This is a genomic window from Stenotrophomonas sp. TWI169, from assembly GCF_039674705.1.
In the GTDB taxonomy this organism is placed as follows: Bacteria; Pseudomonadota; Gammaproteobacteria; order Xanthomonadales; family Xanthomonadaceae; genus Stenotrophomonas; species Stenotrophomonas maltophilia_P.
In genome coordinates this window covers 1-54,026 of record NZ_JBDJOB010000016.1, presented here as the reverse complement: position 1 = coordinate 54,026, position 54,026 = coordinate 1, and the positions used below count along the sequence as shown (strand labels likewise).

60 protein-coding genes, 1 tRNA gene and 1 pseudogene (1 of these 62 running past the window's edge) are annotated in these 54,026 nt (G+C 67.7%); 28 read left to right on the top strand and 34 right to left on the bottom strand.

All coding sequences use genetic code 11. The features are described from left to right. From fabF to ABE543_RS13125, 7 genes are all read left to right on the top strand, one after another. Positions 1-71: the 3' end of a beta-ketoacyl-ACP synthase II gene (fabF, locus tag ABE543_RS13155; RefSeq protein ID WP_053519103.1), read on the top strand. Its footprint begins 1,192 nt before the window's first position; the window shows 71 of its 1,263 coding nt (coding positions 1,193-1,263); its start codon lies off the left edge, out of view; it ends in the stop codon at positions 69-71. A 101-nt stretch (positions 72-172) separates the two neighbouring features. After that, positions 173-1,537 carry an aminodeoxychorismate synthase component I gene (locus ABE543_RS13150; RefSeq protein ID WP_346475775.1) on the top strand — a complete coding sequence of 455 codons (1,365 nt, stop codon included), beginning with the start codon at positions 173-175 and terminating at the stop codon, positions 1,535-1,537. Between the two features lie 155 nt (positions 1,538-1,692). Then, entirely contained in the window at positions 1,693-2,754 is a 1,062-nt protein-coding gene (mltG, locus tag ABE543_RS13145; protein ID WP_128989821.1) for an endolytic transglycosylase MltG, read from the top strand. Next, positions 2,751-3,416 carry a dTMP kinase gene (gene tmk / locus ABE543_RS13140; RefSeq protein ID WP_128989819.1) on the top strand — a complete coding sequence of 222 codons (666 nt, stop codon included), beginning with the start codon at positions 2,751-2,753 and terminating at the stop codon, positions 3,414-3,416. The genes mltG and tmk overlap by 4 nt, the downstream gene beginning before the upstream one ends. Then, positions 3,413-4,369: a DNA polymerase III subunit delta' gene (locus tag ABE543_RS13135; protein WP_111187151.1), complete on the top strand. Its 957-nt coding sequence runs from the start codon at positions 3,413-3,415 to the stop codon at positions 4,367-4,369. The genes tmk and ABE543_RS13135 overlap by 4 nt, the downstream gene beginning before the upstream one ends. Next, positions 4,366-4,719, top strand: coding sequence for a PilZ domain-containing protein (locus ABE543_RS13130; RefSeq protein WP_346475774.1), 354 nt, complete (start codon positions 4,366-4,368; stop codon positions 4,717-4,719). The genes ABE543_RS13135 and ABE543_RS13130 overlap by 4 nt, the downstream gene beginning before the upstream one ends. A gap of 113 nt (positions 4,720-4,832) precedes the next feature. Further along, positions 4,833-4,907, top strand: a tRNA-Val gene (locus ABE543_RS13125). A gap of 84 nt (positions 4,908-4,991) precedes the next feature. On the opposite strand, the gene ABE543_RS13120 is transcribed toward ABE543_RS13125, so the two are convergent. Both ABE543_RS13120 and ABE543_RS13115 read right to left on the bottom strand, forming a co-directional pair. Continuing rightward, on the bottom strand, positions 4,992-5,555 hold the full coding sequence (locus tag ABE543_RS13120) for a hypothetical protein (protein WP_346475773.1): 564 nt from the start codon (positions 5,553-5,555) through the stop codon (positions 4,992-4,994). Positions 5,556-5,607: 52 nt separating this feature from the next. Beyond that, positions 5,608-6,012 carry a hypothetical protein gene (locus ABE543_RS13115; RefSeq protein ID WP_346475772.1) on the bottom strand — a complete coding sequence of 135 codons (405 nt, stop codon included), beginning with the start codon at positions 6,010-6,012 and terminating at the stop codon, positions 5,608-5,610. A 561-nt stretch (positions 6,013-6,573) separates the two neighbouring features. On the opposite strand from ABE543_RS13115, the gene ABE543_RS13110 reads away from it, so the two are divergent. The 4 genes from ABE543_RS13110 (at position 6,574) to ABE543_RS13095 (ending at position 11,244) form a co-directional block, all read left to right on the top strand. Further along, positions 6,574-6,954, top strand: a complete 381-nt coding sequence (locus ABE543_RS13110) for a tautomerase family protein (RefSeq protein WP_053519221.1) — start codon at positions 6,574-6,576, stop codon at positions 6,952-6,954. 130 nt (positions 6,955-7,084) lie between these two features. Next, the gene (locus ABE543_RS13105) at positions 7,085-7,471 is read left to right on the top strand and encodes a DUF2946 family protein (RefSeq protein WP_065182485.1); all 387 of its coding nucleotides are present in this window, start codon (positions 7,085-7,087) and stop codon (positions 7,469-7,471) included. A 120-nt stretch (positions 7,472-7,591) separates the two neighbouring features. After that, entirely contained in the window at positions 7,592-9,727 is a 2,136-nt protein-coding gene (locus tag ABE543_RS13100) for a TonB-dependent siderophore receptor (protein ID WP_197572161.1), read from the top strand. Positions 9,728-9,738: 11 nt separating this feature from the next. Further along, on the top strand, positions 9,739-11,244 hold the full coding sequence (locus tag ABE543_RS13095) for a PepSY domain-containing protein (protein WP_197572160.1): 1,506 nt from the start codon (positions 9,739-9,741) through the stop codon (positions 11,242-11,244). A 9-nt stretch (positions 11,245-11,253) separates the two neighbouring features. Here the strand turns inward: ABE543_RS13095 and ABE543_RS13090 are convergent, their stop codons facing one another. The 4 genes from ABE543_RS13090 to ABE543_RS13075 all read right to left on the bottom strand — a co-directional run bounded on the left by ABE543_RS13090 (position 11,254) and on the right by ABE543_RS13075 (position 14,762). Further along, complete coding sequence (locus ABE543_RS13090) at positions 11,254-12,387, bottom strand: MFS transporter (RefSeq protein WP_197572159.1); 1,134 nt, start codon at positions 12,385-12,387, stop codon at positions 11,254-11,256. A gap of 11 nt (positions 12,388-12,398) precedes the next feature. Continuing rightward, positions 12,399-13,175: a DeoR/GlpR family DNA-binding transcription regulator gene (locus ABE543_RS13085; RefSeq protein ID WP_065175969.1), complete on the bottom strand. Its 777-nt coding sequence runs from the start codon at positions 13,173-13,175 to the stop codon at positions 12,399-12,401. 139 nt (positions 13,176-13,314) lie between these two features. After that, positions 13,315-13,989, bottom strand: coding sequence for a methyltransferase domain-containing protein (locus ABE543_RS13080; protein WP_197572158.1), 675 nt, complete (start codon positions 13,987-13,989; stop codon positions 13,315-13,317). Between the two features lie 368 nt (positions 13,990-14,357). After that, positions 14,358-14,762, bottom strand: a complete 405-nt coding sequence (locus ABE543_RS13075) for a GFA family protein (RefSeq protein ID WP_053519241.1) — start codon at positions 14,760-14,762, stop codon at positions 14,358-14,360. A gap of 174 nt (positions 14,763-14,936) precedes the next feature. Here ABE543_RS13075 and ABE543_RS13070 point away from each other — a divergent pair, with 174 nt between their 5' ends. Then, positions 14,937-15,911 carry a DUF4105 domain-containing protein gene (locus ABE543_RS13070; protein WP_253118944.1) on the top strand — a complete coding sequence of 325 codons (975 nt, stop codon included), beginning with the start codon at positions 14,937-14,939 and terminating at the stop codon, positions 15,909-15,911. Then, a complete protein-coding gene (locus tag ABE543_RS13065; RefSeq protein ID WP_346475771.1) occupies positions 15,911-17,935 on the top strand; it encodes an alpha/beta hydrolase in 2,025 nt (674 codons plus the stop codon). Before ABE543_RS13070 ends, ABE543_RS13065 begins: the two co-directional genes overlap by 1 nt. Positions 17,936-17,980: 45 nt before the next feature. On the opposite strand, the gene ABE543_RS13060 is transcribed toward ABE543_RS13065, so the two are convergent. Continuing rightward, a complete protein-coding gene (locus ABE543_RS13060; protein WP_346475770.1) occupies positions 17,981-19,348 on the bottom strand; it encodes an MFS transporter in 1,368 nt (455 codons plus the stop codon). An 81-nt stretch (positions 19,349-19,429) separates the two neighbouring features. Here ABE543_RS13060 and soxR point away from each other — a divergent pair, with 81 nt between their 5' ends. Next, the gene (soxR, locus tag ABE543_RS13055; protein WP_053519250.1) at positions 19,430-19,864 is read left to right on the top strand and encodes a redox-sensitive transcriptional activator SoxR; all 435 of its coding nucleotides are present in this window, start codon (positions 19,430-19,432) and stop codon (positions 19,862-19,864) included. A 41-nt stretch (positions 19,865-19,905) separates the two neighbouring features. On the opposite strand, the gene ABE543_RS13050 is transcribed toward soxR, so the two are convergent. Beyond that, positions 19,906-20,508 (bottom strand): short chain dehydrogenase, encoded by a 603-nt coding sequence (locus tag ABE543_RS13050; RefSeq protein ID WP_074900439.1) that lies wholly within the window; start codon positions 20,506-20,508, stop codon positions 19,906-19,908. Between the two features lie 101 nt (positions 20,509-20,609). Here ABE543_RS13050 and ABE543_RS13045 point away from each other — a divergent pair, with 101 nt between their 5' ends. Next, entirely contained in the window at positions 20,610-21,485 is an 876-nt protein-coding gene (locus ABE543_RS13045) for a LysR family transcriptional regulator (RefSeq protein WP_111187135.1), read from the top strand. A 60-nt stretch (positions 21,486-21,545) separates the two neighbouring features. Here ABE543_RS13045 and proC read toward each other — a convergent pair whose 3' ends face one another. Further along, complete coding sequence (gene proC, locus ABE543_RS13040; RefSeq protein WP_053519255.1) at positions 21,546-22,367, bottom strand: pyrroline-5-carboxylate reductase; 822 nt, start codon at positions 22,365-22,367, stop codon at positions 21,546-21,548. Positions 22,368-22,385: 18 nt separating this feature from the next. Beyond that, on the bottom strand, positions 22,386-23,063 hold the full coding sequence (locus ABE543_RS13035; protein ID WP_128989763.1) for a YggS family pyridoxal phosphate-dependent enzyme: 678 nt from the start codon (positions 23,061-23,063) through the stop codon (positions 22,386-22,388). An 87-nt stretch (positions 23,064-23,150) separates the two neighbouring features. Here ABE543_RS13035 and ABE543_RS13030 point away from each other — a divergent pair, with 87 nt between their 5' ends. From ABE543_RS13030 to ABE543_RS13020, 3 genes are all read left to right on the top strand, one after another. Next, on the top strand, positions 23,151-24,188 hold the full coding sequence (locus ABE543_RS13030) for a type IV pilus twitching motility protein PilT (protein WP_053519259.1): 1,038 nt from the start codon (positions 23,151-23,153) through the stop codon (positions 24,186-24,188). A gap of 99 nt (positions 24,189-24,287) precedes the next feature. Beyond that, complete coding sequence (locus ABE543_RS13025; protein ID WP_074900446.1) at positions 24,288-25,430, top strand: PilT/PilU family type 4a pilus ATPase; 1,143 nt, start codon at positions 24,288-24,290, stop codon at positions 25,428-25,430. Between the two features lie 157 nt (positions 25,431-25,587). Continuing rightward, a complete protein-coding gene (locus tag ABE543_RS13020) occupies positions 25,588-26,571 on the top strand; it encodes an aldo/keto reductase (protein WP_065175975.1) in 984 nt (327 codons plus the stop codon). 30 nt (positions 26,572-26,601) lie between these two features. On the opposite strand, the pseudogene ABE543_RS13015 reads toward ABE543_RS13020, so the two are convergent. Next, positions 26,602-27,511 (bottom strand): annotated as a pseudogene (locus ABE543_RS13015) (LysR family transcriptional regulator). A 158-nt stretch (positions 27,512-27,669) separates the two neighbouring features. Between ABE543_RS13015 and ABE543_RS13010 the strand changes: the two are divergent. After that, the gene (locus ABE543_RS13010) at positions 27,670-28,377 is read left to right on the top strand and encodes a YitT family protein (protein WP_053519265.1); all 708 of its coding nucleotides are present in this window, start codon (positions 27,670-27,672) and stop codon (positions 28,375-28,377) included. A 126-nt stretch (positions 28,378-28,503) separates the two neighbouring features. On the opposite strand, the gene ABE543_RS13005 is transcribed toward ABE543_RS13010, so the two are convergent. Further along, positions 28,504-29,049 carry a DNA-3-methyladenine glycosylase I gene (locus ABE543_RS13005; RefSeq protein ID WP_053519397.1) on the bottom strand — a complete coding sequence of 182 codons (546 nt, stop codon included), beginning with the start codon at positions 29,047-29,049 and terminating at the stop codon, positions 28,504-28,506. Positions 29,050-29,138: 89 nt separating this feature from the next. Here ABE543_RS13005 and ABE543_RS13000 point away from each other — a divergent pair, with 89 nt between their 5' ends. The 3 genes from ABE543_RS13000 to ABE543_RS12990 are packed head-to-tail and all read left to right on the top strand — an operon-like array spanning position 29,139 to position 31,132. Further along, positions 29,139-29,705, top strand: a complete 567-nt coding sequence (locus tag ABE543_RS13000) for a YqgE/AlgH family protein (RefSeq protein ID WP_053519399.1) — start codon at positions 29,139-29,141, stop codon at positions 29,703-29,705. Further along, a complete protein-coding gene (gene ruvX / locus ABE543_RS12995; RefSeq protein ID WP_053519401.1) occupies positions 29,698-30,165 on the top strand; it encodes a Holliday junction resolvase RuvX in 468 nt (155 codons plus the stop codon). Before ABE543_RS13000 ends, ruvX begins: the two co-directional genes overlap by 8 nt. 16 nt (positions 30,166-30,181) lie before the next feature. Further along, complete coding sequence (locus ABE543_RS12990; protein WP_346475769.1) at positions 30,182-31,132, top strand: aspartate carbamoyltransferase catalytic subunit; 951 nt, start codon at positions 30,182-30,184, stop codon at positions 31,130-31,132. 92 nt (positions 31,133-31,224) lie between these two features. On the opposite strand, the gene ABE543_RS12985 is transcribed toward ABE543_RS12990, so the two are convergent. The 17 genes from ABE543_RS12985 to ABE543_RS12905 form a co-directional block, all read right to left on the bottom strand. Next, positions 31,225-31,716, bottom strand: a complete 492-nt coding sequence (locus ABE543_RS12985) for a transposase (protein ID WP_065174527.1) — start codon at positions 31,714-31,716, stop codon at positions 31,225-31,227. A 101-nt stretch (positions 31,717-31,817) separates the two neighbouring features. Next, complete coding sequence (locus ABE543_RS12980) at positions 31,818-32,636, bottom strand: prolyl oligopeptidase family serine peptidase (protein WP_197572239.1); 819 nt, start codon at positions 32,634-32,636, stop codon at positions 31,818-31,820. 70 nt (positions 32,637-32,706) lie between these two features. After that, a complete protein-coding gene (locus ABE543_RS12975; protein ID WP_053519409.1) occupies positions 32,707-32,973 on the bottom strand; it encodes a hypothetical protein in 267 nt (88 codons plus the stop codon). Between the two features lie 57 nt (positions 32,974-33,030). After that, positions 33,031-34,392 (bottom strand): magnesium transporter, encoded by a 1,362-nt coding sequence (mgtE, locus tag ABE543_RS12970; RefSeq protein WP_053519410.1) that lies wholly within the window; start codon positions 34,390-34,392, stop codon positions 33,031-33,033. Between the two features lie 257 nt (positions 34,393-34,649). Then, positions 34,650-36,419, bottom strand: coding sequence for a phosphoenolpyruvate--protein phosphotransferase (gene ptsP / locus ABE543_RS12965; protein ID WP_346475768.1), 1,770 nt, complete (start codon positions 36,417-36,419; stop codon positions 34,650-34,652). Between the two features lie 2 nt (positions 36,420-36,421). Further along, a complete protein-coding gene (locus ABE543_RS12960; protein ID WP_053519412.1) occupies positions 36,422-36,691 on the bottom strand; it encodes an HPr family phosphocarrier protein in 270 nt (89 codons plus the stop codon). Continuing rightward, positions 36,684-37,076 (bottom strand): PTS fructose IIA subunit family protein, encoded by a 393-nt coding sequence (locus ABE543_RS12955; RefSeq protein ID WP_065174531.1) that lies wholly within the window; start codon positions 37,074-37,076, stop codon positions 36,684-36,686. The genes ABE543_RS12960 and ABE543_RS12955 overlap by 8 nt, the downstream gene beginning before the upstream one ends. 136 nt (positions 37,077-37,212) lie before the next feature. Beyond that, complete coding sequence (gene rapZ / locus ABE543_RS12950) at positions 37,213-38,097, bottom strand: RNase adapter RapZ (RefSeq protein WP_053519414.1); 885 nt, start codon at positions 38,095-38,097, stop codon at positions 37,213-37,215. Positions 38,098-38,124: 27 nt separating this feature from the next. Beyond that, positions 38,125-39,075: an HPr(Ser) kinase/phosphatase gene (gene hprK / locus ABE543_RS12945; protein WP_053519415.1), complete on the bottom strand. Its 951-nt coding sequence runs from the start codon at positions 39,073-39,075 to the stop codon at positions 38,125-38,127. Continuing rightward, on the bottom strand, positions 39,072-39,524 hold the full coding sequence (locus ABE543_RS12940) for a PTS sugar transporter subunit IIA (RefSeq protein ID WP_053519416.1): 453 nt from the start codon (positions 39,522-39,524) through the stop codon (positions 39,072-39,074). Before ABE543_RS12940 ends, hprK begins: the two co-directional genes overlap by 4 nt. A 21-nt stretch (positions 39,525-39,545) precedes the next feature. Beyond that, positions 39,546-39,863 (bottom strand): ribosome-associated translation inhibitor RaiA, encoded by a 318-nt coding sequence (raiA, locus tag ABE543_RS12935; RefSeq protein ID WP_005415556.1) that lies wholly within the window; start codon positions 39,861-39,863, stop codon positions 39,546-39,548. A 58-nt stretch (positions 39,864-39,921) separates the two neighbouring features. After that, positions 39,922-41,346, bottom strand: a complete 1,425-nt coding sequence (locus ABE543_RS12930) for an RNA polymerase factor sigma-54 (RefSeq protein ID WP_346475767.1) — start codon at positions 41,344-41,346, stop codon at positions 39,922-39,924. 40 nt (positions 41,347-41,386) lie between these two features. After that, the gene (gene lptB, locus ABE543_RS12925; RefSeq protein WP_065174533.1) at positions 41,387-42,106 is read right to left on the bottom strand and encodes an LPS export ABC transporter ATP-binding protein; all 720 of its coding nucleotides are present in this window, start codon (positions 42,104-42,106) and stop codon (positions 41,387-41,389) included. Beyond that, positions 42,106-42,639 (bottom strand): lipopolysaccharide transport periplasmic protein LptA, encoded by a 534-nt coding sequence (gene lptA / locus ABE543_RS12920; protein ID WP_065174534.1) that lies wholly within the window; start codon positions 42,637-42,639, stop codon positions 42,106-42,108. The genes lptB and lptA overlap by 1 nt, the downstream gene beginning before the upstream one ends. 105 nt (positions 42,640-42,744) lie before the next feature. Further along, entirely contained in the window at positions 42,745-43,320 is a 576-nt protein-coding gene (lptC, locus tag ABE543_RS12915; RefSeq protein WP_053519420.1) for an LPS export ABC transporter periplasmic protein LptC, read from the bottom strand. Beyond that, the gene (locus ABE543_RS12910) at positions 43,317-43,865 is read right to left on the bottom strand and encodes an HAD hydrolase family protein (protein ID WP_053519421.1); all 549 of its coding nucleotides are present in this window, start codon (positions 43,863-43,865) and stop codon (positions 43,317-43,319) included. Before ABE543_RS12910 ends, lptC begins: the two co-directional genes overlap by 4 nt. 66 nt (positions 43,866-43,931) lie before the next feature. Continuing rightward, positions 43,932-44,933 (bottom strand): KpsF/GutQ family sugar-phosphate isomerase, encoded by a 1,002-nt coding sequence (locus ABE543_RS12905; protein WP_065174535.1) that lies wholly within the window; start codon positions 44,931-44,933, stop codon positions 43,932-43,934. A gap of 54 nt (positions 44,934-44,987) precedes the next feature. On the opposite strand from ABE543_RS12905, the gene ABE543_RS12900 reads away from it, so the two are divergent. Genes ABE543_RS12900 through ABE543_RS12890 form a run of 3 tightly spaced genes read left to right on the top strand, consistent with a single transcriptional unit; the run spans position 44,988 to position 46,820 of the window. After that, on the top strand, positions 44,988-45,218 hold the full coding sequence (locus ABE543_RS12900; protein WP_053519423.1) for a BolA family protein: 231 nt from the start codon (positions 44,988-44,990) through the stop codon (positions 45,216-45,218). A gap of 22 nt (positions 45,219-45,240) precedes the next feature. Then, the gene (murA, locus tag ABE543_RS12895; protein ID WP_053519424.1) at positions 45,241-46,512 is read left to right on the top strand and encodes a UDP-N-acetylglucosamine 1-carboxyvinyltransferase; all 1,272 of its coding nucleotides are present in this window, start codon (positions 45,241-45,243) and stop codon (positions 46,510-46,512) included. Beyond that, entirely contained in the window at positions 46,509-46,820 is a 312-nt protein-coding gene (locus ABE543_RS12890) for a hypothetical protein (RefSeq protein ID WP_053519425.1), read from the top strand. Before murA ends, ABE543_RS12890 begins: the two co-directional genes overlap by 4 nt. Before the next feature lie 86 nt (positions 46,821-46,906). On the opposite strand, the gene ABE543_RS12885 is transcribed toward ABE543_RS12890, so the two are convergent. The 5 genes from ABE543_RS12885 to purM form a co-directional block, all read right to left on the bottom strand. After that, a complete protein-coding gene (locus ABE543_RS12885; protein ID WP_053519426.1) occupies positions 46,907-47,590 on the bottom strand; it encodes a DUF3108 domain-containing protein in 684 nt (227 codons plus the stop codon). Positions 47,591-47,592: 2 nt separating this feature from the next. Then, positions 47,593-48,405, bottom strand: coding sequence for a DUF3108 domain-containing protein (locus ABE543_RS12880; RefSeq protein ID WP_065174536.1), 813 nt, complete (start codon positions 48,403-48,405; stop codon positions 47,593-47,595). 67 nt (positions 48,406-48,472) lie between these two features. After that, the gene (gene purN, locus ABE543_RS12875) at positions 48,473-49,132 is read right to left on the bottom strand and encodes a phosphoribosylglycinamide formyltransferase (RefSeq protein WP_065174537.1); all 660 of its coding nucleotides are present in this window, start codon (positions 49,130-49,132) and stop codon (positions 48,473-48,475) included. A gap of 19 nt (positions 49,133-49,151) precedes the next feature. Continuing rightward, positions 49,152-49,640: a hypothetical protein gene (locus tag ABE543_RS12870; RefSeq protein WP_053519429.1), complete on the bottom strand. Its 489-nt coding sequence runs from the start codon at positions 49,638-49,640 to the stop codon at positions 49,152-49,154. A gap of 19 nt (positions 49,641-49,659) precedes the next feature. Continuing rightward, a complete protein-coding gene (purM, locus tag ABE543_RS12865) occupies positions 49,660-50,718 on the bottom strand; it encodes a phosphoribosylformylglycinamidine cyclo-ligase (protein WP_053519430.1) in 1,059 nt (352 codons plus the stop codon). 112 nt (positions 50,719-50,830) lie between these two features. On the opposite strand from purM, the gene ABE543_RS12860 reads away from it, so the two are divergent. From ABE543_RS12860 to hda, 3 genes are read left to right on the top strand one after another with little or no spacing between them, the layout of a single operon-like run. Next, positions 50,831-51,958, top strand: coding sequence for a DUF2066 domain-containing protein (locus tag ABE543_RS12860; RefSeq protein WP_227255408.1), 1,128 nt, complete (start codon positions 50,831-50,833; stop codon positions 51,956-51,958). Then, complete coding sequence (locus tag ABE543_RS12855) at positions 51,955-53,127, top strand: AI-2E family transporter (RefSeq protein ID WP_065174539.1); 1,173 nt, start codon at positions 51,955-51,957, stop codon at positions 53,125-53,127. The genes ABE543_RS12860 and ABE543_RS12855 overlap by 4 nt, the downstream gene beginning before the upstream one ends. Continuing rightward, positions 53,127-53,834, top strand: a complete 708-nt coding sequence (gene hda, locus ABE543_RS12850; RefSeq protein ID WP_053519433.1) for a DnaA regulatory inactivator Hda — start codon at positions 53,127-53,129, stop codon at positions 53,832-53,834. Before ABE543_RS12855 ends, hda begins: the two co-directional genes overlap by 1 nt. Positions 53,835-54,026: the final 192 nt, after the last annotated feature.

The window sequence follows — 54,026 nt, the reverse complement described above, 5'->3', positions numbered from 1 at the left end:
TCGACGTGGTGATGTCCAATGGCTTCGGCTTCGGCGGCACCAACGGCACGCTGATCTTCAAGCGCGTCTGACCGGGTTGTCGCGTCGGGCCATGCTCGACCGGACGTGCTCCACGCACCAGGAAGCCGCCGCAAGGCGGCTTCCGTGTATCTGAATTCCCCTGCAGGCCACCATGACCCACGCCCCGCTGATCCACCCGCTGCCGCATCCGATCGATCTGCTGGCCCTGCAGCAGCAAGCGCCGGAACGTTTCCCGCTGCTGATGGAGTCCACCGCTTCCGGCACCGCGCAGGGGCGCTGGAGCCTGCTGTTGGCCGCACAGGGCGACATGCTGCGCCTGGATGCCGATGGTTGCGTGCGCGACCAGCAGGATACGGTGCAGCCCGGCAGTTTCCTGCAGGCGCTGGACCGCGCCTGGCAGCAGGCACGGCTGCCGCACGATGGCAGTCACAGCCTGCCGTTCCGCGGCGGCTGGGCCTTGATGCTCGACTACGAAGTGGCCAGCCAGATCGAGCCGGTGCTGCCGGCGCGTGCGCGCGATGATGGCCGGCCGACGGCACTGGCGCTGCGCTGCCCGGCGGCCGTGCTGCACGATCACCAGAACCACGCCCGCTTCGTCATCGCCGAAGCGGGCGAGCAGGCGCTGCTGGACTCGCTGGTGGCGCTGGCCGCGCAGGCGCTGCCGGAGGCGGGGCAGGGCTGGCAGCCGCCGCAGTCGGTCGGCGAAGACGCGCCGCAGCGCTTCACCGACGGCGTGCGCCGGGTGATCGACTACCTGCGCGCCGGCGATGTGTTCCAGGTGAACCTGTCGCGGCGCTGGAGCGCGCAGTTCGCCACGCCGGTCAGCCCGCAGGCCCTGTACGCACAGCTGCGCCGCGCCAACCCCGCACCGTTTGCCGGCCTGTTCAGTGCGTTTGGGCGGCACGTGGTCAGCTCCTCGCCGGAGCGGCTGGTATCGGTGCATGCCGGCCACGCGCAGACCCGGCCGATCGCGGGCACGCGCCCACGTTTCGAGGGTGACGATGATGCCGCGCGCATCCAGGAGCTGGTCGGGCACCCGAAGGAGCGCGCCGAGCACGTGATGCTGATCGACCTTGAGCGCAACGATCTGGGCCGCATCTGCCTGCCCGGCACCGTGGTGGTCGATGAACTGATGACGGTGGAGAGCTACGCCCATGTGCACCACATCGTCAGCAACGTCAGCGGCCATCTGCGCCCGGAGGTCACCCCCGGCGAAGTGATCGCCGCAACGTTCCCCGGCGGCACCATCACCGGCTGCCCGAAGGTGCGCTGCATGCAGATCATCAGCGAGCTGGAGCAGGTGCCGCGCGGTGCCTATACCGGGGCGTTCGGCTGGCTGAACCGCGATGGCGACCTGGACCTGAACATCCTGATCCGTACCGCCGAGGTGGACGGCTACGAGGTCAGTTTCCGCACCGGTGCCGGCATCGTGGTCGATTCGGACCCGGACAAGGAGCTGGACGAGACCCGCGCCAAAGCGCGTGGCCTGCTGCGCGCCCTGGGCCAGCAAGGGTAGGCGATCGACCCCCGGCGGGGGAGGGCCCGCGCGACCCCTGGATCACCCCCCGGGCCATCCCCGCGCGCCCAGCGGGGGTGAGCGGCCCCGCCCGCCCAGACCCCCCCCCACCCGCCCGGTATCCTGCACGACGGAATCGAGTTCTGAGGTAATCCATGGCGGGAGCCAAGCGCGGGTGTCTGTTCGTGGTAACGCTGCTGGTGGTGCTGGTCGCGGTCGTGGCCGGCGCGGGTGCGTGGTTCTTCTACAAGCAGACCCAGTTCGCCGATGCCCGGATCTCCCCGTCCGCAGAGACCGTGGTGATCGCCAGCGGCGATGGCCTGAACACTGTGCTGCGCAAGCTGCGCGAGGCGGGCGTGGACGAAGGCCAGGACGCACAGTGGCAGCTGCTGGCACGCCAGCTCGACGCCGCCGGCAAGCTGAAGGTGGGTGAGTACGCGCTGGACAACCAGCTGACCCCGCGCGAGCTGCTGCTGCGCATGCGCGCCGGCAAGGTCCTGCAGCACCGCGTCACCATCATCGAAGGCTGGAACATCCGCCAGCTGCGCGCGGCGCTGAAGCGTGCCGATCCACTGCTGCACACCACCGATGATCTTGATGATGCGGCACTGATGCAGCGCCTGGGCTTCGGCGGCCAGCATCCGGAAGGCCGGTTCCTGCCGGAGACCTACATCTACCAGCGCGGTGACAGCGACGTGGATGTGCTCAAGCGTGCGCATGCGGCAATGGAAAAGGCGCTGGACGAGGCCTGGCAGAGCCGTGCACCGGACCTGCCGATCAACACGCCGTACGAGCTGCTGACGCTGGCATCGATCATCGAGAAGGAAACCGCGCTGGCCAGCGAGCGCCCGCAGATTGCCGGCGTGTTCATGCGCCGCCTGCAGATCGGCATGCGCCTGCAGACCGATCCCACCGTGATCTATGGCATCGGCGCGGCCTACGACGGCAACATCCGCCGCCGCGACCTGACCACCGATACGCCTTACAACACCTATACCCGTGCGGGCCTGACCCCGACCCCCATCGCCATGCCCAGTCGCGACGCGCTGATGGCCGCGGCACACCCGGCAGCGGGGGATGCACTGTATTTCGTCGCCGTTGGCGATGGCAGTGGCGCGCACGTGTTCTCGTCCAGCCTGGACCAGCACAACGCTGCGGTAGCGCGCTACCTGCAGCAGCTGCGCCAGCAACGCACCCAGGAGACCCCGGCGCAATGAGTCCCGCGCTGCTACGCCACCCGCGTTTCGTCAGCCTGGAAGGCGGCGAAGGCGCCGGCAAGACCACTGCGATCAATGCCATCCGCGCGTGCCTGCGCCAGCATGGCCATGAGGTCGTGTTGACGCGTGAACCGGGTGGCACGCCGCTGGCCGAGCGCATCCGCAGCCTGATACTCAAGCCCGATGCCGAGATCGCCGCCGAGCCGCTCAGTGCCGAGGCCGAACTGCTGCTGGTGTTCGCCGCCCGCGCGCAGCACGTGCGGGAGGTGATCCAGCCGGCCCTGCAGCGCGGTGCCTACGTGCTGAGTGATCGCTTCACCGATTCCAGCTACGCCTACCAGGGAGGGGGCCGTGGCCTGGACCCGCAGTGGATTGCCGAGCTGGAGCGCCGTGCCGTTGGCCTGTTGCCGGGCCTGACCCTGCTGCTGGATGTGGACGTGGCGGTCGGTCGCGCGCGCGCCAATGGCCGCGACCTGTGGCCGGACCGCATCGAGAGCGAGCAGGACGATTTCTTCCAGCGCGTGCGTGAAGTGTTCCGCAGCCGCGCCCAGCAGGACCCACAGCGTTTCGCCGTGATCGACGCGGGCCAGGTGCAGGAACGCGTGGCCGCCGACGTGATCGCGCGGGTCGAGCGCTGGCTGCAGGAAGGAAAGGGCGCATGAGCACCTTCTCGCCCTGGCAGCAGCGCGCATTCGATCAGACCGTGGCCGCGCTCGACGCGGGCCGGCTGGGGCATGGCCTGTTGATCTGCGGCCCGGCCGGGCTGGGCAAGCGCGAGGTTGCACTGGCGCTTGCCGACCACGTGCTGGCGCAGGGCGATGCCGCGCACGCCACGCGCACCCGCCACCTGATCGCTGCCGGTACCCACCCGGACCTGCAGCTGGTGAGCTTCATTCCAAACAAGAGTGGCGACAAGCTGCGCACCGAGATCGTCATCGAGCAGGTGCGCGAGATCACCGACAAACTGGCATTGACCCCGCAGTACGGCGTGGCCCAGGTGGTGATCGTCGATCCGGCCGATGCGATCAACCGCTCCGCGGCCAATGCACTGCTCAAGACGCTGGAAGAACCGCAGCCCGGCCGCTACCTGTGGCTGATCAGCAGCGACCCGGCACGCCTGCCGCAGACCATCCGCAGCCGGTGCCAGCGCCTGGAGTTCAAGCTGCCGCCGCACGAGGAAGCGCTGGCCTGGTTGCAGCAGCAGGGCCACAGCGACGCCTCCGCACGCGAAGCGCTGGACGCCGCGCGCGGCCATCCCGGCCAGGCCGACAACTGGCTGCGCGAGGACGGGCTGAGCCTGCGCCGTGAGGTGGCCCGCGACCTGGAGCAGCTGGCCACCGGCAGGACCGGCGCGGTGGAGCTGGCGCAGAAATGGTGCGGTGATGACAACGCGGCGCTGCGCCTGCGCTTCGCCGCCGACCTGGCGCTGGCCCAGGCCAGCACGGACGCCTTGACCGCGCCGGAGCGATTGCACAAGCTGGCAGCCTGGTTCGACGCTGCCAACCGCACCCGCGACCTGCTGCGCACCACGGTGCGTGCAGACCTTGCGGTGGTCGAGTTGCTGCTGGCCTGGAACAAGGTGAACGAGCGGCCTGCCGCAAGGGGAAATCGATGAGTGCCAGCAACGCCCGCCAGGGCATCCTGTCCCTGGCCGTGAAGGACAAAGCCGCGCTGTACGGCGCGTACATGCCGTTCGTGAAGAATGGCGGCATCTTCGTGCCCACGCCCAAGCGCTACTTCCTCGGCGACGAGGTGTTCCTGCTGCTGACCCTGCCCGATTCCAGCGAGCGCCTGCCGGTGGCCGGCAAGGTGATCTGGGTGACCCCGGCAGGGGCGCAGGGCAACCGTACCGCGGGCATCGGCGTGCAGCTGGCCGACGGCGCCGAAGGCGAGGGCGTGCGCCACAAGATCGAGACCCAGCTGGCCGGCCTGACCAGCTCGGACAAGCCCACCCACACGATGTGAGGCAGCGCCGGGCCACGCCCGGCGGCACGCCTCGAAAACACCCGTGAAGACGGATGTGAAAACTGTTGACGGCCTCTGAAAAGTTCCTATAATGAGCGGCTCAGCAACACACCGGGCGGTTAGCTCAGCGGTAGAGCATTGCCTTCACACGGCAAGGGTCACAGGTTCGATCCCTGTACCGCCCACCATGTTGCAGAACGAAAAAAGCCTCCAGCAATGGGGGCTTTTTTGTTGTCTGATGATACGTGCCGGCGTCGCTGCTGCGGCTGCCATCAGCCGCGCTGGTCCAGCAGATCCCGCGCGATCATCGCCGTCGCATCCAAGAGGTCGTGGCCGCTACCGGCCTGCACCACCACCGTCAGCAGATTACGGCCGACCTCGGCATTGCCGCTGGTCAGTTCCATCTCGCCTTCAAAGCACAGATCGGCCAGCCACTCGTGCGCCTGTTGAAGCCCGCGCTTGCGGGTGCGGCGAAACTCCGCCAGCAGCTTCGCCTGGCCGGCCTCCCGCTCACCATCGGCCAGCAGGCCGATCGCACCGCCGTGCGCCGCGCGCCAGATGGCCGGCAGCGGGCGACCGTTTGCGTCCACCACGTCCTCCGAGAACTGGGCGCAGTACATTTCGTAGCGTTTGCCCGCCGTACTGCGAGGTACGATGCCGGCGTCGGCGAGCAGGCACTCGGCTTCATCCAGTTTTCTGAACTTCAACCGCAGCAGTGCAGGGCGGCTCAGCTGTTGGGCCAGCGCGTGCTGGTTGGCGGCAAACCATACGTTCCAACCCACGGTTGCGCGGCCTTCCAGTGCGGCCTTGAAGTACTCCAAGTGTTCGGCGTCCATTGCGGCCTCCTGCGTTCCCTGCGCGATTGTAGCGGGAGGGCATCCGGGCCGGTCAGTCAGCGCCGGAGAGGCAATGATTCGCCTCGCGCACCAGCTGTCGTGCGGCCACGATAAGTCCATCAGTGTGGAAGGCACCCAACTGCTGGTCCGGGCCACCCTCGGCGCGCGCTCGATCGCCCGCCTGCAGCAGATCGAGCAATGCACTGAGTCCGGACAGCGAGCGGCGCAGCGAGGCGTGATTGCTGGCGCCCAGAGTGAGGCTGCTGCACGGTTGCCCGTCATCGCCGTCGGCGCAGCTGATGGCATTGAGGTACGTGAAGAAGGCAGGCGACTGCACGGGCAGACTCTGTTCGTGCAAGGCGCGCTCGATCTCGCGTGCGAGGTCCTCGGGCACGTCGGCGGCGATGTCGCCGATCAAGGCGTGCAGGCGGGGATGGACAGCGGTGCGGTTGGTCATGGCGAAACCCTCACTGGCGTGGGGCCACCTTCCGAAGCGAAGGTGGCGGACGGTGCGGGTTGGCGTACCAAGGCAAACGAACTTCCACCGAGAGGAAGGCCTGGCGGATCTGTCGATCCCCACGCACCGGCCGCCATTGAAGGCAATCGGTGCATTCTCTCTGCTGAGGCGTGAACCGCAGCGGTGGAAGTTCGTTCGTTTATTCGAGACGCCAATCCCGGCCAGGGCAACGCGCCTCGGCATGGAGATCATCCGGCCCACAATCACAGCGGTCCGTAAGGAAAGTTCTCAACTGCACGCAGGCGCACCAAGCGTTTCCAGTTCTGTGCCCTGCAGCACCCACTCGCTGCGAAGCTCGTCTCTAATGGCGCAATCCGCCGCCCCCTTCGACCGTGGACATGACGACTCTGGCGAGGCGCCGCCACGGCAATTACGTCAACCCGCGCAGTAGGCGAGTGACCATGTCATGGATGAAGGCAGAGGGTTACATCCCTGCGCTGTCCCACCGCCCCGGGCAGGCGTAGTCTCAGCACAATGACCCCTCCACCCGGGAGCCCCACCATGCCGCTCGCCCGCATCGATCTCCGCAAAGGCCAATCCGCCGACTACCTGCAGCGCGTCGGCGAGGCCATCTACCAGGCCATGCGCGCTGTCGGCGTGCCCGAGAACGACCGCTTCCAGATCTTCCAGGAGCACGACGCCGCCACCCTGGTCTACGACCCCAGCTACCTGGGTGTGCAGCGCTCCGACGATTTCATCTGCATCCAGATCACCTGGAACGAGGGCCGCACCCTGGAGCAGAAGAAGGCGCTGTACGCGGGCATCGCTGACGGCCTGCATGCGGCAGTGGGCATCCGCCGCGAGGACGTGTTCATCAATCTGGTGGAAGTGAAGAAGGAGAACTGGTCGTTCGGGCATGGCGTTGCCCAGTACGCGACGTGAGGCGCCTGCGTCACCCTGTCGCAGGGGCAAAACCCTGAACGTGGTCCAAGGTTGCGGCGCCGCGCCGTAGAATGCCCGGGTGCACCGCCCCCGATTCCACCGCCGGTTCCAGGCCCTGGCATGGCTCGCCCTGCTGCTGGTGCTGCTTGCCCCGCTGGTGAGCCGCTGGGTGGCGCATGGCCGCGTGGCAGCGGCGGCGCCGGTGGCGGCGATGGATCATTCGCTGCATGCGCAGCACACGATGGAAGGCCATCACGACCATCATGCGATGGCGACGCCGCACGATGAGGCCGCGAAGAATCCGCCCGCCGATCCACACGCCGACCATGAAATGGGCGTGGATTGCGATTACTGCCTGATCGCGGCGCGGCTGATCACCCTGCTGGTGGCGGCGTTCCTGCTGCTGGTGCCCTTGGCGCCGGTCTGCCGGGCGCGGCTGGGCGCTGTGCTGGCAGTGCCCGCGCGCCTGGCGGGAACCCTCGGGGCGCGGGGACCACCGGCGGCATTGGCGGGCTGAGCCGCGCACGCGGCCGTGCATTCCCTCTGATGGAAGCCGCCAGGCATGACCTGGCGCTACCGCGTGCGCTTTCCTTCCTGCTGCCCCGCAGTGCGGGGTGGCATTGCATGCCGTGAAAAAATGAAAAGACATCCGAAGCGCGTTGCCCTGCGTTGGGCGACGCTGCCGGCGCTGTGCGCCTGCGCCCTGCCTGTTGCACCTGCCCGTGCCGAAGCGGCGGGCCCGACCACCCTGGACACCGTACGCGTAGTCGATACCCGGCACGGTGCGCTGTCGGCCACCCCCGGCGCAGGTTCCGCGCTGGGCCTGAACGTGCTGCAGACACCTGCGGCGCTCACTGTGATCGACCGCGACCAGCTGGAGCAGCGCGGTGACTCCAACCTCAACGATGCGATCAGCCGCGCGGGTGCGATCAGCGCGATGCCGCATCCGGGCAATGGCCTCAGCGCACTGTCCAGCCGGGGTTTCACCGATGGGGCGTCGGTGATGCGCCTGTACGACGGGCTGCGCCAGTACGGGGGCGTCGGCATCACGTTCCCGTTCGATACCTGGTCTATCGAGCGCATCGAAGTGCTGCGCGGGCCGGCCTCGGTGATCCACGGCGACGGTGCGATCGGCGGTGTGATCAACATCGTGCCGAAGAAGCCTTCGCGCGGTGCCGTCGAGAACGAGATCAGTGTGACGGTGGGCAGCGAGGACACCGCGCGCCTGGGCTTCGGCAGCGGTGGCGCGCTGACGCCCGAGCTGGCCTACCGGCTGGATGTGAGCGGCAACTACAGCGGCGGCTGGGTGGACCGTGGTCGCAACAGTGACGCGACTTTCTCCGGGGCATTGCTGTGGCAGCCGCGTACCGACCTGCAGCTGACGCTCACCCATGCGCAGGGCTACCAGCAGCCGATGCGCTACTTCGGCACGCCGCTGGTCGAGGGCCGCCAGCTGGAAGCGCTGCGCCACCGCAACTACAACGTGGAAGACAGTGACATCCGCTTCCGTGACCGCTGGACGCAGCTCGATGCGCTGTGGACGCCGAACGCGAAGGTGGAGTGGCGCACCCGCGTCTACCAGATCGACAGCCAGCGCGATTGGCGCAACGCCGAGGCCTATGTCTACAACCGCGCTACCGGCTTGATCGATCGCTCGGGCAATACCGAGATCACCCACAACCAGGACCAGACCGGGCTGACCTCGACGCTGCGCTTGCAGGGTGAGGTGGGCGGTCTTGCCAACAGTTTCGCGCTGGGGATGGATGCCAACCGCGCGCACTTCAAGCACACCAACAACACCTATGCCGGCAGCTCCGGCCCGGTCGATCCGTTCCATCCGGTGCCGGGGCAGTTTGCCAGCGATGCGCCGAACCTGCCGCGCTACCGCAACAGTGCCGAGCAGTACGCTCTGTTCATGGAAGACCGGCTGGCCCTGAGCGAGCGCTGGTCGGTACTGGGCGGGATGCGCCACGACCGCGCGCGCATCGATCGTACCGATCTGATCAGCGGCCAGGGGGCATTCTCGAAGACCTACAGCAGCACCGGCTGGCGAGCAGGCACGGTATTCGCGCTGCAGCCGACGCTGAGCCTGTACGCGCAGTATTCGCAGGCGGCCGACCCGGTCAGCGGCCTGTTGATGATCAGCCCGGCCAACGGTGCCTTCGACCTGGCCAAGGGGCGTCAGGTCGAAGTCGGCCTGAAGCAGGCCTTCGACGGTGGCGAGTGGACGCTGGCGGCGTACCGGATCCGCAAGACCGGGCTGCTCAGCCGTGATCCGCTGCTCCCGGATCGTCGGGTGCAGGTGGGCGCGCAGACCTCGCGCGGAATCGAGGCGTCCTTGAACTGGAATTTCGCGCCGCAGTGGACGCTCGATGCCAACGCGACGGTACTGAAGTCCGAGTTCGAGGATTTCCTGGAAACCACCGGTTCGCCGGCCGTGCTGGTCTCGCGCGATGGCAACGTGCCGCCGAACGTGGCCGAGCGGTTGGCCAATGTGTGGCTGAGCTGGCAGTTCCTGCCGGACTGGACCGTGGCCGGCGGTGCGCGTTACGTCGGCAAGCGCTACGCCGACAACGCCAACACCCTGGAGCTGCCGGGCTACAGCACCACCGATCTGGCGCTGACCTGGCAGGCGGCACCGCGCACGCGGGTGAGCGCGCGCCTGTTCAACGTGTTCGACAAGGCGTACTACGCCACGGCGTACTACACCAGCACGCAGTGGCTGCTGGGTGCGGACCGCCGCGTCGAGTTCACGCTCGACCATCGCTTCTGAGGACGCACACCATGTCGCTGCGATCCACTGCCAAGCGCTGGACCTACCTGGTGCACCGCTGGCTGGGCATCGGTGGATGCCTGTTGATGCTGCTGTGGTTCGTCAGTGGCATGGTGATGCTGTTCGTCGGCTACCCGAAGCTGATGCCCGGCGAGCGGCTGGCGGCGTTGCCGGTGCTGGGCGACGCGCATGGGCTGCTGGGACTGTCGGCGTTGCCAGCGGCCGTGCAGGCTGAGCCGGAAAGCGTGGCGCTGACCACGCTGCGCGGCGAGCCCGCCTATGTGGTGCGTAGTGGCAGCCACGTGGGAGCCTGGTCGGCGCGTACCGGGCAGGTCCTGCTGCCGGTATCGGCACAGCGCGCCGAAGCTTCGGCGGCGCAGTTTGCCGGCGGCCCGGCATTCGTGGGTGCGATGCGCGTGGATGAGGACCGCTGGACGCATTCGCGTGCGCTGGATGCGCATCGGCCGCTGTACCGGGTCGAGGTGGGCGGTGCGCGGCCGGGTGACCTCTATGTGTCTTCGCGCACCGGCGAGGTGGTGCTGGATGCACCGCATGTGCAGCAGCGCTGGAACTATGTGGGCGCTTGGCTGCACTGGCTGTACTTCCTGCGCATGCAGTCGGTGGACCCGGTGTGGACGTGGGGGGTGATCGTGCTGTCCGCACTGTGCACGGTGGCGGCGGTGAGCGGCATCGTGGTGGGTCTGTTGCGCTGGCGCTTCCGTGGCACCTATCGTTCGGGCGCGAAGACGCCGTACGTCGAGCGGTGGATGCGCTGGCATCATCTGATCGGTCTGACGGCTGCGGCGTTCGTGTTCACCTGGATCTTCAGTGGCCTGATGTCGATGAATCCGCTGGGCGTGTTCAGCAGTACGCGCGCGGCGATCGACACGTCGCAGTATCGCGGCGGTGCGGTGGCAGTGAATGGCCCACTGGGCGAACCGGCAGCGCTGCTGGCTGCGGCCCATGGTGGGCTGTTCATGCCGGTGGAGATCCAGTGGCGGCGCATCGGCGGTGAGCTGTTCGCGCTGTTGCTGGACGGGCAGGGCGATACGCGCATCGTATCCGCAGGCGAAGGGCATCTTCGGATGATGCAGCTGCTGCCGGTGGCATGGCTGCAGCAGAAGGCGCAGGCGATGTCTGCCGCGCCGATGCATCGGTTCGCGCTGCTGCATGCAGCGGATGCCTATTTCTATCCACGTGCGCCGGAGGCGATGAACGGTGCGGCGGTGCGCCGCTTCCCGGTGGCGGTGGCGGACTTCGGTGATGCCGAGGCGACGCGCGTCTACTTCGATCTGGGCAGCGGCGATCCACTGCTGACCCTGGGGCATCGTGAGCGCGTCGGGCGCTGGCTGTTCTACTTCCTGCACAGCTGGGACCTGCCGGCAATGCTGCGGCAGGAGACGGCCCGGCTGGGCGTGCTGCTGCTGTTGAGCACCGCCGGCACCGCGCTGTGCGCGACGGCTACGGTGATCGGTTATCGACGATTGCGGATGAAGGTCCGGCGTCGGCGCCGTTGATCCCGCGCGCTACACCCGCAGCCAGCGCGTGGACACCGCCACCAGCAGCAGCGCGATGGCCACACCGATGAATGCAGCGATCAGGCCGAAATGATTGGCGGCGAAGCCGATGAGTGCCGGGCCGGCAAGAATGCCGGCAAAGCCCAGCGTGGACACGGCGGTGATCGCCAGCGCGCCGGGCATGCGGGTCTGGTGGCCGGCCAGCGAGAACAGCGCCGGCGCGATGTTGGCGCAGCCGAGGCCGACCAGCACATAACCGGCCAGTGAGACCTGCCAGGGCGTGACAAGCGTCAGCACCAGCACGCCACTGGCCGCGAGCAGGCCACCGAACACGATGGCGCGTTCGCGTCCCACCCGCGCCACCAGTGCATCGCCGAGCAGGCGGGCCACGGTCATGGTCAGGGTGAAGATCACATAGCCGATGCCAGCCATGCGCGCATCGACGCTGCGCACGTCACTGAGAAAGACCGCGCTCCAGTCCAGCATCGCGCCTTCGCCGAGGAACGCGACGAAGGCCAGCACGCCGATGAACAGCACGATGCCGTGCGGCATGGCCAGCATCGGGGTGTCGTGCGGCATGCGCTCGCGGTGCCAGTACGACGCCGACAGCAGCATCGCCAGCAGCATCGCGGCCACGCCGATCAGCACCGATGCCAGCGGTGGCAGCTGCAGGGACAGCAGCACGGTCATCATTGCCGCGCCCAGGAAGCCGCCGATGCTGAAGAAGGCGTGGAAGCCGGACATCATTACACGTCGCGCTTCGCGCTCGACCACCACGGCCTGCACGTTCATCGTGCAGTCCATCGCGCCTACCGCGGCACCGAACACGAACAGCACCAGGCCCAGCAGCCACGCTGAACCGGCCAGGGCCAGGCCCGGCACGGTGAGGCAGATCAACAGCGTACTGGCCACCATCACCCGGCGGCAGCCCAGCCGCGCGGCCAGAACGCCCGCCACTGGCATCGCCAGCAGCGAACCGGCACCCAGGCAGAGCAGCACCACGCCGAGCGTGGCGTCGTTGAGGTCCGCGCGTGCCTTGGCGAACGGTACCAGCGTCGCCCACAGTGCCGTGGCGAAACCGGGAATGAAGAATGCAGCGCGGGTCGCGTGCTGTTCGGCACGCGCGCGGTAGGCAACGGACATGGGCGGTTCGGTCAGGGCGGGGTGGGGTGCACCGCAATACCGGCAGCGAGGAAGCGCGCTGCCAGTGCGGGCGGGGCTGATGTGGTCAGCACCAGGTCGTCGATCTCGTCGAGGCCGGCGATCTGCCAGTGGCCACGGGCACCGAGTTTTTCGGTGGTGGCGGCGACAATGACGCGGCTGCTGCAGGCCACCATGGCGCGCTTCAAGGTGGCTTCTTCGGCATCCATCGCCCACACACCAGTGTCGCCATCCACCGCGCACGGGCCGGGCAGGTACACGTCGGCGCGCAGGCGCTGCACCTGGGCCAGTGCTTCGGCACCGACCGCGCCGCCGCCGCTGGCCAGGCGGCCGCCGATCAGCTGCACGGAAGTGCCTTCATGCACACTGGCGGCGGTGGCGATCTGCGGCGCGTTGGTAATCACCGTCAGTGCCAGTTCGGGCGGCAACTGCTGGGCGATGGCCAGGTTGGTCGAACCGGCATCGAGCAGCACCACCTGCCCAGGTTGCAGCAGGGCACAGACGCGCGCGGCCAGTTCGGCCTTGTCGCCACGATCACGGGTCAGGCGCTCGCGCAGCGGGCGCTCCTTCGGCGGCGGCAGCACGGCGCCGCCGTACACGCGCTGGCACAGGCCTTGGGCGGCCAGTTCACGCAGGTCGCGGCGGATCGAATCTTCGGAAACCGCATAACGACGCGCCAGTTCCGCGGCGATCACGCGGCCCTGCTGGCGCAGTTCCTCGAGGATCTGCCGGGTACGTTCGGCGGGGAGGGGGCTGGAATCGGCGTTCATGGGATAAGTGTGCATATTCGTGCATGAACATGCAATAACGTGCATTCCGGGTCGACGCACGGGAGCCCCTTCTCCCGGGCGGCCTTGGAAAGTGCGAGGTGCGGGGGCCGGCCGGGCGAGCGCCGGCTCTGCAGGTTCATCAGGCCGCGTAGGCGACCCAGCCCTTGAAGGTGAATCCGGCGTAGAACAGCTCGATGTCGTGGAAGCCTGCCTCCTGCAGCACCTCCACCTCCTGTTCCGGTGACAGCAGCGGCAGGCGCTCGGCGATGGCGGTGATCGCGCGCTGTGCATCCGCACGGGCAATGCCGGAAGCCTCGCCGAAGGCCGCATAGCGCCTCAACCAGCGCAGCTTCGCCTCCGGCTCCTGCGGGACGCTGTGGTGGGCCACCACCAATGGCGCGCCCGGACGCAGCCGCCTGCGCAGTTCGCGCAGGGTATGCCGGCGCTGGTCGATATCGAGGAAGTGCAGGGTCAGCAGGCAGCTGGCGCCATCGAAGATCGTGGCCGGGGCATCCTCGATGTAGCCCTCCAGCAGCTCCACGTGGTTCATCCGTGTGCCGAGCGTTTCGCGGGCCAGCGCCAGCATCGGGCCGGCCGGATCGACTCCGAGCATGCGCCAGTGCGGGTGGGCGTCAGCGAAGGCCTTCAGCTCGAGGCCGCCACCGGCGCCGAGCACCAGCACGTGGCCGTGCTCGGGCACGTGCTCGGCCAGCAGCAGGTGGGCCATCTGTTGCAGACCGAGGAATCCAGGTACCTGCCGCAGCGGTCCCTCGTGATAGCGGGCCGCAGCCTGGGGATCGGAGAACGAAGGCATCCGGAGGCGACCTGCAGCAGGAGGGGAATTGTCACTGTAGCGCAGGCGTCAAGAGGTGCCGCCCAGTCCGCGATGCGGCTGCGGCGTGGTGCGCGCGCAGGGCTTCGCCGCCTGTCATCGTGGTGTCGTCGATGCCTCACGCCGGCTATGCAGGCCAGCGTCCACGCTTGATCGTCCCCGCCCCCACGGAGACCGACCATGTGGCTGCTTGATCATCTCTGGACTGCACGCCGGCCCGCGCCTCCGCCGCGCCCCGTTCAAGCAGAGTCCGCGCCACGCCGGCCCTGGCGCAAACGCCCCGCGCGGGCCGGCCGCAGCGGCATGGCGCCCTGGCAGAAGGTCACCGCGCCGACACGCCGTACCCGGCACTAGGCCGGGCGGTCGGCCGGATGGTTCACGCCATCGCTGACCGGGATCACGCCCAGCGCGAAGGGATCGATGCCCTCCAGGCAGGCGACGTTGTAGCCGTACTGGTCGGGGTTGGAACGCCGACGGTGGTGGGTGTAGATGCCGCACACATCGCAGAAGTAGTGCTCGGCCACATGCGTGTTGAACTGGTACAGCCGCAGATGGTCCCGCCCTCGTACCACCTGCAGCCCTGCGAGGGCGACGCTGGCGGCGATGGCGCCGCGGCGGCGGCACATCGAACAGTCGCAGCGGCGCGGGTCGACGATGCCGTCCGGCAGGTCCAGCAGCAGTTCGACCGTACCGCAATGACAGCGGGCGCTGTGCTGGGGTTGGACCGCAACACCGGCCACGGAGGTAATGCCCATCGATGCTCCTGGAAGAGGGAACGGTATGTGGAAAACGGCGTTGCAGACGGTGCACCCAGCAGCCTGAACGGGCCGTAGATGCCAGGGCGAACCCGCTTGTGGCTAACTATGCGCCCCCGGGACCACGACAGGACGCCAGTGAAAGCCGCAGGACGTTGGATGACAGGAAGTGTGATGGTACTGCTGGCACTGTGGATGGCTGGCCTGCTGCTCTATCAGCTGCCGGGGCCGGGCTGGCTGGCGTCGGCCGTGGCGGTACTGTGGGTGCTGTCCGCCCTGTGGGCGTCCTGGCGGGTTGCCCGTGGCCATGGCACGCGACGGCTCGGCATGGCCTTCGGCGTGGCGCTGGCCCTGGCGCTGGGGTGGTGGATGCTGCTGACCCCGCGCCAGGATCGCGTGTGGGCCGATGACGTAGCGCAACGCCTGCACGTGGTCTCCTTCGATGGGCGGCATGTGGTGCTGGACAACGTGCGCGATTTCACCTGGCGCAGCGAAACCGACTATGACGCGCGCTGGGTGCGCCGCACGTACGACCTGGACCAGCTGCGTTCGGCCGACCTGGTGCTTTCGTACTGGATGGGGCCGGCGATCGCCCACACGCTGATCTCGTTCGGCTTCGACGATGGCCGCCATGTCGTGTTCTCGCTGGAGATCCGCAAGGAACGCGGGGAATCGTTCTCGGCACTGGGGGGATTCTTCCGCAAGTTCGAGATGACCCTGGTGGCCTCCGAAGAGACCGACATCATCCGCACGCGTACCAACGCGCGTGGCGAGGATGTCTATCTGTACCGCCTGCATGGCATGGACCGCGCACAGTTGAAGGAACTGTTCGCCGCCTACATCGCGCAGGCACGCGAGCTGGATGCAAAGCCCGGCTTCTACAACACGCTGACCAGCAACTGCACCACCATCGTCTTCGATCTGGCCAGGCATATCGCGCCGCGGCTGCCGCTGGACTACCGCCTGCTGCTGTCCGGCTATCTGGCCGAGTACGCGCAGGAGGTCGGGGCATTGACGCCGGGGGTGCCGTACGCAGTGCTGCATGCCAAGGGCCGGATCACCCAGCGCGCGCTGGACCTGGGTGACGGCGGCAACTTTTCCACCGTGATCCGCCAGGGCGTGCCCGGCACCGAGCAGGACCCGCAGTGATGCTCATGTCCATACTTTCCCGCTGGCAGCGCGTGCTGCCGGCGTCGCTGGCGATCTTCATGCTGCTGGCCGGCAGCGGCTGCGCGATGGTCACCGTCAAGCAGGTGAAATCCAGTGACTCGCTGGTCAACAAGCGTGCCGATGTGCTCAACACCGGCAAGCTCAGCCCCGCGGCCCGGGAAACGCTGAGTGCAGCCGGGCTGGATGAGTCGCAGTGCGAGAAGGACTTCGTGGTCTGTCGCAGCACGCTGTTGATGACCGACGATCTCAACGTCGAACAGCGGCTGTCCGCGCTGTCGGAGCTGTGGGTGAAGGCAGCGTTGGCGCTGACCCCGAAGAAGACGGCGGCGGGCGATCCACCGATGAGCGATGCCGCACTGGATGCATGGCTGGAAGCGGCGCGCTATGCCTACGCCTACCTGTTCTACAGCGGCCGTTCGCCGTCCGATCGGGCGTTCGAGGACCGGCAGACGCAGGTGCGCGACTACTACAACTATGCAGCCGAGAAGGCCGCGGTGGTTCTGTTCGTGCGGGCGCGCGCCGCCGCGCTCGCCGGCGAGGACTATACGAAGCCGATCACGGTCGGCAGCTGGTCGCTGGCCTCCAACTACCAGCAGCTGGCCCTGAAGAGCATTCCGGCGCAGCTGGTACCCGCTGGCACGGTCAGCTTCGTCGGCCTGCGCAGTACCTATCGACGCGACGGTTTCGGTGCGGAGCTGGTGATGGTGATGGACCCGCCGAAGCTGGTTGCTCCGGCGGTCTCCGCAGATGGCCCGAAGGCGGACGGCGGGCAGGACGACGACAGCGATGCGCGTCGTGGTCGCCGCCATCGCCATGATGATGCGGTGCCGGAGTTCAGCGAGATGTCCTCGATCAACGTCACCGCGCTGCTGCGCTTCGAGGGCAGCACGCTGGAGGACGTGATGCGTACCCGCCGGGTCGAGCTGGACGCCTATTCGCCCGAAGCGACCGAGCGCATCACCCTGCACGGCGAGCAGGTGCCGCTGGCCGGCAACTTCACTGCCGCCTACGGCCTGTGGCTGGCGCAGAGTGGCTTCGCCCGGCAATCGCTGCGCACGCTGTTCGGCATGAGCGAGGGTATCGGTGAGCCGCACATCTACCTGATGCAGCCGTGGGATCCGAACCGCCGCATCATCTTCATGCTGCATGGCCTGGCCAGCAGCCCGGAAGCGTGGGTGAACCTGGCCAACGAGATCATGGGCGATCCCGAGCTGCGCCGGCAGTTCCAGGTGTGGCAGGTGTATTACCCGACCAACGCGCCGATCGCGCTGAACCGCTATGAGATCGCTACTGCATTCAACGACACGCTGAAGCATTTCGACCCGGATGGCAGCACGCGCGCATCGAAGGACATGGTCTACATCGGTCACAGCATGGGCGGCGTATTGGCCCGCCTGCTGGTGAGCGACTCGGGCGATGTGCTGTGGAACGACCTGCTGGCCAACTATGACCTGAAGGGTGAACGACTGAAGCGGGTGCAGAACAAGCTGGGCCCGCTGCTGCACTTCAAGGCGCAGCCGAATGTGGAACGGGCGATCTTCATCGCCGCTCCGCATCAGGGCACCGACATCGCCGGCAACAGGGTCGGCCGCCTGATCGGCCGCTTGGTGCGCCTGCCGCTGACCATCCTGGGAAAATTCGAGGATGTGTTCCTGGCGCTGGCGCAGGCCGAGCAGCAGGTTGACGGCACCGCCAAGCCGAAGATTCCCAACAGCATCGACAACCTCAAGGCCAGCGATCCGTTCGTGAAGGCGGCCGCACAGCTGCCGATCGAAGCGGGCCTGAAGTACCACTCGATCATCGCCCAGCGCAAACCGGAACTGCCGTTGGAGAAATCCGACGATGGGCTGGTGCCGTACTGGAGCGCGCACCTGCCGGGGGCGCTGTCGGAGAAGGTCATCATCTCCGGACACAGCGTGCAGGAATCGCCGCAGGCCGTGCTGGAGGTGCGCCGCATCCTGCATCGGGACATCGATGATGTGGACGCGGCGGCCACGCCATGACCGCACTGATCGCCGGGCCACGCACGGCCGAATCAACCGGTGGCGTTACACCCGGCGTGCAATCAGCGTGGACAGCAGAGCCAGGCCCAGGGTGATCGCCAGGCACAGCACGTAGCCGGTGTGCGGCCTGTCGTCCACGAACAGGGCAAACAGCGCGCCGGAGACGGCCAGTGCGGTGGTGACCGCCAGCGCCTCGCTCAACTGCAGCGCCGAGGTGTTGGCTCCCTGTTCGTGCGGTGCCGAAAGGGACAGGGTCAGTACCGAAAGACTGGCGTAGATCATGCCCATGCCGAAGCCGGTCAGCGTCCAGCCGATCAGAGCCACCGGCAGCGGTACCGTGCGGAACAGCACCGCCAGCGTCGCCGCGATACCGATCGCCATCAGCGGCGTTCCCGCGCGCAGCAGCTGCTGGCGTGACCAGCCATTGCGCTGGTGGCCCTGCAGCCACGACCCGGCGAACCAGCCCAATGCCCCCAGGCTCAACACCGCGCCGGCCCCGCTGGGTGACAGCCCGCGCTCGCGCTGCAGCAGCAGTGGCAGGTAGGCCTCGCAGGCGAAGAATGCCGCAGCGGCGATGCCGCGCAGGGCGATCACACTGGGCAGGCCGCGATGCAGGCGCAAGGTGCCGGCGGGCAGCAGCCGCTGCACGCAGAACAGCAGCGCAAGCATCGCCACAGCGATGCACAGCACTGCCGCCATCCCTTGCTGCTGCCCGCCGAGATACAACAGCAGCGCTGCCAGCGACGCGCCGCTGGCCCAGCGCACCACCCGGCTGCGATTGCCGCTGTCGCCCGCAGGCGAGGGCTGCAGGCGTGACACTGCAGGTCGCAGCAGCAATGCAGCGGGTAGCGCCAGCAGCGGCACGGCCAGGAACACCCACCGCCAGCCCAGGTGCTGCACGATGAGCCCGCTCGCAGCCGGGCCGATCATCGACGGCACCACCCAGCCAGCGGAGAATGCTGCGAACACCTTCGGCCGCAGCGGTTCGGGGTAGGTACGGCCGACCATCACATACAGCGAGACCGAGATCGCACCCGCGCCCAGGCCCTGCAGCAGCCGCCCGGCCACCAGTATCCCCATGTGCGTGGCCAGGCCGGCCAGCAGCAGGCCCAGTACGAAGCACGCCAGGCCCCACCACAGCGGCCGCGCGGGCCCGTGCCGGTCGGCCCAGAGGCCAGCGAGTGTCATGCCGATGACGCTGGTGGCGAGGGTCCCGCCGAAGGCCAGCGCGTACAGGCGGAGCCCGTCGAGTGCGGCGGCGACGGTGGGCATGGCTGCGGCCACCGCCAGCGCTTCGAAGGCGTGCAGCGAAACCAGGGCGACCATGCCGAGGGTGGTCGCACGATAGCGCGCGGAGAGGATGGAGGTTTCGGCAGGAGGGGCGGCGTCGGCAGCAGGTGGAGTCGGGGTCATGCGGAAAGTCTGGGAGGCCGCGCTTGTCATCCGGCGGCGAAGACCGCAGCATGACACCTGAACTATAGTTGAGGTCAAGCAATGGTGTCGCAGGAACTGAGTGTGGGTGAGGTGTCGCAGCGCAGCGGCGTGGCCGTATCCGCACTGCACTTCTATGAGCGCAAGGGCCTGATCAGCAGCCTGCGTACCTCGGGCAACCAGCGCCGCTTCAGCCGCGACGTGCTGCGCCGGCTGGCGGTGATACGCGTTGCACAGCGCGTGGGCATGCCGCTGGAGGCGGTGGCGCGTGCTTTCGAAAGCCTGCCGCAGGGCAGGGCACCGACCAAGGCCGACTGGGCCACGCTGTCCGCACGCTGGCGGACCGAGCTGGATGAGCGCATCCACATGCTGCAGCTGCTGCGTGACGAACTGACCGGGTGCATCGGTTGCGGCTGCCTGTCACTGAAGCGCTGCCGGCTGGCCAACCCAGAAGATGTCCTCGGGGAACGGGGTGACGGTCCGATGCGCTGGGGCTGAGGCCCCGGCACATCGGAGGGCACGCCAGGCTGGATCATGCATCACCAGACGGTGATCGTTTCACCGCTCAGGATGCCTTCCACCGCGCGCTGGTACGCCAGTGCCGCGCGCTGGGCGGTGACCGCTTCAAAGCCGGGGAAGTAGGGCGCGTAGGCATCCATTGATTCGACCAGCACATTCGGGCTGACGACATTGATGCGCAGCCCGCGGGGCAGCAGCTCCAGGGCCGCTGCGCGCACGAATCCTTCCAGCGCGGCGTTCACCGAGGTTGCATTGACGCCGTCGCGGATCGGCTGGGCACTGACGATGCCGCTGGTCAGGGTGATCGAGCCACCGGCGGTGAGGTGATGCTGGGCGGCCAGTGCCAGCCGCACCTGACCGAGCAGCTTGTCCTGCAGGCCGACGTTGAACCGTTCGGGCGTCATGTCACGCAGGGGACCAAAATGCAGTTTGCCTGCGGTGGAAATCACCGCATCGACCGCGCCGGTGCGGGCAAACAGTTCGTTGACGCTGGCATCGTCGGTCAGATCGACGCGCAGCGTGCCGCTGCTGCGCCCTGCGTCCAGGATCTGGTGCTGCTGGCCGAGCTGGCGCGCTACGGCCTGGCCGAGCGTGCCTGTGGCGCCCACGAGAAGAATCTTCATGACGGTTCCTTGCTTTGGGGGAGATGAAGCGCAGTCTGCGCCGTGACGACGCGGTTTGGTAAGCCGCGTATGATTTGCTGATTACTAATCAGGACTTAGCAATGGACATGCTGCGCTGCATGCAGGCCTTCGTCGCCGTGGCCGAGCGCGGGAGTTTCGCCGCTGCCGCCGAGCACCTGCAGGTGTCTGCGGTGATGGTGGGCAAGTACATCCAGCAGCTGGAAAGCCACCTCGGCACCGCGCTGTTGCAGCGGAACACGCGGCGGCAGCGCCTGACCGAAGCGGGTAGCGCCTATCTGGCCGGTTGCCGGCAGGTGCTGGAACAGGTGCAGCAGGCCGAGGCGGACGTGGCCGGCCTGCAGCTGCAGCCGCGCGGTGTGTTGCGGGTCAGTGCTCCCACCACCTGGGGCAGCTGCGTGCTGGCGCCCCGGTTGGCCGAACTGCTGCGTGCACAGCCGCTGCTGAACATCGAACTGGATCTGAGCAATCGCCGGGTGGACCTGATCGAAGACGGCTTCGACGCGGCGATCCGGGTCGGTCCGCTGCCCTCGGCGGACATCGTGGCGCGTCCGCTGCCCCCCTATGCGATGAGCCTGTGCGCAGCGCCGTCGTACCTTCGCCGTCGAGGCACGCCGCGGACGCCCGCGGATCTGCAGGGGCACGATTGCCTGAGCCACCTGGCGTGGCGTGGCGGGCACGGTTGGCAGCTGGCCAGTGGCGAGCATGTGGACTGGGAGGCACGGCTCACCAGCAATGACGGCTTCGCGCTGCGCGAGGCTGCCGTGGCGGGTGCCGGATTGATTCTGCAACCGACGGCGCTGCTGGCCACTGAGATCGCTGCGGGCCGGCTGAAACCGCTGCTGCGCGACCATCTGCCGGCGCCGCGGCCGATGCACCTGATCTATCTGCCGGACCGTCGCCCGCGCCCGCGCCTGCAGTGCTTCGTCGACTTCGTCATGACCACGTTGGGGCAATGAGCATCGGGGGAGATGGGGTCAGATCCCTTTGCCCCGGCAGAGGGATCTGACCCCAAGGAATCAGTCGTTTGCCGCTGACAGTTCCTGGCCGCGCACCTGTGCGGCGCGCAGCGCGGCATCCACCAGTGCCTCGAAGCCGCCGGCCTGGAAGCTTTCGATCGCAGCCTGGGTGGTGCCGTTGGGCGAGGTCACGCGGCGGCGCAGCTCGGCGGGACTTTCTCCCGCTTCATCGAGCATGCGCGAGGCGCCCAGCAGCGTCTGCACCACCAGCGTGCGTGCGGCGTCGGCGGGCAGACCCTGGGCGATGCCTGCCGCTTCCATCGCTTCGGCGAGCAGGAACACATAGGCCGGACCGCTGCCGGAGACAGCGGTGACCGAATCCATCAACGGCTCGCTGTCGATCCATACCGTGCGTCCGGCACTGGCCAGCAGGTGCTCGGCCTGGGCCCGCTGCGGTGCATCCACTGCCGGTGTTGCGTACAGACCGGTGACGCCGGCACCGAGCAGCGCGGGCGTGTTGGGCATCGCGCGCACCACCGGCAACGTGCCGCCCAGCCAGCGCTGCAGCTGCGTGCTGGTGATGCCGGCGGCGATCGAGACCACCAGCGGTCGGTTGTCCTGCGCCAGCGGCTGCAGCGACTGGCAGACGTCGCGCAGTACCTGTGGCTTGACCGCCAGCAGCCAGGTCTGGCCCTGCGCGGCGGCCGCGCTGGCGCTGTCGTGGGTATGCACGCCGAAGTCGCTGGCAAGCGCATCGCGCACGGCGGCGACCGGCTCGGCCACGTGGATGCGCGTGGCAGGCACGCCCTGGCGGATCAGGCCGGCGATCAGGCTGCGCGCCATGTTGCCGCCGCCGATGAAGGTGATGGAATCTGCTGCCATGGAAGTCTCCTCGGAATGTCAGGCCGGCCGCGGACGGGCGCCGAACAGGGCGGTGCCGATGCGCACCAGGGTGGCGCCTTCGGCGATGGCCTCGGTGTAGTCGCTGCTCATGCCCATCGAAAGGGTATCGACCTGCGGGAAGCGGTCGGCCAGTGTCTGGAAAAGTGTGCGCATGCGCACGAATGCGTCGCGGCGGCGTTCCGCCTCCGGCCACGGCGCCGGGATCGCCATCAGACCCCGCAACCGCAGGCCAGGCTCGGCGGCGATGGCCTCGGCCAGGGCCTGGACGTCCTCTGGCGCGCAGCCGTGCTTGCTCGATTCATCATCGATGTTGACCTGGATCAGCACGTTCAGCGCTCCGCGCGCCGCCGGTCGATGGCGGGCCAGCGCGGTCACCAGCTTGGGACGGTCCACGCTCTGCACCCAGTCGAAATGCGTGGCCACCGCTTCGGCCTTGTTGGACTGCAGATGGCCGATCAGGTGCCATTCCAGGTCGAGGTGCTGCAGCGCCTGCATCTTGGCCAGCGCCTCCTGCACGTAGTTTTCGCCGAAGGCGCGCTGGCCCTGTGCAGCAAGGGCGGCCACGGCCTCGGCCGGTTGGGTCTTGGAGACCGCCAGCAGGCGCGGCGGCGCACGTCCGGCGGCCTCGGCCGCAGCGTGCAGGGTGCTCAGGATCTGGGGCAGGGCAGTGGCCACGTAACGCGTTCCAATCGATCAGGAGGCTATACTGCCGCCCGGGGAAAGATCCTTCCAGTCGAAGCCGTTATTGGGGAGTAGCCGCTCATGGATATCGCCGAGCTGTTGGCGTTTTCCGTAAAGAACAAAGCGTCCGACCTGCACCTGTCCGCAGGCCTGCCGCCGATGATCCGCGTGGACGGCGACGTTCGCCGCATCAACATCCCGGCACTGGACCACAAGCAGGTCCATGCGCTGGTGTACGACATCATGTCCGACAAGCAGCGCCGCGACTACGAGGAATTCCTCGAAGTGGACTTCTCGTTCGAGATCCCGTCGCTGGCACGTTTCCGCGTGAATGCGTTCAACCAGAACCGGGGTGCGGGCGCGGTGTTCCGTACCATTCCGTCGGAGGTGCTGACGCTGGAGGATCTGGCCTGCCCGCCGATCTTCCGCGAACTGATCCAGCAGCCGCAGGGCCTGATCCTGGTGACCGGACCGACCGGTTCGGGCAAGTCGACCACGCTGGCCGCGATGATCGACTACATCAACAAGAGCGAATACGGCCACATCCTCACCGTCGAGGATCCGATCGAGTTCGTGCACACCTCGCAGAAGTGCCTGATCAACCAGCGCGAAGTACACCGCGATACGCATGGCTTCAACGAGGCACTGCGCTCGGCACTGCGAGAAGACCCGGACATCATCCTGGTCGGCGAACTGCGCGACCTGGAAACCATCCGCCTGGCACTGACCGCCGCGGAGACCGGCCACCTGGTGTTCGGCACCCTGCACACCAGTTCGGCGGCCAAGACCATCGATCGCATCATCGACGTGTTCCCGGCCGGCGAGAAGCCGATGGTGCGCTCGATGCTGTCCGAGTCGCTGCGCGCGGTGATCTCGCAGGCACTGTTGAAGAAGGTGGGCGGCGGCCGTACCGCAGCGTGGGAGATCATGGTGGGCACGCCGGCCATCCGCAATCTGATCCGCGAAGACAAGGTGGCGCAGATGTACTCGGCGATCCAGACCGGTCAGCAGCAGGGCATGATGACGCTCGACCAGCACCTGCAGGACCTGGTCAAGCGCAGCCTGATCACCCGCAACCAGGCGCGCGAGTACGCCAAGGACAAGCGACTGTTCGAGTAAGGCAAGGCAGAAGCGGGCCCCGGCGCGCGACCGCGCCGGCGACTCCGCGATGTTCCGACCATCGACTGAAGCCTGGCACATGCCTCCTGGGAGCCTGCCGTGAACACCACCGCCACCACCATCGATTTCACCTCCTTCCTCAAGCTGATGGCGCACCAGCGCGCCTCGGACCTGTTCATCACCGCGGGCATGCCGCCGGCGATGAAGGTCAATGGCAAGATCGCGCCGATCACGCAGACACCCCTGACGCCGCAGCAGAGCCGCGACCTGGTGCTGAACGTGATGACGCCGGCACAGCGCGAAGAGTTCGAGAAGACCCACGAATGCAACTTCGCCATCGGCCTGTCCGGTGTCGGCCGTTTCCGCGTGAGCTGCTTCTATCAGCGCAACCAGGTAGGCATGGTGCTGCGTCGCATCGAGACGCGCATCCCGACCGTGGAAGAACTGAGCCTGCCGCCGATCATCAAGACGCTGGCGATGACCAAGCGCGGCATCATCCTGTTCGTCGGTGCGACCGGCACCGGCAAGTCGACGTCGCTGGCAGCGATGATCGGTTATCGCAACCAGAATTCCACCGGCCACATCATCACCATCGAGGATCCGATCGAGTTCGTGCACAAGCACGAGGGCTGCATCATCACCCAGCGCGAAGTGGGCATCGATACCGACAGCTGGGAGGCCGCGCTGAAGAACACGCTGCGCCAGGCGCCGGACGTGATCATGATTGGTGAGGTGCGTACCCGCGAAGGCATGGACCACGCCATCGCCTTCGCCGAAACCGGCCACCTGGTGCTGGCGACCCTGCACGCCAACAACGCCAACCAGGCGATGGACCGCATCATCAACTTCTTCCCGGAAGACCGCCGCAACCAGCTGCTGATGGACCTGTCGCTGAACCTCAAGGGCGTGGTCGCCCAGCAGCTGGTGCCGTCCCCGGATGGCCGCTCGCGCAAGGTTGCGATGGAGATCCTGCTGGGCACGCCGCTGGTGCAGGACTACATCCGCGACGGCGAGATCCACAAGCTGAAGGAAGTGATGAAGGAATCGGTCCAGTTGGGCATGAAGACCTTCGACCAGAGCCTGTTCGAGTTGTACCAGGCCGGTGAGATCAGCTACGAGGATGCGCTGCGGTATGCCGATTCGCAGAACGAAGTGCGGCTGCGCATCAAGCTGAGCCAGGGCGGTGACGCGCGCACCCTGTCGCAGGGCCTGGACGGCGTGGAAATCTCCGAGATCCGCTGAAGCAGCAGAGGACGGCAGCCGGGCGTCGCCCGGCGCCGCGGAAGATCACCGGGACGGCCGGATTCATGAAATCCAGTCATGACCGACTGCGGCGCAGCCGGTTCAATCCGAGGGGGCCGCAGGCGTATCGTCAGCGCTCCCCCTCTGGAGCATGACAATGCAGACACGTGAACTCGGCCGCAGCGGCCTGAAGGTTTCCGCGCTCGGCCTGGGCTGCATGGGCCTGAGCCACAGCTACGGCAAGCCCGTGGAACTGGAGCAGGGCGTCGCGCTGCTGCACGCAGCCGTGGAGCGCGGGGTCACCTTCTTCGACACGGCCGAAGTGTACGGCCCGTACACCAACGAGGCACTGCTGGGCAGGGCGCTGGCGCCGCATCGGGACCGGCTGGTGATCGCCACCAAGTTCGGTTTCAGGAATGCCCAGGCCGATACCGGGCTGGACAGCCGCCCGGAGAACATCCGTGCCGTGGCAGAAGCCAGCCTCAAGCGCCTGCGTACCGACCACATCGATCTGTTCTACCAGCACCGTGTCGATCCCAACGTGCCGATCGAGGACGTCGCCGGTACCGTGCGCGACCTGATTGCCGAAGGCAAGGTCGGCCACTTCGGGCTCTCCGAAGCGAGTGCCGCCACCGTGCGCCGCGCACATGCCGTGCAGCCGGTGGCTGCGGTGCAGAGCGAGTACTCGCTGTGGTGGCGCGAGCCGGAGCGCGAACTGCTGCCGACCCTGCAGGAGCTGGGCATCGGCTTCGTACCATTCAGTCCGCTGGGCCGGGGCTTCCTGACCGGTACGATCAATGCAGAGACCACGTTCGAGGCCGACGACTTCCGCAACACCGTGCCGCGGTTTGAAGTCGAAGCGCGCCGGGCGAACCAGGCGCTGGTGGACCGGATCGGCGCCATTGCCGCCGCCCGCGGTGCCACCCCGGCACAGGTGGCATTGGCCTGGCTGCTGGCGCAGGCGGACTGGATCGTGCCGATTCCGGGTACCACCAAGGTGCATCGCCTGGAAGAGAACCTGGGAGCGGTGGACCTGCAGCTGTCGAGCGAAGAACGGCAGCGCATCGCGCAGGCGCTGGATGAAGTGTCGATCGTCGGCGAGCGCTACAACGCCCAGCGTGCGGCGCAGGTCAAGGGCTGATCGTGGTGGGTGCGGGCCTTGGGCCCGCACTCATCGGTCCATCATCGGCCCGCGCAGGGCATCGAGCACCGTGCGCATCGCCAGGGTCACGTGGTGGCGCGAGGGGTAGTACGCGTAGTAGCCATCGAACGGCGGGCACCAGTCGTCCAGCACCGATTGCAGGCGGCCATCGTCCAGCATCGGCAGGACCTGGTCTTCCGGCAGCCAGGCCAGCCCGCTGCCGGCCAGTGCTGCGCTGCGGGTCATGCCCATCGTGTTGAAGGTCCACTGCCCGCTCACGCGCACGCTCAGTTCGTGGCCATCCTGGCCGAAGTCCCATGGCATCAGTCCGCCATGGGTGGGCAGGCGCAGGGTGATGCAGTTGTGGCTGGCCAGGTCGTGGGGGGGGGGGGGGGGGGGGGGGGGGGGGGGGGAAAACCGGGCCCCCACCCCCCCCCACCCCCCCCCGCAGCGGGGGGCTGATGGGCACGGCGATCATGTCGCGTGCCAGGCGCTCGCCGAGGCGGATGCCGATGTCATAGCGCTCGGCGACGATGTCGGCCAGGCCATAGTCGGTGGTCAATTCGATCTTCAGGTCGGGGAAGCGCTGCAGCAGGGGGGCCAGCCGCGGCCACGCCAGATACTCAGCGGCGTGGCCGGTGGCGTTGATGCGGATGGTCCCGGCGGGGCGGTCGCGGTACTCGGCCAACGCGGCCAGTTCGTGCTCGATCTCGGCCAGGCGTGGTGCCAGCGTGGCGAGCAGGCGGGCGCCAGCCTCGGTGGTGGAGACGCTGCGAGTGGTCCGGGTCAGCAGGCGCACCCCGAGCCGCTCTTCGAGGCCCCGCATGGCATGGCTGAGCGCGGACTGGGAGACACCCAGCTGGGCGGCCGCGCGGGTGAAGCTGCCCTCGCGGGCGACGTGGACAAAGGCCTGCAGGTCGTTGAGGTTTTCGCGCGGCATGCGGGAATGATACGGCGCCGCCGCTGCCCGCTGCCGCGCAGGCTGATGCTTTCCGGGGAGCCCTCAGGCAGGGCGGCGCATCCAGCTGAACGATTTCATCTGCAACTGTCATGCGGATCGTGTCTAATACCGCCTCCCCCCGCTGTCCCCCCACCCGCATGTCCCATCCTTCCCATGGCCCCGCGCCGTGCGACGACGCTGACGGCCACCTGGTCACCGCCGGTCCGTTGACTCCGCCGCCGGACAGCGCCGGTACCACCGCCGACGAGAAAGCGCTGCGCCACTCGGTGGCCGAGGACGTGCAGGGCATGGTGCTGGCGACGATGGTGGCCTCGCTGGGCCTGGCCATCTTTGCCAAGGGCGGGCTGATGATCGGCGGCATGGCCGGCATGGCCTTCCTGCTGCACTACTCCATGGGCTGGAACTTCGGGCTGGTGTTCGTGCTGGTCAATCTGCCCTTCTACTGGGTGGCGCTGCGGCGCATGGGCTGGGAATTCACCCTGAAGACCTTTGCCGCGGTTACCGCCTGCGGCGTACTGACCGATCTGCTGCCGCGCTGGATCGATTTCTCGCATATCCATCCGCTGTACTCGGCGATCGTCGGCGGCGCGCTGTCGGGGCTGGGCATCCTGTTCTTCATCCGCCACCGCGCCAGCCTGGGCGGCATCGGCATCCTGGCGGTCTACCTGCAGCGCACCCGTGGCTGGAGCGCCGGCAAGGTGCAGATGTCCTACGATGCCTGTCTGATGATCGCCGCGTTCTTCGTGCTTTCGCCGTCCAAGGTGATGTATTCGGCGATCGGCGCGGTGGTGCTCAGCCTGGTGCTGATGTTCAACCACCGGCCCGGCCGTTACATGGGCGTGTAAGCGCGCCTTCCGCGTTCGCCGGGCATGGCCCGGCGCTACCGGAACTGGTACGTGGTAGCGCCGCGCCATGCCCGGCGGATGCAGATCAGCGGGTGGTAGCCCCGCGCCATGCCCGGCGGGTCCGGTTCAGCGGGCGACGGCCTGCAGCCAGGGCGGTGACAGCTTCAGCAGCCGCGCATGCACCGGGCAGTCTGCGGCGTGCGCACCCGGCAGGTAGCCCAGGCTCATCAGGAATTCGCCGGTGATCTCGCCGCCGGTGAAGCGGAAGGTCTTCTTGAACAGCTTCACCCAGTCGGCCTTGCTGCGTGGGTGATGCGCGTCCAGCCAAGCGGCGAAGCTGCCGTGGTCCGCACGCAGCTGCTGGATCACCTGTGCGTTGTGGATCGCGGCAAGCACCTTCAGGCGGTTGCGGATGATGCCCGGGTCCGAGAGCAGGCGCTCGATGTCCTGCTCGGCATAGGCCGCGACCCGGTCCACGTCGAAGGCATCGTAGGCTGCGCGGAATCCTTCCCGCTTCTTCAGGATGGTCTCCCAGCTCAGGCCGGCCTGGTTGATCTCCAGCACCAGCCGCTCGAACAGCTCGCGTTCGTCGCGCTGCGGGAAGCCGTACTCGTGCGCGTGGTAGTAGTCGTGCACCGGGTGGCCGGGGGCGATCAGGCAATATCCGGACAAGGCGAACTCCTGCGGTACGGGGTGGTCATTATGCGCGCCGTGACCGGCAGGTGCAGGCATCGGGGGCGGCCAGCGGCTAGAATGGCGGCATGCCCGCAACTCCCACTTCCCTTGCCGATCACCTGCTCGTCGCGCTGCCGTCGCTGCTCGACGCGACCTTTGCCCGCAGCGTCGCGCTGATCTGCCAGCACGACGAGAACGGGGCGATGGGCGTGCTGGTCAACCAGCCGTCCGAGTACACGCTGGGCGAGGTGCTGTCGCAGATGGACATCGCCACCAGCGATGGCGACCTGCAGGCGCGCATGGTGCTTAACGGCGGGCCGGTACATCCCGAGCGCGGGTTCGTCATCCACGACGATGCGCGGCCCTGGGATTCCAGCCTGACGGTGGGCGAAGGCCTGTACCTGACCACGTCGCGCGACATTCTCGAAGCAATGGCCCGCGGCGAAGGCCCGGCCAATGCCGTGGTGACCCTTGGCTGCGCCGGATGGGGCGCCGGGCAGCTGGAAAGCGAGCTTTCCGAGAACAGCTGGCTGACCGTGCCGGCCGACGCCGAACTGGTGTTCCAGCTGCCGCTGGAGCAGCGCTGGCAGGGCGCGGCCTCGCGCATCGGCGTGGATCTGTTCCGGCTCACCGATTACAGCGGCCATGTCTGAGCCGGCCGCCCTCCGTCGCGATGGCACCGTGCTCGGCTTCGATGTCGGCGCGCGACGGATCGGTGTGGCCATCGGCAGTGCCTTCGCCGCGCACGCGCGTGCCGTGGCCGTGGTCGACGTACACGGCAACGGCCCGGACTGGGCGGCGATCGAACGCCTCATCAAGGAATGGAAGCCCGATGGCCTGGTGGTCGGCGATCCGTTGACGCTCGACGGCCAGGACCAACCCAACCGCAAGCGCGCGCAGGGCTTCGCCCGCCAGCTGCGGGAACGATTCAAGCTGCCGGTGGTGATGATCGACGAGCGCTCAAGCTCGGTGGAAGCCGCCCGCCGCTTCGCCGTCGAGCGCGCCGAAGGGCGCAAGCGCCGCCGTGATGCGGCCGCGCTTGATGCGGTGGCTGCGGCGGTGATCATCGACCGCTGGCTGTCCTCGCCGGACGACGCCACTCCCATTCCCTGACTGCACGATTCCCGCCATGACCGCCCAGCAACTCGATGCCTCCGGCCGCCTGCGCCACCTGATGACTCTTGAGGGCCTGCCCCGCGACACCCTGCTGCAGCTGCTCGACCGCGCGGGGCAGATCCGCGACGCGGCGGTCGGCCGCGTCGGCAACAAGCGGCACGTGCTGGCCGGTTCCGCGGTGTGCACGCTGTTCTTCGAACCGTCCACCCGCACGCGCAGTTCGTTCCAGCTGGCCGCGCAGCGCCTGGGCGCCGACGTGCTGAACTTCGATGCGTCGACCTCGTCCACGCGCAAGGGCGAAACCGCCTGCGACACGCTGCGCAACCTGGAAGCGATGGGCGTGCGCGGTTTCGTGGTGCGCCATCCAGATGATGGTGCCGTGGCCGCACTGGCCGAAGCGGCGGGCGAGGGCACCGCCCTCATCAACGCCGGCGATGGGCGCAGTTCGCACCCCACCCAGGGCCTGCTGGACATGCTGACCCTGCGCCAGGCCAAGGGCCCGGATTTCTCGAAGCTGAAGGTGGTGATCGTCGGCGACGTGAAGCACTCGCGCGTGGCCCGCACCGACCTGCACGCACTGCGCACGCTGGGCGTGGGCGAGATCCGCGTCTGTGGCCCGCAGTCCCTGTTGCCGGACGACGAAACCCTGAAGGGCTGCGTGGTGGGCGAAGATTTCGACGCGATGCTGGAAGGGGTCGACGCACTGATGATGCTGCGCCTGCAGCGCGAGCGCATGGAAGAAGGGCTGGTGCCGTCGCTGGAGCAGTATCACGACCAGTACGGACTGACCCGCGAACGCCTGGCCCGCGCCGGCAAGGACGCCGCGGTGCTGCACCCCGGCCCGATCAACCGCGGCGTGGAAGTGACCGACGATGTGGCCGATGGCCCACAGTCGTGGGTGCTGCGCCAGGTCGCCAACGGCGTCGCCGTGCGCATGGCCGTGCTGGAAACCCTGCTGGGCTGACCACCCGCTCTGGTAGGTGTCAGCCTTGGTTGACACACTTACCGCGCGGCTTGTCCGCGCACCGCTCTGGTAGATGCCAACCTTGGTTGGCACTATCCATCCGCGCCCAAGTTGTCGAGCGGATCACACGAAGCGCCAAGCTCCCATTCGCACCATGCATGGGGATATTGCCCAAGCCGCGTCGTCAGCCCGGCCCTGATCGGATTTCCCATCAGATACATCGCATGCCGGTGCAACGATTCGTCAGAGCGGATCGCATGATCGTGATAGCAGGCCTGCCAGAAGCGCCCGACTCGCCCCAGCAACCGGTTTACCTGCTGGGCGGTGCGCGACTTGAAACGCTTCATGACGGTTTCCAGCGTTCCCGCACGTAGTTCGACCAGCCAGTGGATGTGGTCGGGCATGACCACGTACGCAATCGAGCGGGTGAAGCCTTCCTGATCCAGTCGCTGGAATTCGCGGACTGCCAAGGCGGCCGCTGCGGCGTTGGTGAAGAGCGGCGCGCGGTCATGGACGACGGTGGTGAGGATATAGCTGAGGCCGATGCTGGAGCGACGACCGAGCAGGAGACGTGTGTTCTGCATGGAGCAAGCATGGACGGGCCTGCTTCCAGTGAACATCGGGGAATGGGTTGGTTTCAGGTAGGCCAGTGCCAACCAAGGTTGGCAACTACCGAAGCTATGGCTCATCGCTTCTGCGCGAACAACCACGCCCACATTGCCGGGTCGGCGTAGGTGGCATCCCAGGCGTTGTGGTTACCTTGCGGATACTCGGTGTAGCGTACGTCGGCGGCGCCGGTGGCCTGGAACGCGGCGTGCAGGCGGCGGTCGTCGTCTGGTGGCACCACATCGTCAAGCGCACCATGGAAGATCCAGATCGGCGTGTGCCGCAGGCGCTGTGCAATCGCGGCATACGGATCGGCTTCGTTGGCGACCTGCTCCACGAACAGGGTCGGCCGCACCGCGCGGGGGGCCAGCACCGCACCGCAGACCGGCACGATCGCCGCGAAACGGCGCGGGTCATCCAGTGCGATGTTCCAGCTGCCGTAGCCGCCCATCGACATGCCGGTCAGGTACTGCCGGGCCGGGTCGGCACCGAACTCGGCGAGGGTGGCGTCGAGTGCGGCCAGGGCCACCCGGTTGTTGCGGCCGCTCCATTCCTCGTGCCCGGGAACCTGTGGGAACACCACCAGCGCCGGGAAGTCGCGGTGGTCGCGCAGGTACGGGCCGAGCCCGGCGTGGGTCTGCTTCACGCCATCGCCGCCGCGCTCGCCAGAGCCGTGCAGGAACAGGATGACGGGCACATCGACCGGCGCGGCACCCTGCTGCGCCGAACCACGCGGCTGCAGGCCCGCCGGAATGAACACCTGGTAATAGGCCGTCCGGCCATCCACCTTCACCGCACGCGCCTCGAAGCGTCCGTGCGCCCGTTCGGCGGTGCTGGCGCAGCCTCCTGCCATCAGGACCAGCAGCAGCGGCAACCAGCGTGCAAGCAGACGAACCATGAGCGCGTTTCCTGATCTGGAATCGTTTTCATGGTAGTCCAGTCGCGCCTGGCCAGCATCGTGCAGCGCGTCACTCGGGCCGGGGGGCGCTGGCGACGATGTCCAGCTGCTCCTGCGCTTCAGCGTTGCCTTCGGCGGCGGCGGCCCGTACCTGTGCCAGATCCGGGTGCAGCACCACCAGCAGCGGGTTCTCGCACACCGGGCAGTCGTACTCGGTGGCGTCCTCGTCCAGCTCCATCACCATTGCCCGCGAACTGCCCTTCCATTCGCACGCGGCACAGGTATGCAGCTGGTCGCGCCAACCCGGCTGGAAGTAGTTTTCGATCGTGGTTGCCATGGGGTGTTCCAGTGGGAATGGGCCCCGCGCCCCGACCGGGGGCAGGGCGCAGGTCGGTCAGTGCAGCAGCACCAGGGTGGCCAGGCCGAGGAAGGTGAAGAAGCCCATCGAATCGGTCACGGCGGTCAGGAAAATACCGCTGGCCAAGGCCGGATCGAAGCCGAAACGTTTCAGGGTCAGCGGCACCAGCACACCGGCCAGCGCGGCGAACAGCAGGTTGAAGGTCAGCGCGATGGCGATCACCGCCGACAACCCCGGCGAATGGAACCAGGCCAGCACGATCAGGCCCAGCACGGAACCCAGCAACAGGCCGTTGAGCAGTGCCACCCGCACTTCCTTCCACAGCAGGGTGCGTGCATTGGATGCGCCCACCTGGCCCAGCGCCAGGCCGCGCACCATCAACGCCAGCACCTGCGTGCCTGCGTTGCCGCCGAGGCCGGCGACGATGGGCATGAGCACCGCCAGCGCCACCAGCTTGTCGATCGTGCCTTCGAAGTGACCGACCACGCTGGAGGCGAGGAAGGCGGTACACAGGTTCACCGACAGCCACATCAGGCGACGGCGCATCGCGCGCCACACCGGGCTGAACAGATCCTCGTCCTCGTCCAGGCCGGCGGCGCCCAGCGCCTGGTGCTCGGCCTGGCCACGGATGATGTCGACCACGTCATCGATGGTGATGCGGCCGACCAGAATGTTGTTGTCGTCCACCACCGGCGCGGAAATCCAGTCATGGTCGGAGAACTGGCGGGCGACCTCCTGGTCGCTCTCGCCGACATCGATCGCCGGCTGTTCGTCGTCGATCAACCGGTTGATCGGCGTGGTGTCTTCATGGGTGACCAGCGCTGCAAGCGAGACACGGCCAAGATACTGATGGCGGCGGCTGACCACGAACAGGTGGTCGGTATGGTCCGGAAGTTCGCCGCGCAGGCGCAGGTAGCGCAGCACCACGTCGACGTTGACGTCGGCGCGCACGGTCACCACGTCCGGGTTCATCAGGCGGCCAGCGCTGTCCTCGGGGTAGGACAGGACCTGCTCGAGGCGCTCGCGGTTCTCGCGGTCCATCGACTTGAGGACTTCGTCGATGACCGTGTCCGGCAGGTCCTCGACCAGATCGGCCAGGTCGTCGATGTCCAGGTCTTCGACCGCGGCGATGATCTCGTCCGGGTCCATGTCCGCGAGCAGGCTCTCGCGCACGTCGTCGCCGACGTGGACCAGCACCTCGCCGTCATCTTCCGGATCGACCAGGCCCCACACGACTTCGCGCTTTCCCGGCGGCAGCGATTCGAGCAGGTTGCCGATCTCGGCGGGGGCCAGAGTATTGACCAGGCGACGCACCGGTCCCAGCCGGCCACTGTCCAGTGCATCGGACAGCATCCGCAGTTGGCGCGCAGTCTTGTCGTGGCGTACAGCTTCAGCCATCGCAGCTCCCGCGGGATAAGAAAAGCCGCGATCCTGGCAAGGATGCGGCAACAAGGGTGTTCAGCGCGTCATTATCGCAAGGGGATGTTTCAACGCATACCCCGGTGTCTGCGGCCAGCGGGGTCCATGAATTCCGCCGGGCATGGCCCGGCGCTACCGGGAAGGTGCGCACGGTGGTATCGCCGGGCCACGCCCGGCGAGCGGGATGCGTGGGGTGGTAGCGCCGGGCCGTGCCCGGCGAGCGCGCAGCGCGGCCGTCAGGGCGTATCGGCCACCAGTGCCAGCCAGCGCTCGATGCCGCGACGGTCCCGCGCGGCCAGCAGCTTCGGAGCGCGGGCGCGCAGGGATGCCAGGTCGGCCTCGCGGATCGCGCGGCGGACTTCCAGCAGCGTGCCCGGATGCAGGCTGAACTCGGTCAGGCCCAGTGCCAGCAGCAGCGGCGCCATGCGTGCGTCCCCCGCGATCTCGCCGCACACCGCCACCGGCACACGATGGCGTGCGCCGGTCTCGATCACCATCTGCAGCAGGCGCAGCACCGCCGGGTGCAGCGGCGAGTAGAGTTCGCCCAGCGCCTCGTTGTTGCGGTCGGCCGCGAGCAGGTACTGCACCAGGTCATTGGTGCCGATCGACAGGAAGTCGACCAGGTCGATGAAGCTCTCCAGCGCCAGAGCAGCGGCGGGTACTTCGATCATCGCCCCCAGCGGCACGTGGTCGGCCACCATGTGCCCTTCCGCGCGCAGTTGTTCGGACAGCTTGAGCATGCGCCGGCGCACGGCCAGCAGCTCTTCGCGCGTGCTGATCATGGGCACCAGCACCCGCAGCTTGCCATAGGCCGAAGCACGCAGAATCGCCCGCAGCTGGGTGTCGGCCACTTTCGGCCGTGCCAGCGACAGGCGCACGCCCCGCAGGCCAAGCGCCGGGTTCTCTTCGTTGCTCAGGGTCAGGCCGGTGCGATCCGCTTTGTCCGCACCCAGATCGAGGGTGCGGATGGTCACCGGCCGCCCGCTCATGCCCAGCGCGGCGTCGCGGTAGGTCCGGAACTGTTCTTCCTCGTCCGGCAGTTCGTTGCGCTGCAGGAACAGGAATTCCGTGCGGTACAGACCCAGTCCCTGCGCGCCGAGGGCGTGGGCCTGGGTTACGTCCTCCAGCGATTCGGCGTTGGCCAGCAGGGCGATGTCGACCTGGTCGCGGGTACGGCTGGGTTTGCTGCGCAGGCGCCCGAGCTCCCGCTGCTCGCGGGCGTGTTCCTTCAGCCGTGCGCGATAGTCACGCAGGTTGTCGGCCTGCGGGTTGACGGTGATGCTGCCGTCGGCGCCATCGACGATCAGCACGTCGCCATCGGCAACGCGGCTGAGCAGATGCGGAACGTTGACGATCAGTGGCAGGTGCAGACTGCGGGCGAGGATGGCGCTGTGCGACAGCGCGCTGCCGGCGGCGGTGACGATGCCTACGACGCCCTGTGCCTGCAGCTGTGCCAGCTCGGACGGCGCGATGTTGTCGCAGACCAGGATCTCGCCGGCCAGCCCCTTCATCACCGGCGCACGCTCCGGCTGCAGGAAGGCGTGAATGCGGCCGATCACATGATCCAGATCGTCCATGCGGCTCTTCAGGTAGGCATCGTCCATGCCATCGAAGACCTTGGCCAGGCGGTCGCGCTGCAGGCGCAGGGCGTATCCGGCGCTGTACGGGCCGCTGCGGATCAGCTCATCCAGGCCGAACAGCAGCTCCGGGTCGTCCAGCAGCAGCGCGTGCAGATCGAGGAACTCGCCTACTTCCTGGTTCAGTGCGCCGTGCAGGCGCTGCCGAAGCTCATGCATCTCCGCGCGCGCGGCATCCACGGCGTGATGCAGGCGCGTCAGCTCGGTTTCGATCTGCTGCGGTGCCACGCGCTGTTCGGCAACGTCCAGCGCATGCGGCAGGCGCACGCGTGCACGCCCCATCGCCGAACCCCGCGCAGCGCCATGACCAGCCAGCAGCTGGACCGGCCGTTGGCCGGAAGGGAGCTGGCCGGCGCGGGCGCGCGGCACGATCAGCTGTCCTCGTCGAAGCGGCGTTCGAACAGGTCGACCACCGCGTCCATCGCGGCGGCTTCGTCTTCGCCACTGATGCGCACGGTGACCGGGGTGCCCTGGCCGGCAGCGAGCAGCATCACGCCCATGATGCTCTTGGCGTTGATCTCGCGGCCCTTGGCAGCCATGGTCACGTTGCACCGGAACGGTGCCAGGGTCTGCACCAGCTTGGCGGTGGCCCGGGCATGCAGGCCCAGGCGGTTGCTGACGGTGAGTTCTCGTTCAAGCATCGTCGACTATCGCTCCATTACGGGTACCCGCCGCAGCGGTGGCGGGCAGTTGATCCAGTGCCTGTTCCGGATAATTCATCACCCGCAGCAACATCGGCAGGCTCAGCGCCGACACCCGGCGAACCGGGGTCCCCAGCCGGGCCAGCTGCCCGGCAAGGTTGGCGGGGCTGGCGCCGTACAGGTCGGTCAGGATCAGCACGCCTTCTCCACCATCAACCCGCCGCAGCGCGGCCGAGGCGAGGGGGAGCAGAGCATCCAGGTCTGCGTCGAACGGTACTTCGAAAGCTTCGGTCTTCAACGGCAGCTGCCGCAGGAGCCGGGTCGCCACGTCAAGCAGGGCGGCGCCGACCCCGGGATGTGTTACGAGGAGAATGCCACAGGTCATTACTGCACGTTAACAGGTCAAGGTGAATTGGCGATAGCCGCAGATGAGGGGCACTGTGTCCCGTATTCAGTGTCCCCCGCCTGCCGGCCCATCCCGCCTCTCCGCGGGGCGGTCGGGCGCACCCCGGCCGGGCCTCTCAATCCTGCTCGCGGTGATAGGTGGCCACGTCTTCCCAGCCCATTTCGCGGGCATGCCGGGCCATCCGTTCGGCCAGATAGACCGAGCGGTGCTTGCCGCCGGTGCAGCCGAAGGCCACGGTCACGTAGCTGCGGGTGCCGTCGCCCAGCTTCGGCAGCCAGGTGTCGAGAAACCCCATCAGCTGTGCGAGGTAGCACTGCACGTCCGGCTGGGCTTCCAGGTAGTCGCGCACGCCCGGCTCGCGGCCACTGAGCGCACGCAGCTCGGGATCCCAGTGCGGATTGGGCAGCACCCGCGCATCGAAGACGAAATCCGCTTCGGCCGGCACGCCACGCTTGTAGGCGAACGATTCGAACAGCAGCGACAGGCGGGTTGCATGGTCCAGCGTGAACTCGGTGATGATCCGGCGGCGCAGCTGGTGCACGTTGAGCGCGCTGGTGTCGATGATGGCGTCGGCCTCCTGGCGCAGCGGTGCGATCAGTTCGCGCTCGCGGGCGATCGCTTCCGGCAATGACAGACCGAGCTGGCTGAGTGGATGGCGGCGACGGGTGTCGGCATAGCGCTTGAGCACCGCCTCGTCGCTGGCTTCAAAGAACAGCACCTTTGTTTCCACGCCAGCATCGGTGGCCAGTTGCCGCCAGTTGGCCAGCTGGCTCAGGTCGGCCTGGCCGCGCACGTCGATGCCGACCGCCAGCCGGCGCGGCGCGGCGCCGTCATGGTGGGCCAGCAGGCTGCGCACGAAGTCCGGCAGCAGCTGGATCGGCAGGTTGTCCGAGCAGTAGTAGTCCTGGTCCTCGAACGTCTTCAGGGCGACGGATTTACCCGAGCCGGACAGGCCGCTGACGATGATCAGGGTCGGGGCGGTGGGGGCAGCGGTGCTCATGGACAGACTCTTCGAAGGCCAGGGAAATCAGGGTGTTCGCCGTTCCAGCAGGTTGCTGTGGCGCGCGATGAACATCGCGGCCGGGTCGATGCCCTTGGTCCGCAGGATATGCAGGCGGGTGGCCGCCTCGGTCAGCACGGCTAGGTTGCGGCCGGGCATCACCGGCAGCGTGATCAGCGGCACGTCCAGGTCCAGCACATGGCGGGTACCGGAATCGCCGGTCAGGCGTTCGTAGCCATGCGGAGTGGGCTCGGTCATCGGCTTGGTCAGGTGGACGATCAGCCGAAGGTACTTGTTCTTCTTTACAGCCGTGTCGCCGAACATCTCGCGCACGTTCAGCACGCCCAGGCCGCGTACTTCCAGCAGGTCCTGCAGCAGTTCCGGGCAGGTGCCGTCGAGCACGTCCGGCGCGATCTGGGTGAATTCAGGTGCATCATCGGCCACCAGGCGGTGGCCACGGCTGAGCAGTTCCAGCGCCAGCTCGCTCTTGCCCGACCCGGCTTCGCCGGTGATCAGTACGCCGATGGAGTAGATCTCCATGAACACGCCGTGCAGGATCACGCGCGGCGCCAGCGTGCGTGCCAGGTGGTAGGACAGATGATTGAGCAGTTCGTGGCCGCGCTTGGGAGATACCCACAGCGGCGTGCCCGACTCGTCGGCGGCCGCGCGCAGGTCTTCCGGACAGGGCTGGTTGCGGGTAATCACCAGCGCCAGCGGGTGCGACTGCATGAGCTTTTCGATCGTCTCCCAGCGCTGGCGCGGTTCCAGCGCGTCCAGCCAGGACAGTTCCTCGGTGCCCAGGATCTGCACCTTGTTGGGGTAGATCGCATTGAGGTAGCCCGCCAGCGAGGGCCGGCGGGAGACGGTGTTGCCGGCCTCGAGCTCGCGCTTCTCGCCGGATTTTCCCGCCACCCAGCGCAGGCCCAGGCGTTCGCGCTGCTGTTCGAACAGTTCGCGTGCGGTGATGCTGGTATTCATGCGGCACTCGCCGGGGGCGTGAGATCCAGGGCCTGACGCAGTGCCCGCGCGTCGCCGGCGGCGCGCAGCGCCTCGCGGATGGCGGGGGCGGAGAACAGTTCGGCCAGTTCGGACAGCAGCATCAGGTGCTGATGGGTGTAGTGGGCCGGAACGGCCATCGCGAACACCAGGTCGACCGGCTCGTCGCCCCCGAAGTCGACGGGGGTCTCCAGTCGCAGCAGGGCGCCGCGTGGGCGGTCCAGGGTCGGCGCGCGGCCATGCGGAATGGCGATGCCGCAACCGATCGCGGTGCTGCCCAGCGCCTCACGCTGGCACAGGTTCAGATAGATCTGTTCGGCATTGGCCTGGCGGCAGGCCAGCAACCCGGCCGCGGCCTTGAGGACGCTGTCGCGGTCGGTGGCCGTGCAGAGCTGGGTCTGCACGGCCGCCAGGAGGTCAGTCAGGGGCATGTCTGCGGGGAACGGTGGCGATCAGCCGCCATTGTCACCCACCGGCAGCGGTGCGTGCTGCTGTTTTTTCTCCTTGTGCTTGATCACCAGGCGGTCAAGCTTGTCCGCCAGCAGGTCGATCGCGGCATACATGGTCTGGCCGCCGGCCTCGGCGTGCAGGGTCTGGCCGGGAATGTTGAGGCTGGCGTCGACGTGGTGTTCGGTCTTCTGCAGCTTGAGGGTCACCCGCGCTTCGCAGTGCTGGTCGAAGTGCTTTCCGATCCGGGCCAGCTTCTCCTCTACATAGGACTGCAGGGCCGGGGTGACTTCGACGTCTTTGCCAAACGTTTCGATGCGCATCGGGTTTCTCCTGTGTTCGGATGTGCCAATGAACCTCTCCGCCGGGCGCGGCGGTGCGTCAAGCGATTCTGACCCTTTCGTGCGAGGCGGAAATGTTCATGGCTTCACGATACTTCGCCACGGTGCGTCGCGCCACTGGAATTCCCGACGATTTGAGCAGGTCAGCCAGCTTGGCGTCAGAAAGGGGCTTGCGCGGGTTTTCGTCATCGATCAGGCGCCGGATCATTGCCTGGATGGCGGTGCTGGATGCCTCACCGCCGCCTTCGGTATCGATGCCCGACGCGAAGAAGGCGCGCAGCGGCAGGGTGCCGCGTGGGGTCCGGACATGCTTGCGGGCGATCGCCCGCGAAATGGTGGATTCGTGCAGGCCCAGTTCGGCGGCGATCTCACGCAGGGTGAGCGGGCGCAGTGCCTGTTCGCCGAACTCCAGGAAGCCGGACTGCTGCAGGATCAGGCAGCGCACCACCCGCAGCAGGGTCTCGCCACGCTGCTGCAGACCTTTCAGCAGCCAGCGCGCCTCCTGCAGCTGGGCGCGCAGGTAGCCGGCGTCGGCCTCACCGCAGCGGCGGATCATCTGTTCGTAACCGCGGTGGATGACCACCTTCGGCCCGGCATGGCCGGCCAGCGCGGCGCGCCACACGCCGTTCTGCCGCCAGACGACTACGTCCGGCACCACGTAGGTGTCCGGCGACAGCGGCGCGATCTGGGTGCCTGGGCGCGGGTCCAGCGACCGCAGCAGGGCCACGGCGGTCTCGACATCGGCCAAGGGCTGCCGGAGTTCGTGCGCCAGCCCAACCACGCCGCTGCGCGGCAGCCGCTCCAGCGGCCCGGCAGCGACCTGGCGTGCCAGGGCAAGGCCAGGTGTGTCGGCCGCCAGTACGTCCAGTTGCAGCTGGAGGCATTCGCCCAAGCTGCGTGCCGCTACTCCGACCGGATCGAAGCGCTGGATCTGGTGCAGTACGGTGAGGATCTCGTCCTCGCCGGCGTGGATCGCCGGCAGCAGGGTCTCGGCGATGGTGGACAGCGGTTCGCGCAGGTAGCCATCGTCGTCCAGGGCGTCGATCAGGGCAGCCCCGATGCTGCGGTCGCGTGCGGACAGGTGCGACAGGTGCAGCTGCCACAGCAGGTGGTCGGCCAGGGTCTCGGTTTCGGCCACGCGTTCGGCCGCACTGCCGCTGTCGTCATCGTCGTCGAAGCTGCCGCCGCTGCCGGCGGTGCTCCAGTCCGGTTCCGCCGTTGCCCAGTCGTCCTCCTGGCCGGCGTCGGCGCGTTCGGGCGGGGTGTCATCGCCGTTGCCATCGTCGCCGGCAGCGGCATCGCTCTCGTTGCCTTCGGCCCAGTCCAGCAGCGGATTGCTCTCCACCGCCTGGGCGATCTCCAGTTCCAGCTCGGTGCTGGACATCTGCAGCAGCTTGATCGCCTGCTGCAGCTGGGGCGTGAGCACCAGCTGCTGTCCCAACGATGTCTGCAGCCGAGTCTTCATGCCTGTGCCGAAGAGGGGGAATGGAACCCGGCAGCTGCGGTCACAGCTTGAACGAGTCCCCAAGGTAGACGCGACGTACGTCGGCATTGTCCAGGATCGATTCCGGCGAACCCTGGGCCAGTACGGTGCCCTCGGCGAGGATATACGCGCGGTCGCAGATTCCCAAGGTCTCGCGCACGTTGTGGTCGGTGATCAGCACACCGATGCCGCGCTGCTTGAGGTGGGTGACGATGCGCTGGATCTCGCCAACCGAGATCGGATCGACACCGGCAAACGGTTCGTCGAGCAGGATCAGCCGGGGTTGCGCCGCCAGCGCGCGGGCGATTTCGCAGCGGCGGCGCTCGCCGCCGGACAGGCTGGCGCCAAGCTGTTCGGACACATGGCCCAGCTGCAGTTCGTCCAGCAGGCTGCTCAACTCGCGCTCGCGGCCCGCCGAGTCCAGATCCTCGCGCAGTTCCAGCACCAGGCGGATGTTGTCGGCCACGGTCAGCTTGCGGAACACCGAAGGCTCCTGCGGCAGGTAGCCCACGCCCTGCTTGGCACGGGTGTACATCGGATCGCCGGTGATGTCCTTGCCATCGAGCACGATGCTGCCGGCATCGGCGGCAACCAGGCCGACGATCATGTAGAAGCAGGTGGTCTTGCCGGCACCGTTGGGGCCGAGCAGGCCGACCACTTCGCCCGCTTCGAGGGTGAGCCCGAAGTCCTTGACGACCTCACGTTGCTTATAGCGCTTGCGCAGGCCCTTGGCGACGAGCATTACTTCCGGCTCCCGGCCGGCTGCGCCGGCGTGGTGGTGGCGGCAGGCGTCTTGTTCTTGGGCGGGATAACGGTGCGCACGCGGCTGCCGTCGCCGCCGGAGTTCATCTCGCCGGTACGGGTGTTGTAGACCATGCGCTGGCCGGCGTTGGTGCCGCGCGCGCTGGTGACCTTGTAGTTGCCGGTGAGGGTGATGATCTCGGTCTTGATGTCGTAGTCGATGCGGTCGGCGAGCGCATCCATCCAGGTGCCGTCATCAAGCTGCTGCTTCAACTTCGCCTGCTTGCCGGTGAACACCACACGCACCGGCTCGCCGTCCTTGAGATAGATCTCCGCTTCGGACGAGCGCAGGTCCAGCGTGCCCTGGGTGATGATCACGCCCTGCGACAGCACGGTTTTGCCGTCGCCGGTGAGCATGCCGTTCTGTGCACCGGCATCGATGTTCATGGGCTCGTTGCGGTCGGTCGACTTCGCCTGCGCGAGGGCGGGGACAAGAAGACTGAGTGCGAGCATGGCTGCAAAGGGGATCTTCATCGGGGTCCGTTCTGCCGGTGGTGGCTGCCCGGTCAGGAGGGCAGCGGCGGGTGGGGGCTGCCGGCGCCGCGCCTGTCCAGGGACGTCGCGGGCCGGGCGGCGGAATCAGCGTCTGGGCGTGTAGCGACCCTTGGACTGGCTGAGGAAATGATACGTGTTGTTCTTCGAATCCACCTCGAACCCGACGCCGGACTGCTCCATGCCGGGGCGGGTCATGGTCACCAGGGCGTCGGTCCGGGCCCGGCTCTCCTTGGGGAACACGTCCAGGTGGTCGGTGCGGAAGGTGGTCGGCACGACGCCGGGGGCAGCCGGACTGTCACCCGCCACCTTGCCGCGCAGCTTCAGTTCGTCACCCTTGGCGCTCAGCCAGCCGGTCTCCGCGCGCAGGGTCCAGTGCCTGCCGTCCTTGTCGGGCATCTCGAACAGCGGCGTGGCGATGTTGATGGTCTGGTCGCCGCGCTGCCGCTCCAGCCGCGGCGCGCGCAGGGTGGTCGATTCCTTGCCCTGCTCGTCCAGGGCGACGATCTGGAAGTCGTGCAGGATGTAATCCACGCCGACTTCCTGGCCGCTCTGGGCCGGGCCCTTGTCGCGGTTGCGCAGCGCGGCCCAGCTGCTGAGCAGGGCCGCCAGCAGCAGGCCGATGCCTAGCACGGTGCGCCAGTTCACGGTCGGTGCGTTCATGCGCCGTACCTCGCCAGGACCGACGCGACATGACCCTGCGCGGCCAGCAGAACGTCGCACAGCTCACGCGCCGCGCCGCGCCCGCCTTCGGAACGGGTCTGCCAGTGCACGCGTTCGGCGATCCACGGATGGGCATTGGCCGGCGCCACGGCCAGGCCGACCGCACCCAGGGGCGCCAGATCCGGCAGGTCATCGCCAAGGAAGGCGACCTGTTCCAGGCCGATGCCGCGCTGGGCACACAGAGCCTGCACGCTGGCCAGCTTGTCGCCCACGGCGATGTGGGTATCAATGCCGAGATCGGCACCGCGCCTGAGCGCGGACTGGCTGTTGCGCGCGGTGATCAGCACGGGGTGGATGCCGTGCTGCTGCAGCAGTTTCAGGCCCAGGCCATCCTGCACGAAATACGCCTTGCTCTCGTTGCCGTCCTGGTCGTAGTAGAGCCGACCGTCGGTGAGGGTGCCGTCCACGTCGAAGCAGGCCATGCGGATCCGCGCCGCAGCGGCATGCAGGTGGGCGGGGAAGGCGGGCAGGGGGGACCAGGGCATCAGGACGTTGAACTCGATCAGGGCAGGTGTGGGGTTACAGACTGAATGGGGTCTACGGACTGTCGGTTAAACCACCCGGGCCCGCAACAGGTCATGAATGTTCAGGGCGCCGACGGCGCGGCCCTGGTCATCGACCACGATCAGGCCGTTGATCTGCTGGGTTTCCATCTGGCGGGCGGCCTCCACCGCCAGCTGGTCGGCTCCGATGGTGCGGGGGTTGCGCGTCATCACATCGGCGATCTTTGCCGTGCGCACGTCCAGCGCACTGTCCAGTGCCCGGCGCAGGTCACCGTCGGTGAACAGGCCGATCAGCACGCCCTCGGCATCGACCACGGCGGTCATGCCCAGGCGCTTGCGGCTCATCTCCACGAGGGCCTCGCTGAGGCTGGCGCCGGCATCGACCTTGGGCAGATCGGCACCGGTATGCATGACGTCGGTGATATGCAGCAGCAGGCGACGGCCAAGGCTGCCGGCCGGATGCGAGCGGGCGAAATCGTCAGCGGTGAAGCCGCGCGCATCCAGCAGGGCCACCGCCAGCGCGTCGCCCATCGCCAGCGAGGCGGTGGTGCTCGAGGTCGGAGCCAGCGCCAGCGGGCAGGCCTCGGCCGGCACGCTGACGTCCAGGTGGACGTCGGCGGCGGTCGCCAGGCTGGACTGCGGGCGGCCGGTCATGGAGATCAGCACGTTGCCCTGGCGCTTGAGCACCGGCAGCAGCATCAGCACTTCGTCCGATTCGCCCGAATAGGACAGGGCCAGTACCACGTCGGCTTCGGTGATCATGCCCAGGTCGCCATGGCCGGCCTCGCCCGGGTGCACGTAGAACGCCGGGGTACCGGTGGACGCCAGGGTTGCGGCGATCTTGCGCGCCACATGGCCTGACTTGCCCATCCCGGTGGCGACCACCCGCCCGCGGCTGCCCAGGATCACCTGGCAGGCCTTCTGGAAGGGCTCGCCCAGGCGCTCGGCGACCGCCTGCAGTGCCTGCTGCTCGATCTCGAACACGCGGCGGCCGCTGGCCACCAGGGCGGCCGGCTCGACGGAACGGGGGGGCGGGAGGGACTCGGCCATGCGGACGCCACGCAGCGGAAGTAGAATGAGGGTTCATTTTATTAGGAAAGCCCGTTGGACGCCGACACCATCCGCAACCTGATCGAAACCGGCCTGCCTGGCGCCCGCGCCGATGTGCGGGGCGACGATGGCGTGCATTTCGAAGCGACCGTGGTCTGCGACGCCTTTGCCGGCAAGATGCCGCTGGCCCGCCACCGCATGGTCTATGCCACGCTGGGCGACCTGATGGGCGGCGCGATCCACGCGCTGGCGCTGAAAACCGTGACCCCGGCCGAAGCCGGCTGAACCGCAGAAGATCCCGAACCCCATGGCCAAGATCGTTGTGACCGGCGGCGCTGCGCTGCACGGTGAAGTGAGCATCTCCGGCGCCAAGAACGCCGTCCTCCCCATCCTCTGCGCGACCCTGCTGGCCGATGAGCCGGTGGAGATCACCAACGTGCCCCACCTGCACGATGTGGTCACCACGGTGAAGCTGCTGGGCGAACTGGGCGCCAAGGTCACCATCGACCAGGGCACGCTGTCGCGCGGCAGCGCGATCGTGGTCGACCCGCGTGCGGTGAACCAGCATGTGGCGCCGTACGAACTGGTCAAGACCATGCGTGCGTCGATCCTGGTGCTGGGTCCGCTGCTGGCCCGTTTCGGTGCGGCCGAAGTGTCGCTGCCCGGTGGCTGTGCCATCGGCTCGCGTCCGGTCGACCAGCACATCAAGGGCCTGCAGGCGCTTGGTGCCGACATCGTGGTCGAGAACGGATTCATCAAGGCTTCGGCCAAGCGCTTGAAGGGTGGCCACTTCACCTTCGACATGGTGAGCGTGACCGGGACCGAGAACGTGCTGATGGGCGCGGTGCTGGCCGAAGGCACCACCATCCTCGACAACTGCGCGATGGAGCCGGAGGTGACCGATCTGGCCCATTGCCTGATCGCTCTGGGTGCGAAGATCGAAGGCCTCGGCACCGCCCGCCTGGTGATCGAAGGCGTGGAGCGCCTCTCCGGTGGCCGTCATGAAGTGCTGCCCGACCGCATCGAGACCGGCACCTTCCTGGTGGCCGCCGCGATGACCGGCGGCAAGGTCACGGTCAACCGTGCACGTCCGAACACCATGGACGCGGTGCTGTCCAAGCTGGTCGAGGCGGGTGCCCGGATCGAGACCACCGAGGACAGCATCACCCTGGACATGCAGGGCAAGCGGCCGAAGGCGGTGAACCTGACCACCGCGCCGTATCCGGCATTCCCGACCGACATGCAGGCGCAGTTCATGGCGCTCAACTGCGTGGCCGACGGCGTCGGCGTGATCAACGAAACGATCTTCGAGAACCGTTTCATGCACGTCAACGAGCTGCTGCGCCTGGGCGCGGACATCCAGGTCGAAGGCCATACCGCGATCGTGCGTGGCAGCGAGCACCTGAGCGGCGCGCCGGTCATGGCCACCGACCTGCGTGCATCGGCATCGCTGATCCTGGCCGGCCTGATGGCCAGCGGCGATACCACCATCGATCGCATCTACCACCTCGATCGCGGCTACGAGAACATCGAAGAGAAGCTGTCTTCGCTCGGTGCCACCATCCGGCGCGTGCCATGATCCTTCGCGGAAAATTCAGCCCGCGTCGCAAGGCGCTGCTGGCGCTGGTGCTGATCGTGCTGGCGTGGCTGGGGTATGCCTGGTACGCCGATATCGCCATCACCCGCGGCATCGAGCAGAAGGACATGGACTGGAACGGTGACGGCACGGTATCGCGTGACGAGATCATCCAGTCGTTCTATGCCGTGTCGGTGAACGACAGCCAGGAAGGCAACCGCCATTGCCGCACGTTCGTCTGGCGCGGAAGCGGTGAGCAGATCCGGGTGGACTGCCGCACCGAGTTCAAACCGGCCGAAGAGAAGAAATGAAAAACGCCCGCGCAAGCGGGCGTTTTCCTTGTGCGGGGCCCGGGGTCAGAGCCCATCCCCGAGGGGATGGGATCCGACCCCGGCACTCAGTTCATCGATCGGATGGTCAGGTCCAGCGCGTCGCGGCCGCTTTCCCGCTGCAGCATGCGCGCCGGCACCGGAAACTCCGGCACGATCCAGGCGATCAGCTCCTTGTTGCCATCGGCACGCGACACCTTGGTCGCCTCGTAGCTCTTGCCGCCCACGGTGATCGATTCCTTGCCGATCACGCGGTAGGTCATGTTCTTGATCCGGCCCTCGTCGACCATGCGGTAGGTCAACGGCTTGCCGGCTGCCAGGTCGCGGGCGATGGCCAGATTGATCAGCAGCGCATCCATGTCGCCAGCCTTCAGGGCGATCGGTCCGGCGCGGTCCGGCTTGATGTCGCCGGTCCAGGTGGCCTGGTTGCTGGTCCAGTTGTAGTTGGCCTGCACGTTGCGCTTCTTCACCAGCAGCGCCGAGCGGTCCTGGCTGCTGAGCGGACGCAGCTGGCCGCGCACTTCCTCGAACACGGTGCTCTGGCTCAGGTCGGCCAGCTGGTTTTTCACCTGCAGGCTGTAGCGCCACTTGTTGCTGCCTTCACTGGCCAGCGTCATGGTGCCGTTGGCCTGCATGCCCATGTAGCTGGCCAGATAGTCGGCCTTGAACGGCTCCAGGGCCATCGCCGGCAGGCTGGCCATCGACAGGGTGGCAGCGGCGATCCACGTCAGGGGGCGGGACAGGGTGTTCATGCTCAGACTCCTTGGTATTCGATCAGGCGGAGATCGACGCGGTCTTCGCCATCTTCGCGTTGCAGGATGCGCACCGGGGTGGGGACACCGTTGGCGATCCAGAGAATGGTTTCGTTGTTGCCGCCGTTGCTGCGGTATACCCGCAGCGCGTTGTAGGACAGGTCGCCGACCTCGACGTTCTCGGTCTGCGGCGCGGCCTGGTAGTCGTGCTGGCGCACCTTGCCCATGTCGACGTAGCGGTAGTGCATGGCCACGCCCGGGCGGGCATCACGCATGATCGCCAGGTTGATCAGCAGGGCGCTCTGATCGCCGGCCTGCAGCGGAATGGGCTGCGCGCGATCCTTTTTCACATCGCCGGTCCACTGCGCGGTGCCGGCCTGCCAGTTATAGGTGCCGACGGCCTTCTTGCCCAGGAACAGGCCCTTGCGCACCGTGCTCTGGCTCAGCGGCGCATAGACGCCGCCGCGCTCCTCGAACACCGTGCTCTGCTCGATGTTCAGGCCGAGCACGCTGGCAAAGCCGCGGCGGCCCACCACCTGCATGTCCACCCGCCACTGGTTGCCGCCGGTATGGGTGACCTGCATGGTGGCATCGCCGGCTTCCTTGCCCTTGTAGAAGGCCTGGTAGGTAGCGGTGAACGGTTGCAGCGGCGGCGGTTCCCAGGCCAGCGCGGGCAGCATGGGCACGGCCGGTGCGGCCGGGGCCTGCGACGGAGCTGCCGGGTCGGCAGAGGGCTGTGCCTGGCCCCAGCCCACGCCAGGCAACACGGCAAGCGACAACAGCAGGGGCGTGCACAGCAGCGTCGTGGTCTTCATGGGGGACAGGGGCCGCAGGAGTGGGGCAGGATGCCAGCCCCGCAGTCAGCGGGGCGTGTGCAGAACGTTATCGGTTCAGGTTTCCGGCGGAATCTAGGGCCAGCGGCCTAAACAGGGGGTGACCGTCGAAGATCGCCTGTCCTTCCCGTTCAGCCAGCCGGCCATCGCACAGCAGCTGCAGGCTGGCGATCAGCAGCGGGTGTTCCACCGCCAGCACGCGCTCGGCAAGGGTCTGTGCATCGTCGCCTGCCAGCACCGGCACGCGCGCCTGCGCCAGCACCGTACCCGCGTCCAGCTCCGGCACCACCAGATGCACGCTTGCGCCATGCTCGGCATCGCCGGCTTCCAGCGCCCGGGCGTGCGTATGCAGGCCCTTGTACAGCGGCAGCAGCGACGGGTGGATGTTGACCAGGCGACCGTTGAAGCGCTGCACGAAGCCAGCGCCGAGAATGCGCATGTAGCCGGCGCAGACGATCCAGTCCGGGGCGGAGGCGGCAACCGCGTCGCCCAGGGCCAGCTCGTAGGCGGCACGATCGCTGAATTCCTTGGGTGCATGCGCCCAGCGCCGGGAAGGATCGACCCGCTGCAGGGCCGCGGCATCGGGGCGGTCGGAGAACACGCCCACTACGTCGGCCGGCAGGCGGCCCGACGCGATGGCATCCAGGATGGCCTGCAGGTTGCTGCCGCGCCCGGAGGCGAGCACGGCGATGCGGCGGGGTGCGTTCATTACCGGCAACCCAGGCGGCTCAAACGCTTGCCGACGGAGTGTCGAACACGGCTTTCACCTGGGGGCGGAGCAGTGCGATCAGGGTGAACACCCCCAGCACCGTGCCCACCGGGGTGAACAGGCAGGACAGGCCCGCGACCACCAGGCACAGCACGTAACGGCGGCGCTGCGCCAGGCAGCGCCCGGCGTAGGCGACGAAGGCGCCCAGGGTGACGCCGCCCACCACGATCACGCTGCCGATGATGGTGAACATCCAGCCGAACATCCGCTGCTCGGCGGGCGATGAGGGCTGCCCCTCCGAGCTCAGCGGCAATGCCCCGGTCAGGGCGCTCACGCCCAGCACGATGTGGATGATGAAGATCAGCGAGAACAGTGCGATGAGCGCACCAACCACGTAGTGGCCGATGGACAGCGCCCGCAGATGGCTGGCGTCCTGCGGGCCGAATACGGGTGCCGTCAGCAGCGGCGGCGGCACCGGGTTCGAGGGGGATGGGGGCATTGCGTCCATGCGGGCTCCTCTGCAGGGGTCAGGCGATGCGGACGCGCTCGGCGCCTTCGGTGGTGACGACCTGGCCGATGGTCCAGTGATCCAGGCCCTGGGCCGTGACCGCGGCGGACACCGCCTCGACCTGGTCCGGCGCGACGATCAGCACGAAGCCGATGCCGCAGTTGAAGGTGCGCCACATTTCGCTGTCGGCGACCGCGCCTTCCTTCTGAAGCCACTGGAACACCGGCGGCAGCGTCCACGAGGCCGCCTGGATGTCCAGGCCGAGGCCGTCCGGGACCACCCGGATGATGTTCTCGGTCAGTCCGCCACCGGTGATGTGGGCCATGCCATGGATGGCATCGCCGTGCGACTTCAGCAGCGACAGGATCGGCTTGACGTACAACCGGGTCGGTGCCATCAGCGCGTCGACCAGCTTCACGCCGCCTTCCAGCTCAAGATCGGCCGGACGCCCGGCGCGGTCGTAGATGCGGCGGACCAGCGAGTAGCCGTTGGAGTGCGGGCCGGACGAGGCGATGCCGATCAGCACATCGCCGGCCGCCACGCTGGCGCCATCCTTCAGTTCGCTCTTTTCCACCGCGGCCACGGTGAAGCCGGCCAGATCGTACTCGCCCGGGGCATACATGTCGGGCATTTCAGCGGTTTCGCCGCCGATCAGTGCGCAGCCGGCCTCGGTGCAGCCGTTGGCGATGCCGCCCACGACCGCCGCGGCGGTATCCACGTCCAGCTTGCCGGTGGCGAAGTAGTCCAGGAAGAACAGCGGCTCGGCGCCCTGCACCAGCACGTCGTTCACGCACATCGCGACCAGATCGATGCCGATCGTATCGTGGCGGTTCAGCTGGTGGGCCAGCTTCAGCTTGGTGCCGACACCGTCGGTACCCGACACCAGCACCGGTTCGCGGTACTTGTTGGACAGGTCGAACAGGGCGCCGAAACCGCCCAGGCCGCCCATCACTTCCGGACGGAAGCTGCGCTTGACCAGGGGCTTGATCCGCTCGACCAGCTCGTTGCCGGCGTCGATGTCGACGCCCGCGTCACGGTAGGTGAGGGGGGAGGGGGCGGAAGACGGGGTGTTGGTCACGGGCGTCGGCGCTGGCAGGGGTTGAACGGGCGATTTTAACAGGCCGCATTGGCGCACAGGCCGTATTCGGGCAACAATTCCCCCCGGATACGTCGAGCCAATGGATGTCCTGATGCGCCGCAGCCTGATTCTCACCCTGCTTCTTGCGTTGAGCCTGCCGGTGGCCACGATGGCCCAGAGCGGCCTGCGCACCGAGGGGGATGTCGCCACCGCCAGTGGGGCCTACGAGGCCGAAGTGCCGGTCAACAGCCAGGCCGAGGCCGACCGCAATGGCGGGCTGGCACGCGCCCTGAGCGTCGTGCTGGGCAAGCTGTCGGGCGACCGCAGCGTGATGTCCCGGCCCGGCGTGGTGCAGGCCCTGCGCAATGCCAAGGATTACGTGGCCAGCTACGACTACAAGCAGGACCAGAGCGTCAGCGCCAGCGGTGCGCCCAGTTTCCGGACCCTGCTGGTGGCCCGTTTCCGCGAGGATGACGTCGATTCGCTGGTCGCCGCGCTGGGCCTGCCGCTGTGGCCGCAGCCCCGACCGAAGCCGGTGCTGTGGCTGGCCGTCGACGACGGCAGCGGCCCGCGCCTGGTCAGCGTGCAGCAGGCCAATGCCGCGCGCCCGCTGCTGAACCGCGCCATCGAGCGCGGCTACAAGCTGGGCCTGCCCAGTGGGGGCGCTGCCGAACAGGCGCTGGCCGGTGCCATCTGGCGCCAGGACAGCGCCGCCGTGGCCCGCGCCTCTTCGCGCTACTCGCCGCCGATGCAGCTGATCGGCAAGCTCTACCGTGCCAATGGCGGCTGGCAGGCGGACTGGGTGTTCGTCGACGATGGCCGTGAACTGAACAGATGGACCAGCAAGGACGCCAACGCCATGCGCGCGATGGCCGCGGGCGCCGACGGCGCGGCCGACGCGCTGGTCAAGCGTTATGCCAAGGCGGGTGTGGCCACCGGCCAGGCGGGCAGCTACCGGGTGGTGGTCACCGGCATCAACAGTGCCGATGACTACCTGCGACTGGCCGCGGGCCTGCGCGACGTGCCGGTGGTGCGCAATGTCACTCCGCTGCACGCCAGCGCGGGCCGGCTGGAGCTGACCGTCGAAATGACCACCGGCCTGGCCGGCTTCAACCGCATGCTGGGTGACAGCGGCGTGCTGGTTCCAAACGCCCCGCTGCCTGCCCTTCCGACACCGATCGATGACACCACCGGCGTGCCGGTGCAGGCGCCGGTCAGCAACGAGTACCGACTGCGATGACCCTGACGCCGGAAGCTGAAATCGCGCAGTTCCTGCGCCGGGTCAAATACATCCTGCTTGCCGGCCTGATCGGCTGGATCGTGTGGCTGCTGGCGCCGATCCTGACGCCGTTCGTGCTGGCGCTGGCGCTGGCCTGGCTGGGTGATCCGCTGGTGGACCGCATCGAGGCCACCGGGCGCTCGCGCATGACCGGCGTGGTGCTGGTGTTCGTGGCCATGGTGCTGGTGATCGTCGCCGCGCTGCTGGTGCTGGTGCCGATGATCGAAAAGCAGATCACCACCCTGGTGGCGGCCGTGCCGCAGGCGCAGGCCTGGCTGATGCAGACCGGCATTCCGTGGTTCGAGCAGAAGACCGGCCTGGAGGTGATGCAGTGGCTGGACCCGGATCGCCTGATCGAATGGGTGCGCAGCCATTGGCAGCAGGCGGGCGGCTTCGCCAAGACCTTCATGGGATATGTCTCGCGCTCGGGCTTCACGATGGTGACCTGGGTGGTCAACATCCTGCTGCTGCCGATCCTGGCGTTCTACTTCCTGCGCGACTGGGACAAGCTGGTGGAGCGGGTCGCCTCGGTCATTCCGCGCAACCACATCGGCACCATCACGGCGCTGGCGCGCGAATCCAACGAGGTGCTGGGGGCCTTCATCCGCGGCCAGTTCCTGGTGATGCTGGCACTGGGCGTGATCTATGCCGGCGGCCTGTCGCTGGTGGGGCTGAAGCTGGGGCTGCTGATCGGCATGATCGCGGGCCTGATCAGCTTCATTCCGTACCTGGGCGCGACCACCGGCATCCTGATGGCGATCATCGCCGCGCTGGTGCAGGCGCAGGGCTTCGACCTGAAACTGCTGATACTGGTCGGCGTGGTGTTCACGGTCGGCCAGTTGCTGGAGAGTTATGTACTGACGCCGCGCATCGTCGGCGACAAGATCGGCCTGCATCCGGTGGCGGTGATCTTCGCGGTGATGGCCGGCGGCCAGCTGTTCGGCTTCCTCGGCATGCTGCTGGCGCTGCCGGTGGCTGCCGTGTCCAACGTGCTGCTGCGCTATGCGCACCAGCGCTATCGGCAGAGCGATCTTTACGCGGGTGAGAAATCGGCGATCGTGCTTGACGGTGTGGTCGAGCCGCCCCACATCATCCTCGACACGAACGACAAGGGCCCCGACCTGAAGTGATGGGTGTGCCGCAACTGCCGCTGGCCCTGCACTACCCGCGGGACCAGCGCCTGGAGACCTTCATCGGCGCACCGGATGGTGCGCTGGCGCAGCTGCGCGCGATCGCGGTCGGTGCCAGCCACGACTGGGTCTACCTGGAAGGCGCGGCAGGCACGGGCAAGACGCATCAGGCGCTGGCGATGTGTTCCAGCGCCGAGCAGGCCGGGCGGCTGCCGACCTATGTGCCGCTGGCCAGTGCAGCCGGCCGTGTGCGTGCAGCGCTGGAGGGGCTGGAGGCGCGTGAGCTGGTCGCGCTGGACGGACTGGACGAGATTGCCGGCAACCGTGAGGACGAGATTGCCCTGTTCGATTTCCATAACCGTGCGCGCGCTGCCGGCGTGACCGTGCTCTACACGGCGCAGAAGGCGCCGGGCGAACTCGGACTGGTGCTGCCGGACCTGCGCTCGCGGCTGGGCCAGTGCGTGCGGGTGCTGCTGCAGCCGCTGGACGAGGAAGGACGCGCGGCGGTGCTGCGCGAGCGCGCGCTGCGACGGGGGCTGGCCATCGACGAGGCCGCGATCGAGTGGCTGCTGTCGCACACCGGTCGCGAGCTGGGCGGGCTGATCACGTTGCTGGACTGGCTCGACCGCGAATCGCTGGCGGCCAAGCGTCGGATCACCGTGCCGTTCCTGCGCCAGGTGCTGGAAGAAGGCCGCCCTCGCTACTGAGGTTGGGTTTTGTTTTGCAGGGCTGCCGCCCTGCACCCGCCGAAGCCAGTGCCGAAGCCGGAGCAACGTCAACGTCAAACGCTGGCTTCCTCAGGGGAGGCGGGGTGGCTCAGGTTGCGGGGGACGGCGCAAGTACGTCCATGTAGCCTCGGTCGCGCCATCCATGGCGCTCACGCCCCCGCAACCTGAGCC

Bases quoted from the DNA above. Each gene is read 5' to 3' on its own strand.
- ABE543_RS13150 (WP_346475775.1), top strand. From the start codon at position 173: ATGACCCACGCCCCGCTGATCCACCCGCTGCCGCATCCGATCGATCTG.
- mltG (WP_128989821.1), top strand. From the start codon at position 1,693: ATGGCGGGAGCCAAGCGCGGGTGTCTGTTCGTGGTAACGCTGCTGGTG.
- tmk (WP_128989819.1), top strand. From the start codon at position 2,751: ATGAGTCCCGCGCTGCTACGCCACCCGCGTTTCGTCAGCCTGGAAGGC.
- ABE543_RS13135 (WP_111187151.1), top strand. From the start codon at position 3,413: ATGAGCACCTTCTCGCCCTGGCAGCAGCGCGCATTCGATCAGACCGTG.
- ABE543_RS13130 (WP_346475774.1), top strand. From the start codon at position 4,366: ATGAGTGCCAGCAACGCCCGCCAGGGCATCCTGTCCCTGGCCGTGAAG.
- ABE543_RS13120 (WP_346475773.1), bottom strand. From the start codon at position 5,555: ATGGACGCCGAACACTTGGAGTACTTCAAGGCCGCACTGGAAGGCCGC.
- ABE543_RS13115 (WP_346475772.1), bottom strand. From the start codon at position 6,012: ATGACCAACCGCACCGCTGTCCATCCCCGCCTGCACGCCTTGATCGGC.
- ABE543_RS13110 (WP_053519221.1), top strand. From the start codon at position 6,574: ATGCCGCTCGCCCGCATCGATCTCCGCAAAGGCCAATCCGCCGACTAC.
- ABE543_RS13100 (WP_197572161.1), top strand. From the start codon at position 7,592: ATGAAAAGACATCCGAAGCGCGTTGCCCTGCGTTGGGCGACGCTGCCG.
- ABE543_RS13095 (WP_197572160.1), top strand. From the start codon at position 9,739: ATGTCGCTGCGATCCACTGCCAAGCGCTGGACCTACCTGGTGCACCGC.
- ABE543_RS13090 (WP_197572159.1), bottom strand. From the start codon at position 12,387: ATGTCCGTTGCCTACCGCGCGCGTGCCGAACAGCACGCGACCCGCGCT.
- ABE543_RS13085 (WP_065175969.1), bottom strand. From the start codon at position 13,175: ATGAACGCCGATTCCAGCCCCCTCCCCGCCGAACGTACCCGGCAGATC.
- ABE543_RS13080 (WP_197572158.1), bottom strand. From the start codon at position 13,989: ATGCCTTCGTTCTCCGATCCCCAGGCTGCGGCCCGCTATCACGAGGGA.
- ABE543_RS13075 (WP_053519241.1), bottom strand. From the start codon at position 14,762: ATGGGCATTACCTCCGTGGCCGGTGTTGCGGTCCAACCCCAGCACAGC.
- ABE543_RS13070 (WP_253118944.1), top strand. From the start codon at position 14,937: ATGGTACTGCTGGCACTGTGGATGGCTGGCCTGCTGCTCTATCAGCTG.
- ABE543_RS13065 (WP_346475771.1), top strand. From the start codon at position 15,911: ATGCTCATGTCCATACTTTCCCGCTGGCAGCGCGTGCTGCCGGCGTCG.
- ABE543_RS13060 (WP_346475770.1), bottom strand. From the start codon at position 19,348: ATGACCCCGACTCCACCTGCTGCCGACGCCGCCCCTCCTGCCGAAACC.
- soxR (WP_053519250.1), top strand. From the start codon at position 19,430: ATGGTGTCGCAGGAACTGAGTGTGGGTGAGGTGTCGCAGCGCAGCGGC.
- ABE543_RS13050 (WP_074900439.1), bottom strand. From the start codon at position 20,508: ATGAAGATTCTTCTCGTGGGCGCCACAGGCACGCTCGGCCAGGCCGTA.
- ABE543_RS13045 (WP_111187135.1), top strand. From the start codon at position 20,610: ATGGACATGCTGCGCTGCATGCAGGCCTTCGTCGCCGTGGCCGAGCGC.
- proC (WP_053519255.1), bottom strand. From the start codon at position 22,367: ATGGCAGCAGATTCCATCACCTTCATCGGCGGCGGCAACATGGCGCGC.
- ABE543_RS13030 (WP_053519259.1), top strand. From the start codon at position 23,151: ATGGATATCGCCGAGCTGTTGGCGTTTTCCGTAAAGAACAAAGCGTCC.
- ABE543_RS13020 (WP_065175975.1), top strand. From the start codon at position 25,588: ATGCAGACACGTGAACTCGGCCGCAGCGGCCTGAAGGTTTCCGCGCTC.
- ABE543_RS13010 (WP_053519265.1), top strand. From the start codon at position 27,670: ATGTCCCATCCTTCCCATGGCCCCGCGCCGTGCGACGACGCTGACGGC.
- ABE543_RS13000 (WP_053519399.1), top strand. From the start codon at position 29,139: ATGCCCGCAACTCCCACTTCCCTTGCCGATCACCTGCTCGTCGCGCTG.
- ruvX (WP_053519401.1), top strand. From the start codon at position 29,698: ATGTCTGAGCCGGCCGCCCTCCGTCGCGATGGCACCGTGCTCGGCTTC.
- ABE543_RS12990 (WP_346475769.1), top strand. From the start codon at position 30,182: ATGACCGCCCAGCAACTCGATGCCTCCGGCCGCCTGCGCCACCTGATG.
- ABE543_RS12985 (WP_065174527.1), bottom strand. From the start codon at position 31,716: ATGCAGAACACACGTCTCCTGCTCGGTCGTCGCTCCAGCATCGGCCTC.
- ABE543_RS12980 (WP_197572239.1), bottom strand. From the start codon at position 32,636: ATGGTTCGTCTGCTTGCACGCTGGTTGCCGCTGCTGCTGGTCCTGATG.
- ABE543_RS12975 (WP_053519409.1), bottom strand. From the start codon at position 32,973: ATGGCAACCACGATCGAAAACTACTTCCAGCCGGGTTGGCGCGACCAG.
- mgtE (WP_053519410.1), bottom strand. From the start codon at position 34,392: ATGGCTGAAGCTGTACGCCACGACAAGACTGCGCGCCAACTGCGGATG.
- ABE543_RS12960 (WP_053519412.1), bottom strand. From the start codon at position 36,691: ATGCTTGAACGAGAACTCACCGTCAGCAACCGCCTGGGCCTGCATGCC.
- ABE543_RS12955 (WP_065174531.1), bottom strand. From the start codon at position 37,076: ATGACCTGTGGCATTCTCCTCGTAACACATCCCGGGGTCGGCGCCGCC.
- rapZ (WP_053519414.1), bottom strand. From the start codon at position 38,097: ATGAGCACCGCTGCCCCCACCGCCCCGACCCTGATCATCGTCAGCGGC.
- hprK (WP_053519415.1), bottom strand. From the start codon at position 39,075: ATGAATACCAGCATCACCGCACGCGAACTGTTCGAACAGCAGCGCGAA.
- ABE543_RS12940 (WP_053519416.1), bottom strand. From the start codon at position 39,524: ATGCCCCTGACTGACCTCCTGGCGGCCGTGCAGACCCAGCTCTGCACG.
- raiA (WP_005415556.1), bottom strand. From the start codon at position 39,863: ATGCGCATCGAAACGTTTGGCAAAGACGTCGAAGTCACCCCGGCCCTG.
- ABE543_RS12930 (WP_346475767.1), bottom strand. From the start codon at position 41,346: ATGAAGACTCGGCTGCAGACATCGTTGGGACAGCAGCTGGTGCTCACG.
- lptB (WP_065174533.1), bottom strand. From the start codon at position 42,106: ATGCTCGTCGCCAAGGGCCTGCGCAAGCGCTATAAGCAACGTGAGGTC.
- lptA (WP_065174534.1), bottom strand. From the start codon at position 42,639: ATGAAGATCCCCTTTGCAGCCATGCTCGCACTCAGTCTTCTTGTCCCC.
- lptC (WP_053519420.1), bottom strand. From the start codon at position 43,320: ATGAACGCACCGACCGTGAACTGGCGCACCGTGCTAGGCATCGGCCTG.
- ABE543_RS12910 (WP_053519421.1), bottom strand. From the start codon at position 43,865: ATGCCCTGGTCCCCCCTGCCCGCCTTCCCCGCCCACCTGCATGCCGCT.
- ABE543_RS12905 (WP_065174535.1), bottom strand. From the start codon at position 44,933: ATGGCCGAGTCCCTCCCGCCCCCCCGTTCCGTCGAGCCGGCCGCCCTG.
- murA (WP_053519424.1), top strand. From the start codon at position 45,241: ATGGCCAAGATCGTTGTGACCGGCGGCGCTGCGCTGCACGGTGAAGTG.
- ABE543_RS12890 (WP_053519425.1), top strand. From the start codon at position 46,509: ATGATCCTTCGCGGAAAATTCAGCCCGCGTCGCAAGGCGCTGCTGGCG.
- ABE543_RS12885 (WP_053519426.1), bottom strand. From the start codon at position 47,590: ATGAACACCCTGTCCCGCCCCCTGACGTGGATCGCCGCTGCCACCCTG.
- ABE543_RS12880 (WP_065174536.1), bottom strand. From the start codon at position 48,405: ATGAAGACCACGACGCTGCTGTGCACGCCCCTGCTGTTGTCGCTTGCC.
- purN (WP_065174537.1), bottom strand. From the start codon at position 49,132: ATGAACGCACCCCGCCGCATCGCCGTGCTCGCCTCCGGGCGCGGCAGC.
- ABE543_RS12870 (WP_053519429.1), bottom strand. From the start codon at position 49,640: ATGGACGCAATGCCCCCATCCCCCTCGAACCCGGTGCCGCCGCCGCTG.
- ABE543_RS12860 (WP_227255408.1), top strand. From the start codon at position 50,831: ATGCGCCGCAGCCTGATTCTCACCCTGCTTCTTGCGTTGAGCCTGCCG.
- ABE543_RS12855 (WP_065174539.1), top strand. From the start codon at position 51,955: ATGACCCTGACGCCGGAAGCTGAAATCGCGCAGTTCCTGCGCCGGGTC.
- hda (WP_053519433.1), top strand. From the start codon at position 53,127: ATGGGTGTGCCGCAACTGCCGCTGGCCCTGCACTACCCGCGGGACCAG.